The following is a 55649-nucleotide window of genomic DNA, read 5'->3' on the forward strand; positions in this document are numbered from 1 at the left end:
GAGCGCGGACAGCCGCGGCGCGAGCCCGGAGGCCAGACCCAGGCCGCCGCCGACCATGACGCCGGCGTTGAGCCGGGCCGCGAGCAGCGGGTCGTCCGGGGTGCCGAAGCGCTCGGCCGCGGCGTGGACCATGCCGGCGGCCAGCTTGGCCCGTGGCTCCGGGTTGCGCAGGGCGTCGACCCCGGAGTTGACGAACACGGCGGCGAGAAGAGGGCGTGCGATCCGTCGGAACATGCGCCCATCCTGCCCGTCGTGGCCGGGTGACGCGACGTGTCGCGCGGACGGGCGCGCCGCCGGCCCCGTGCCGGTGGGTCGTCGGTGGGTCGTGCCAGGCTGTCGAGCATGTGCGGGCGGTACGCGGCGAGCAGGAACCCCGACGACCTCGTCGAGGAGGTGATCGCCTCGGGCCTGCCCGTGGCACCCCCGTCCGAGGCCGACCGCCAGGCGCTCGCGCCGTCGTACAACGTCGCCCCGACCCAGCAGGTCGCCGCGGTGATGGCGCCCCGCGCGGACCGGGAACCGGGGGCCGGTGGCGACGCGGCGGCCCCGCCCGCCCGGCTGCGCGCGATGAGGTGGGGGCTGGTGCCGTCCTGGGCCAAGGACCCCACGGTCGGCAACCGGATGATCAACGCGCGCGTCGAGACCGTCACCGAGAAGCCGGCCTACCGACGGCTGGTCGGCTCCCGCCGCTGCCTGCTGCCGGCCGACGGCTGGTTCGAGTGGCAGGTGGTCCCGCCGGAGCGCAGCGGCACCGGCAAGGCCCGCAAGCAGCCGTTCTTCATGTCGCCGCTCGACGGCGGGCTGACCGGCCTGGCCGGGCTGTACTCGTGGTGGCGCGACCCCGACGTCGCGGACGACGAGGACCCCGCGGCGTGGCTGGGCACCGTCACGGTGCTGACCACGGACGCGGAGCCCGGGCTGCGGGCGGTCCACGACCGGATGCCGGTCGTGCTGCCCGCAGGGCACTGGGCCGCATGGGTGGACCGGGACGTGAGTGCCGTCGACGCCCTGGCGCTCGCGGCCGAGGTCCCCGAAGGCCGCTTCGCCGCGGTGCCCGTGCAGACCGCGGTGGGCAACGTGCGCAACGACAGCCCGGCCCTGATGGCCCGGCCCGAGGACTCCGACCTGGTGGGCGTCGTGGACCCGATGACGGGACAGCTGTTCGGCTAGGTCCGCCGCGCCCCCGGGCGGAGCCCTGGGGCCACCGGTGGGAACAGCCTCACCGGGGTCACTGTTGCCCCGGAGGTGATGATGGAGAAGTCGAGGAGCGGGGTGGACGACGGCCCCCGGCGCGCCGGTATCCCGGTTCGGCCGATAGCCTGGCCGACCATGGACTCCGACACCGACCGGGCTCCCGAGGAGACCGCCGACGAGCGCCGCGTCCGCTTCGAGACCGATGCGCTGCAGTACGTCGACCAGCTGTACAGCGCGGCGCTGCGGATGACCCGCAACCCGACCGACGCCGAGGACCTGGTCCAGGAGGCCTTCGCGAAGGCGTTCGCCGCCTTCCACCAGTACCGCCCGGGCACGAACCTCAAGGCCTGGCTGTACCGGATCCTGACCAACGCGTACATCAACTCCTACCGCAAGAAGCAGCGGCAGCCGCAGCAGCAGCAGGCGGACGAGATCGCCGACTGGCAGCTGGCCCGGGCGGAGTCGCACACCTCCTCCGGCCTGCGCTCGGCCGAGGTGGAGGCCCTGGACGCGCTCCCGGACTCCGACGTCAAGCAGGCCCTCCAGTCCATCCCCGAGGACTTCCGGATGGCGGTCTACTACGCCGACGTCGAGGGCTTCGCGTACAAGGAGATCGCCGAGATCATGGGTACGCCCATCGGGACGGTGATGTCGCGGCTGCACCGCGGGCGTCGGCAGCTGCGCGAGCTGCTCACCGACTACGCGCTGGAGCGGGGCTTCATCCGCCCGGCGACCGACGCTCCTGCGGACCCGGAGAACGTGGAGGTGACCCGATGAGCTGCGGCAACCCCCACGAGACCGACTGCGTCGACGCCATCGACAAGCTGTACGAGTTCATCGACGGCGAGCTGACCCCCGACGTCAAGCACAAGATCTCCGTCCACCTCGAGGAGTGCGCCCCCTGCCTGGACCAGGCGGACATCGAGCGGGCGGTCAAGGCGCTGGTGTCGCGCTCGTGCCACGACCGGGCGCCGGGCGGGCTGCGGGAGCGCATCCTGGGCCGCCTCGACGAGGCCCGTCAGCAGGCCAACGAGGCCTAGGGCCACCGCACGCCCCCAGGCACGCCCGGGGGGACCACGACGCAGCGAGGGGCCGGCACCGTGACGGTGCCGGCCCCTCGCTGTCTGCGCCCGGACTCAGGCGTTGGGCTTCTTGCCGTGGTTCGCGCCGTTCTTCTTGCGGGCGCGACGCTTACGAGCACGCTTGCTCATACGGGGCCTCCTCTCGTGTCCGCACGGTCCCTCGTCCTGTCGACGGGTCCCGGTCCGGCACGATGGTCCCATGGAAGAAGTGCGCGCCGAGATGGTGGCCAACGTCCTCGTCGTCAACGTGGCCGTGGGGGACGTCGTCAACCCGGCGACCGAGCTCGTGCTGCTGGAGTCGATGAAGATGGAGATCCCCGTCCTGCCGGAGCACGGGGGCCGGGTCTCCCGGGTGGCCGTGGAGGCAGGCGACGTCGTGCAGGAGGGGGACCTGCTGGTCGTCCTGGACTGACCCGCGGGCCCGGCCTACGATCTGGTCCTGGCTGGGGTGACCGGAGGTGGTCGGAGTGGCGCAGGGACCCGACCGTGCCACCGTCGAGGCGCTGGCCAGGGACCTGCTCGCCGACGTCTCCCCGGCCGAGCTGCCGCTGTTCCGGGCCACCGCGGACTCCTACTTCGCCGACCCGGACCGTGCGCTGTCCGCCCGGGGGCGCTCGGACGAGCCGCTGGGGTTCGGGATCGAGGCCGCGGTCACCCTGGTCGGGCCGTTCGCCCTCGACCTGGTGCGACGGGTCCTGACGTCGCTGACCGACCGGGTCGGCGACGCCCTGGCCGAGGCCGTCGCCCGGCGCCTGCACCGCCGACGCGAGGCGACCGGGACCGGCTCACCCACCGGGGCCCGGACGGTCGGGGAGGCCGCGGGTCAGACGCCGTCGGGGGAGCCCGAGCGCCTGGACCCCGCCCAGCTGGGCCTGCTGCGCCAGGTCGCCGAGGAGGAGGCCCGACGGATGCAGCTCCCGCCGGAGCGGGCCCAGCGGCTGGCCGACGCCCTCGTGGCCTCCATCGCCACCCGGGTGTAGGCACGCGTGGGTCCGCCGGGGCCGGCCGGGCCGGCCGCCGTCGCCGACCCCGCGGGGCCGTGGCGCACCTCGGCGGTGATCGACCCCCGGGCGCTGCCCTCCGACACCTCGGTCCGGTTCCTGCTCCTGCTCGCCGCGGTCGTCTCCGCGACGCTGTACCTGTACACCGCGCTGTGGTTCACGCTGCGCGGGGACACCTTCCTGGACGTCGTCGCCCGGTGCGGGCTGGAGGCCGGGGAGCTGGCGGCGGGCTCCGCCACGGACACGGCGCTGGTGCTGGCCGAGCAGACGGCGTGCCGCTCCGGGGTGTCGCGGGAGCAGGCGCTGTCCTCGCTGGTCGGTACGACGATGGTGCTGGCGGCGGCGTACGGGCTGTACCGGTTGCTGCCGCTGTGGCGGACCCGGCGGGCCCACCTGGTCCGCCTCGACGAGGTGGACGGCGCGTCCCTGCACGCCGCGGTGGAGCAGGAGGCCCGGCGCGTCGGGCTGCGGCGGCTGCCCACGGTGCTGGTGGACGTGTCGAACCCCGCCGTGCAGGGGTTCGTGTTCGGCACCTCGCGGCACCCGCGGCTGGGCGTGACCGGGGGGCTCGTCGTCCTGCAGGTGACCGACCCGGCCGCGTTCCGGGCGGTGCTGCGTCACGAGCTGGCCCACCTGGCCAACCGGGACGTGCCGTGGGCCTACTACACGGTGTCGGTGTGGTGGGCGTTCGTCGGGCTCGCGCTGGTGCCGGTGGTGGCCGTCCTGGCGGTCTCCGACCTGGCCTACGTGCTCCGGCTCGGCTGGCGGACGCTGGTGCTGAGCGTGCTGGTGCTGCTGCTGCGCAACGCCGTCCTGCGCGCCCGCGAGGCCTACGCGGACGCCCGGGCGGCCGGGTGGGGGTCGGCCGGGGACCTCGACCGGGTGCTCGCCCTGGCCCAGGCCGCCGACCCCCGGGAGGCCCCCCGGCACCGCCGGGCCCTGCGGCGCCACCCCGCGCCGCAGGAGCGTCGCCGGCTGCTGCGCGACCCCGACGGCCTGCTGAGGACCGAGGCACCCATCGCCCTCGCGGCCGGCATCGTCACCGGCAGCTCGTTCGAGTCGCTGGAGTCGGTGGTCGTCCTGCTGCTGCCGTCCGCCCTGGCGCTGTGGCTGCCGGCGCTGCTGGTCGCGCCGCTGCTCGCGGTGGTGCTGTGCGTCGCGGCGTGGCGCACCGGTCTGCGCGACACCGTCCGCGGGACCCGGGGCCGTGTTGCCGGCCCGCTGGCCGTGGGGGCCGGGCTGGGCCTGGCCCTGGGGCCCCTGCTGTCGTTCGAGGCCGCCGCCGGCGCCGTGGTCCAGGGTCCCGTCGGTGCCGTGGGCTACGTGGTGTGGGGGGCCGGGGTGGCGGTCGTGGTCGGACTGCTCTGCCGGTACGCGGTCGACGTGGGTCGGCTCGCCGTCCGCTCCGCCCTCGACGCCCCGACGCCCGTCCCGCTGCTGCTGACCCAGGTCGGCGCGGTGTCGGTGGCCGTCGCGGCGCTGCTGGCCTACGGCCACGTCTCGCTGCTCACGCTGGCCTCGGGCGAACCGCTGCTGGCGGTGACCGGCGTGGGGCTGCTCGCCGTGCTGCCCGCCTGGTTCGGCGACGACGGCCTCCTGGTCGGCCTCGTCGCGGCGGCGCTGCTGGTGCCCGCGCTGCTCGTGACGGCGGTTCGGCTCGCCCGGTCGCGACGTGACGGGCACGGGCCCCTGGCGGCCGCGGCGGCGGCGGGGCCGCGGGCGGTCGAGCAGGCGGCGGCAGGCTGGGCCTGGCGGGGGCCTCCCGCGCGGTTGTCGCCCGACCCGGTCCCCGTGCTGGTCCCGGCGCTGTCCGTGGCAGCGGTCGTCGGCCTCGCGGCGGCGGGCTGGCACGTCGTCCTGCGCCTCGCCGGGGCGGTCCTGCTGGAGGAGGACACCTGGCGCAGCGACGACTACGCGCTGGTGCTGGGCGTCGGCACGGTGGCGGTCCTGGCCGCGGCGGCGGTGGTCGGCTCCGGCGCGGTCGTGCTGCTCCTGCCGTCGCGCTGGTGGGCGCTGGGTCTGCTGGGTGCCCCGGCGGCCGTGCTCGCCGGCGGGGCCGGGGTGCTGCTCGCGCAGTGGGCGGCCGGCTGCGGCCTGCTCCCTCGTGCGGGTCCTCGTGACTGCAGCCCCCCGGCGCCGGAGACGCTGGGCCTGGTGCTGGTGCAGCCGCTGGCCTACTCCTGCCTGTGGGTGCTGCTGGGCGTCGCGGCCCTGGGGACGCTCCGCGGCCTCACGGCTGCCCCGTCGGACGCCCAGGGTCCCGCCCGACCCCGCCCCGGCTCTCGTCGTGTCGTCGTGGTGGGGCTGCTGGGGCTGCTGCTGGTGGCGGTGCCGGGGGTGGCGGCGACGGGCTTCGTGGCCGCCACCGAGGTCCAGGTGGTCGCCGGACCGGGCTACGTCGTCACGGTGCCCCCGCCGTGGCAGTCCCGGGCGGGCGCGCAGGAGGGGGCCTCGCCGACCTTCGTGACCATCAACCAGCGGCTCCGGGTCGAGCTCGGACCGCTGGGGCCGGGCGGGGCCGCGGGCGGGGAGGACGGCCAGGCGGGTCGTGGTCGGGACGGTCCCCTGGTCGGCGGGCTGCCGAGCCGGCTGGTGGGGGAGCGGCAGGAGGGTCCCCTGGTCGAGCGGTCCTACGAGGTGCTGACCCCGTCCGGGCCCTACCGGCTGAGGGTGGTGGGGGCCCCGGCGTCGATGACCGGCACCGGGCAGCAGGAGCTGGAGCTGCTGCTGTCCGGCGTCGAGTGGACGGGGTGAGCGGTGCGGTGGCGGGATGGGGCCGGTGAGCTGGGACGTCGGCGGTCAAGGCCGCCGGGTCGGCTGCCGATGACGATGGGGTGACTGATGAGCGTCAGAGCGTCGTGCCGTACCTGCGTGCCCTGGTCGAGCTGCGCGGCTCCGACCTGCACTGCAAGGTCGGGTCGCCGCCCCGGATCCGGATCGACGGCAGCCTGCGCAAGGTGCAGGCGCCCGAGCTGCGCCCCGAGGACACCGAGCACATGGTGGCCGAGGTGCTGCGGGAGGACCTGCTCGCCGAGTTCGCCACGAAGAACGAGGCCGACTTCGCCTACTCGGTGCCCGGCGTGGGGCGGTTCCGCGTCAACGCGTTCCGCCAGCGCGGCTCCGCGGGCCTGGTGTTCCGTCGGGTGTCCGTCGGCGCGATCCCGCTGACCGACCTGGGTCTGCCCGCGGTCATCGCCCAGCTGGCGCTGGAGCCGCGGGGCCTCGTGCTGGTGACCGGTCCGACCGGCTCCGGGAAGACGACCACGCTGGCCGGGATGATCGACCACATCAACTCCAACCGCGAGGTCCACATCATGACCATCGAGGACCCGATCGAGGTGATCCACTCCGACAACCTCGCCATGATCAACCAGCGCGAGGTCCGCCTCGACACGGTCGACTTCGCCAGCGCGCTGCGCGGGGCGATGCGTCAGGACCCCGACGTCATCCTGGTCGGCGAGATGCGGGACCACGAGACCGTCAAGGCCGCCCTGGCCGCCTCCGAGACCGGTCACTTCGTCATGTCCACCCTGCACACCACGGACGCGCAGGAGACCGTCAACCGGGTCATCGACTTCTTCCCGCCGCACGAGCAGAAGCAGGTCCGTCTCGCCCTGGCCGGCGCGCTGCGGGGCATCATCTGCCAGCGGCTGGTGCCGAGGGCCGACGGGCAGGGCCGCTGCGTGGTCATGGAGGTGGCCGTCAACACCGGCCGGATGGCCGACGCCATCGGCGACGCCGACAAGACCAACACCATCGGCGACCTGATCAAGGAGGGCGGCTACTACGGGATGCAGACCTTCGACCAGCACCTCGTCACGCTGATCCGGGACGGCGTCATCACCCTCGAGGACGCCCGGCACGCCTCCAGCAACCCGCACGACCTGCAGGTCGAGCTGCGCCGGCTGGGCCTGGTGGCCTAGCCGGCGGTCTGCTCCTGCAGGGGCAGGGCGTAGGTCACCAGGTCGACGGTGGGCACCGGCGACCAGTCGCGCTCCGGCGTCCGCACGAACCCCATGGCCTCGTACATCCGGTGCGCGTTCGTCATCCGGGGCCCGCTGGACAGCACGAAGCGGGTGCAGCCCTCCTGCCGGGCCAGGTCCAGGCAGGCGAGGGTCAGCAGGCGGCCCACGCCACGGCCGCGCGCGTCGGCGGACACCGCCAGCATCCGCATCTCGGCCTCGCCGGGGCGGGCCAGCTCGGCCCACGGGCTGCCGGCGCGGGCGTAGGTGGCGGTGCCGAGCAGGTCGGCGTCCAGGGCGGCGGCGAGCAGCACCGCCTCCCGGGCCCGGGGCCCGGCCTCGCGCAGCACGGGCAGGTACCCGTCCTCGTCCTCCAGCAGCTCCTCGCCGCCGTAGACGTCGGCCACCAGGGCGCCGCAGGCCTGGACCAGGTCGGTGTCGGTCGGGTCGACCACGCGCACCGTCACCCCGCTGCCGGTCACCGGGCGGTCCGCGACGGCCGGGCCGCTCACCGCTGCTGCTCGCGGCGCTGGTAGGAGCGCCACATGAGCAGACCGATGGCGATGTCGGCGACGCCGATGGCCAGGGCGAGCCCGCTGAGCGTGGAGCTCTGCCCCTGCGCGCGCAGGAGCAGGGCGAAGCCGATGATGATGAGGCCCAGCACCACGTAGCGCACGGCTCGCCGGCGCTCCGCGGTCGGGGACGGCGGGACCGAGGGCGCGGACCCGGCGTCCACCGGGGCCGCGGACGGACCCGACGGACCAGACGGACCAGCCGGACCAGACGGTGCCGACGACCCGGACGGACCCGGTGCGGCCGACCCGGTCGTCCGGTCCGGCAGCGGGTCCGGTGGGACGTCCGGCACGGTGCTGTCCAGGCCGGTCGGAACCGGTCCGGGGACGGTGCCGCCGGACTGCGTGAGCCGCACCGACGTCGACACCCCGGCCTCGTCGTGGATGGTGCCGTCGAACGGGGCGTCGGACTGGGCGTCCCAGGCGGACAGGCCGGTCTCGGACTCCACCAGGCCGACGACGTCCACGACCTGGTCGTGGAACGCGGCCACGTCCGGACGCTCCCAGTAGGGGAACGTGAGCGCGGCCTCGTCGGGGTACAGGCTCACCTGCAGCCCCGAAGCCACGTGCGTGGCCTCGAGCGTGTCGTCGGCCACGGACTCCTCGACCTCGCCGAGGCGCCGGCGCAGCGACGCGACGATCCGGTCCCACTGCTCGCGGCGCTCGGGGCCGATCGCGACGGTCAGCACGTCGGTGCCCTCGGCCGCGTCCAGGGCGTCCTGCCAGGCCTGGTCCGGCCTGCGGGGCACGAACAGGATGTCGTAGCTCATCGGCACCAGTCTCTCGGACGACGACGACGCCGCCCCCCGGACGGGGAGCGGCGTCGACCAGGGTAGGTCAGGGGAGCACGGGTCAGGCCGCGGCCTTCTTGGTCTCCCAGAAGATCTCGGCGATCTCGTCGATCTTGCCGAGCAGCTGGTCGGCCACCGCGACGTCGGTCGAGCCCTTGACGCCGCCGGCGCCGGCGAGCTTGGTGGTCTCGTTGAACAGCTGGTGCAGCTGGGGGTACTTCTCGAAGTGCGGGGGCTTGAAGTAGTCGGTCCACAGCACCCAGAGGTGGTGCTTGACCAGGTCGGCCCGCTCCTCCTTGATCTGGATCGCGCGCTGCTTGAACTCCGCGTCGTCCGAGCCGTGGAACTTGGTGATGCAGCCCTTGACCGACTCGGCCTCGATGCGCGCCTGCGCCGGGTCGTACACGCCGCAGGGCAGGTCGCAGTGGGCCGCGACCTCGGTGATCCGGAAACCGATCATGAGTTCGTATCCTTTCGAGAACGTGTTCTCCGGGGGGCGGGTCGCCCTCGTCGGAGGGTTGCGACACTACAACCGTGACACCGCCCTCGCCCTTCCACGACGACGGCCGCGACGCCCGCGACGGCCGCGACGGCGAGGGCCGGGGCGGTTCGGGGGGCTGGCGCCTGGTGCGGGTGGTGGGGGAGTCGATGCGGCCCACCCTGTCCCCGGGCGACGTCCTCCTGGTGCGGGCGGCGGCCCGACCGAGGCCGGGTGACCTGGTGGTGGCGGACCTGCCGGGCGGGCGCGGCGAGGGCGTCAAGCGCGCCGTGCGGCGCGAGCCCGACGGCTGGTGGCTGGAGCGGGACAGCGCCACGACCGGCACCGACTCCTGGCTGTTCGGCGCGGTGCCCGACGGTGACGTGCGCGGTGTGGTCCGGGCGAGGCTGTGGCCCCGTCCCGGTCGGCCGCGCCGACGCTGATCTCAGGGCACGAGCACGACCTTGCCCACCACCTCGCCGTCCACGAGCCGCTCGAAGCCGTCGTGGGCGTCGGTCATCGACAGCACGCTGTCCACCACCGGCCGGACCCCGGTGGTGGCGCACAGCCGCAGCAGCCGTTCGAGCTCGTCACGGGTGCCCATGGTCGAGCCGATCACCCGCAGCCCGAGGAAGAACACCCGCTGGAGCTCCGCCGAGGGGGCCGCGCCCGTGGTGGCGCCGGACACGACCACGGTCCCCCCGGGCCGCAGCGCGCGCAGCGAGTGGCCCCAGGTGGCCTCGCCGACGGTCTCCATGACGGCGTCCACCCGCTCCGGCAGCCGGGCCCCGGTCTCGAAGGCGGCGTGGGCGCCCTGCTGGAGCGCGCGGTCCCGGCGCTCGTCGTCGCGGCTGGTCACCCAGACCCGGAACCCGCCGGCGCGGCCCAGGGCGATCAGCGCCGTCGCCACCCCGCCCCCGGCCCCCTGCACCAGGACCGTGTCGCCCGGCTTCAGCCCCGACTGCGTGAACAGCATCCGGTAGGCGGTCAACCACGCGGTGGGCAGGCACGCGGCGTCGGTGAACGACAGCTCGGACGGCTTGGGCACCAGGTTGCGGCGCGGCACCAGGACGGTGTCGGTGAACGTGCCCGGGTAGCGCTCGCTCAGCAGGGAGCGGCGGGGGTCCAGGGTCTCGTCGCCGTTCCAGGCCGGGTCGGACAGCACGGCGTGGACGACGACCTCGTTGCCGTCCGGGTCGACCCCGGCGGCGTCGCACCCCAGCACCATCGGCATCCGCTCCGCCGGCAGGCCCACCCCGCGCAGGCTCCACACGTCGTGGTGGTTGATCGAGGCCGCCCGGACGGTGACGGGCACCCAGTCCGCGGGTGGCGCGGTCGTGGGCTCCGGGACGGAGTCGCGGACCTCCAGCGCGGACAGCGGGTCCTCGGGCGAGGGACGGGAGACGACGACGGCAACCATGGGCAGCGGTCTACCAGTTCGGTGTCGTGGACCACCACTGCGGCCAGCCGCCGTGCAGCACGAGGTAGGCCAGCAGGCCGTACCCGACCTGCCCCGGGACGCGACCGTCGCAGGCCCGCAGGTCCGCGAACCACTCCTCGTGCTGCGCCAGCGCAGAGGACGTGTCGACGTAGGTGACCCGCCGCCGCTCGCAGACCTCGGCGAAGGCCTCCGACAGCGACGCGACCGTGGCCACGTGCGCGGCGTCCGGACCGTCGGGCAGCACCGGCGGGGGGCCCACGACGAAGGTGGGGATCGACCGGCCCGCCGCCGCGTCCAGGACGTTGGCCAGGTTCAGCCGGCTGCGGGCGGTCGACGTGCCGTCCCGCAGGTCCCCGATGCCCAGGCCGACCACCAGGCGCCCGGCGACGCCGAGGCGGGGAGCGGTCTCCTGCTCCCAGCGCCCGACCAGGTCGCCGGTCGTCTGCCCGGGCACCGCCAGCGGGTAGGCGGTGACCCGGTGACGGTCCGAGGGGGTGCGGGCCACCACCCGTCCCACCCAGCCCAGGGCCCGGGGGTCCCCCCGACCGGCGACCAGGTCGTCCCCCAGGACGCAGACGGCCACGTCCGTGCGGACGTCGCTCCCGGCCGCGCCCTGGGTGGTGCCCTGCTCGCTCAGCGTGCGAACGCCTGGTCGACCAGGCGGGCCTGCTCGTCGGCGTGCCGCTTGCCGGACCCGGTGGCCGGGGACGCCGACGCCGGTCGGCACACCCGGTGCAGCGACCGACCGCCCAGCGCCTCGTGGGTGCCCATCGCGACGAAGGTCCACGCGCCGTGGTTCTCCGGCTCCTCCTGGACCCAGACCAGCGACGCGTCGGCCGGGTAGCGGCCGACCGTCTCCAGGAGCTCGTGCACGGGCAGCGGGGCCAGCTGCTCGACCCGCACGATGGCCGTGCGGCTGTCCTCGCGCTTGGCCCGGGCCGCGACCAGGTCGTAGTAGACCTTGCCGGTGCACAGCAGCACCCGGTCCACCTGGCTCTCGTCGATCTGACCTGCGTCGACCTGACCCGTGGTCACCGCGGGGTCGTCGATGACGGGCAGGAACGTGCCCGACGTGAAGTCCTCCACCGCCGAGGTGGCCGCCTTGAGGCGCAGCATGGACTTGGGCGTGAAGACCACGAGCGGGCGACGCGGCTTGGCGTAGGCCTGACGGCGCAGCAGGTGGAAGTACGAGGCGGGCGTGCTGGGCACGGCCACGGTCATGTTGTCCTCGGCGCACATCTGCAGGAACCGTTCGATCCGGCCCGAGGAGTGGTCCGGGCCCTGGCCCTCGTAGCCGTGGGGCAGCAGCAGGACGACGCTGGAGCGCTGGCCCCACTTCTGCTCACCGGCCGAGATGAACTCGTCGATGATGGTCTGCGCGCCGTTGACGAAGTCCGCGAACTGGGCCTCCCACAGCACCAGCGCGTCGGGCCGCTCGACGGAGTAGCCGTACTCGAAGCCCATGGCCGCGAACTCGCTGAGCAGCGAGTCGTAGGCCCAGAACCGCGCCCCGGAGCCGAGCTGGCCGATCGGGGCCCACTCCGCGCCGGTCTGCCGGTCGATGATGACGGCGTGCCGCTGGACGAACGTGCCGCGACGGGAGTCCTGGCCGGCCAGGCGCACCGGCGTGCCCTCGGCCACCAGCGAGCCGAAGGCGATGAGCTCGCCGAAGGCCCAGTCGATGCTGCCCTCGTGGGCCATCTGCTGGCGCTTGGCCAGCAGCGGGGCCAGCTTGGGGTGCGGCGTGAAGCCCTCGGGCGGGCTGGCGAAGGCGTCGCCGACCCGGTGCACGAGGTCCACGTCGATCGCCGTGGTGTAGCCGGACTCCGGCTGCGCGTCGTCGTCCTCCTGGGCGCTGGGCCGCTCGAGCCCGGACCGCTTCTGCTCGTCGGAGCCGGCCTTGGTGGCCTCGCGGACCTCGGTGAAGACCCGCTCGAGCTGGTCGCTGTAGTCGCGCAGCGCCGCCTCGGCCTCCTCGACCGTGATGTCGCCGCGCCCGATCAGGGACTCGGTGTACAGCTTGCGGACGCTGCGCTTGCCCTCGATGAGGTTGTACATCAGGGGGTTGGTCATCGACGGGTCGTCGCCCTCGTTGTGACCGCGGCGGCGGTAGCAGATCATGTCGATGACGACGTCCTTGGCGAACGTCTGCCGGAACTCGAAGGCCAGCTGGGCGACGCGGACGCAGGCCTCGGGGTCGTCGCCGTTCACGTGGAAGATCGGCGCCTGGATCATGCGCGCCACGTCGGTGGCGTAGTACGACGAGCGGCTGGCCATCGGGGCGGTGGTGAAGCCGACCTGGTTGTTGACGATGACGTGGACCGTGCCGCCGGTGCGGTAGCCGCGCAGCTGGGACAGGTTGAGCGTCTCGGCCACGACGCCCTGACCGGCGAACGCCGCGTCGCCGTGGATGAGGACGGGCAGGACGGGGAACTCGCGCCCGCCCATGTTGAGCCGGTCCTGCTTGGCCCGGGCGATGCCCTCCAGGACGGGGTTGACCGCCTCCAGGTGCGAGGGGTTGGCGGCCAGGTACACCTTCGTGCTCTGCCCGGACGGCGCGGTGAAGGTGCCCTCCGTGCCCAGGTGGTACTTGACGTCGCCGGAGCCCTGGACCGTTTTGGGGTCCTGCTGGCCCTCGAACTCCGCGAAGATCTGCCCGTAGGTCTTGCCGGCGATGTTGGCCAGCACGTTGAGCCGGCCGCGGTGGGCCATGCCGATGCAGACCTCGTCGAGACCGGCGTCGGCGGAGTCGGACAGGATCTGGTCCAGGACCGGGATCGTCGACTCGGAGCCCTCGAGCGAGAACCGCTTCTGACCGACGAACTTGGTCTGCAGGAACGTCTCGAACGCCTCGGCGGCGTTGAGCCGGCCGAGGATGCGCAGCTGCTCGTCACGGCCCGGCTTGGTGTAGCCGTGCTCGACCCGGTCCTGGATCCAGCGCCGCTCGTCCGGGTTCTGGATGTGCATGTACTCGATGCCGACGGTGCGGCAGTAGCTGTTGCGCAGGACGCCCAGGATGTCGCGGAGCTTCATCACGGGCTTGCCGCCGAAACCGCCGGTGGGGAACTCACGGTCCAGGTCCCACAGGCTCAGGCCGTGCGTCTGCACGTCCAGGTCAGGGTGGCGGCGCTGGCGGTACTCCAGCGGGTCGGTGTCGGCCATCAGGTGACCGCGCACCCGGTAGGCGTGGATCAGCTCGACGACCCGGGCGGTCTTGTTGATCTCGTCGTCGTCGGACACCGACACGTCGCGGACCCAGCGGATGGGCTCGTAGGGCACGCGCAGGCTGGCGAAGACCCGGTCGTAGTAGCCGTCCTCGCCGAGCAGCTTGCGGTGCATCAGGCGCAGGAAGTCCCCGGACTGGGCGCCCTGGATGATCCGGTGGTCGTAGGTCGAGGTCAGCGTGATGGTCTTGCTGATCGCGAGCCGGGCGAGGGTGTCCTCGCTGGCCCCGGCGTACTCCGCCGGGTACTCCAGCGCCCCGACGCCGATGATGGCGCCCTGGCCGGGCATCAGGCGCGGCACGGAGTGAACCGTGCCGATCGTGCCGGGGTTGGTCAGGCTGACCGACACCCCGGCGAAGTCCTGGACCGTCAGGGAGCCTGCGCGGGCGCGGCGGACGACGTCCTCGTAGCCGGCCCAGAACTCCGCGAAGCCCTTGGCCTCGGCGTTCTTGATGGCCGGGACCATGAGCTGCCGGCTGCCGTCGGGCTTGGGCAGGTCGATGGCGATGCCGACGTTGATGGCGCTGTGCTGCATCACGCCGGGCTTGCCGTCGACCTCGGCGTAGGCCCAGTTCATCTCGGGCATCTCGCGCAGCGCCTCGACCAGGGCGAAGCCGACCAGGTGGGTGAAGGACACCTTGCCGCCGCGGGCGCGCGCCAGGTGGTTGTTCAGCACGATCCGGTTGTCGATCAGCAGCTTGGCGGGGATGGCCCGGACGCTGGTGGCCGTGGGGACCGTGAGGCTGGCCTCCATGTTGGTGACCACGCGCGCCGAAGGGCCGCGCAGGCGGACGCCCTCGGTGTCGGTCGTGCCGGGGCCGGGCGTGGGGGCCGAGGCCTCGGCGACCTCGTCCGCCGAGGCGGGGTCGGCTTTGGGCGTGGGCTTCGCGGCGGCCTTCTTGGCCGCCTCCTTGCGCTGCGCGGGCTCGGCCTTCGTGGCGGCCGGGCGGGCCGGCTCGGGGGTGGCCTCGGGCTCGGCGGAGGGCTTGGCGGCGGGCTCGGCGGCGGGCTCGGCGGCGGGCTCGGCCGTGTCGGACTCGGCCGCGGCGGGCTTGCCGTCGGGCTTGCGGTCGGTCGAGGGCTTGCTGCCGGCCGCGGGCTCGGCGTCCGGACGGGCACGGGTCGGCTCGCCCGGCTCACCGTCACCGTCGTCGTCCGAGGGGTGGTCGGCGGGTCCGTCGGAGAAGAACTCCCGCCACTCGGGGGAGACGCTGCCGGGGTCCTTGGTGTAGGCCTCCTGCAGCTCCTGCACGAGCCACTCGTTGGGTCCGAAACCCGTCATCGGGTCGTCTGCCGGGGTCTGCTGTGGCACGGCGTGCTTCGCCTACTTCCTCGTGATGCTGGGCGTGGTCGGACGCTCCGGTCAGCCTAGCCCCGTCCGGGCGCCCCGGGCCCTGGACGAGCACCGGTGGGACGCCCGCGTGGTGCGGGTCACCCCGTCAGGTCACGTCCCGACGCGACGTGGTGCGCCAGCCGAGCACCCCCAGCGCGCCCGCCCACGCCAGCAGCACCAGCAGCCCGCCCCACCAGGGCAGCAGCTCCGAGCCGGTGAACCCCTCGACGACGGCGGTCGACGCGTTGGTGAGCAGGTACGACCCGACGACCTCGAGGTCGACGCCGCCCACCTCGCCCACGCCCGTCAGGACGAACCCGGCGAGCGGGTCGAGCAGGAACACGACGAGGACCAGCGCCACCAGGGCCACCACCTGCTGGCGGACCAGCAGCCCGAACGCCAGGCCGATCAGCGCCCACACGGCCGTGCCGAGGACACCGAGCAGCAGCGGCCGGGCCAGCTCGTCGGCGCCGACCAGGTCGACGCCACGCACGGCGAGCACCACGGCCGTGACGAGCAGGGAGGCGAGCTGGACCGCGACGCCGTACAGGAGCCCGAGCCCGGCGGCCACGACGGCCTTGGCCACGGCGACCCGGCCCCGGCGGGGCACGGCCAGGTAGGTGGGGGCGATGGTGCCGCTGCGGTGGTCGGAGGTGGCGATCAGGGTGCCGAGCACCGCGGCCAGCAGGTACCCGCCCTGGAACCCGCCGCCGACGACGGCCAGCTGCCCCTCGACCTCGGTCACCAGGGGCAGGGGGAACAGCTCGGCCGCACCCGCGTCCGCCGGGGCGAGCGCCGCGAACAGCCCCACGTTCATCGCCACGAGCGCCAGCGCGATCGCGAGCAGTCCCCACCACACCCAGGTGGTGGTCGCCTTCACCGTCTCGGCCCGCACCGCCGCGGCCAGGGTGCCTCCCGTCGCGCTCACGGCTGCCCCCCCTCGGCCCGGGCGACCGTTCTCAGGAACGCGTCCTCCAGCCGCTGGGCGTTGGGGGCCAGGTGCGACAGCGCCACCCCGGCCGACGCGGCGGCCGCACCGACCTCGGCCGCCGTCACCTCCTGCCCGGTGGGTCCGCGGTGCACCAGCAGCGCCCCTCCCGCGTCCGGTTGCGCAGCCAGCCCGGCCGCGCCGAGCGCCGTGGTGAGGGCGGCCCGGTCGGGGGCGTCGATGAGGACCCCGGGGGGACCGGCCAGCCCCGGCAGGTCGCCGGCGTAGGCCACCCGGCCGGCGGCGAGGACGACGACGTGGTCGACCGTCTGCTCGACCTCGCTGAGGACGTGGCTGGACACCAGCACCGTGCGTCCCTCGTCGGCCAGGGTGCGCAGGAACCCGCGCAGCCACGCGATCCCCGCGGGGTCGAGGCCGTTCGCGGGCTCGTCGAGCACCAGCACGCCCGGGTCGCCCAGCAGGGCCGTGGCCAGGGCGAGCCGCTGCTTCATCCCCATCGAGTAGCCGCCCACCTTGCGCCGTCCGGCGTCGGAGAGACCGGTGAGGTCGAGCACCTCGTCGCAGCGTCCGACCGGCAGCCCACCCGCGGCGGCCACCCAGCGCAGGTGGTCCCGGCCGGTGCGGCCACCGTTGGCCCCCGTGCCGTCCAGGGCGGCCCCGATGGTGCTCAGCGGCGCGCGCAGGTCCCGGTAGGGGACGCCGTCGACGGTCGAGGTGCCGGAGTCCGGGCGCACCAGGCCCAGCACCATCCGCAGCGTCGTGGTCTTGCCGGCGCCGTTGGGCCCGAGGAACCCCGTCACCTGACCGGGCTCGACCGCGAACGACACGTCGGTGACGGCGCGCACCGACCCGAAGCGCTTGGTCAGGCCGTCGGCGAGGATCCTGCTCCCCGCGTGAGGACCGCCGGCCGTCAGTGCTGCGTGCCGCCCCCCGGGGGCTGTCGACTGCATGATCACGACCCTACCGAGCGCCCGACGTCGGGCCGGGGACCTCGCGGAGGACCTGTCACCGGGCTCGGCGTGGTCCACACTTCCCGGGTGCGATTCCTGCCCGGGCACCAGCCCCCCCACGACCTGACCTACGACGACGCGTTCCTCGTCCCCTCCCGCTCCGCAGTCGGGTCCCGCTTCGACGTCGACCTGCGGCCCGTGGACGGCACCGGGGCGGTGCTGCCGGTCGTGGTGGCCAACATGACCGCGGTCACGGGCCGTCGGATGGCCGAGACCATGGCCCGGCGCGGCGGGCTGGCGGTGCTGCCGCAGGACACCCCCATGGACGTCCTGGCCGACGTGGTGGCCTCGATCAAGACGCGCCACCCGGTGTTCGAGACCCCCGTCGAGGTCGGCCCCGACGACGTCGTCCTCACCGTGCTCCACCTGCTGCCCAAGCGGGCCCACGGGGCGGCCGTGGTGGTGGACCCGGACGACGGGTGCCTGCTGGGGGTCGTGACGGCCGCGGACTGTCGCGGCGTGGACCGTTACACGCCGGTGCGGGACGTGATGAGTACCGACCCCGTGACCCTGGACGCCGAGACCGTCCGGGCCCAGGGGCCTCGGGCGGCCTTCGACCTGCTGGACGCGGCGAGGCGCCAGTTCGCGCCGGTCGTCGACGCGTCGGCGGGCGGTCGGCCCGTCGGGGTGATGACCCGGCTGGGGGCGCTGCGCTCGACCATCTACGCCCCGGCGCTGGACCCGGCGGGACGGCTCAGGGTGGCCGCGGCCGTGGGCATCAACGGCGACGTCGCCGGACGCGCCCGGGCGATGATCGCGGCGGGGGTCGACGTGCTGGTGGTCGACACCGCCCACGGGCACCAGGACCGGGCCCTGGCCGCGGTGCAGGCGGCGCGGGAGGCCGCCGGGCCCGAGGTCGTCCTCGTCGCGGGCAACGTGGTCACCGGCGACGGGGCGCGCGACCTGGTCAGCGCCGGCGCCGACGTGGTCAAGGTCGGGGTGGGGCCGGGGGCGATGTGCACGACCCGGATGATGACCGGGGTCGGCCGGCCGCAGCTGTCGGCCGTGCTCGACTGCGTCGCGGCCGCCCGCGACGTCGGCGCCCACGTCTGGGCGGACGGCGGGGTGCGCCACCCCCGGGACATCGCGCTCGCGCTCGCCGCCGGGGCCAGCCAGGTGATGGTCGGGTCCTGGTTCGCCGGGACCTACGAGAGCCCGGGGGACCTGCAGGTCGACGCCGACGGCCGGGAGTACAAGGAGAGCTTCGGGATGGCGTCCAAGCGGGCCGTCTCGGCACGCACCCTGGACGACTCCCCCTTCGAGCGGGCCCGGAAGGGCCTGTTCGAGGAGGGCATCTCCTCCTCGCGGATGCGGCTGGACCCCCTGCGGTCGGGGGTGGAGGACCTGCTGGACCAGATCACGGCGGGGCTGCGCTCGGCCTGCGCCTACGTCGGGGCGGGCGACCTGGCCCAGCTCGCCGATCGCGCCGTGCTGGGCGTGCAGTCCCGCTCGGGCTACGACGAGGGCCGGCCGCTGCCCGCAGGGTGGTGAGGGCAGGACCGGACGCAACGGGACAGGCCTGGCGATACGGACGAACCCGGACTTGATGAGGGACGCCACCGTCGTTACCTTGTCGTGACCCCGGGCCTGATGTCGTACCCCTCGACGTCCGGAACCAAACCCCCTGTCTCGACCACCGTGCCTCCCCGGGCACGACACGACTGGAGAACACGTGCCGTTGCCGCGCCCCGACGACCGCTCGCTGCCGTCGCGGCGGTCGCTGCGCCAGGCCGAGCGTGCCCTCGCCGCGGGTGCCGACGGGTCCACGGGGCCCTACGAGCCCGAGACGCAGCCGGTGTCTCGGCGGCAGCTGCGCGAGCGCCGTCGGCAGGCCGAGGCGGAGCAGGGAGGCGTGCCCCCGGTCGTGCCCCCCGTCGTGCGCCCCGTCGTGCCCCCGGTGGCGCCCCCGGTCGCGGACCTGCTGCCGGACCACGTCCTGGAGGGCGGTGACGACAGCTGGGTCGACGACGTCGCGCCGCGTCCCACGCCCCTGGCCTCCCGGGTCACCGACGTCGTCCCCCTCGCGCCCACCCGGGAGCGGGGCAGCGCGTGGCGCCGCGTCCCCCAGCTGCTGGTCGTCGGTGCCCTGGTCGCCGCCATCGCCGGGTACGCCTCGGCCGAGGACGTCCCGGCGTCGGCGGGCGCGGTGGAGCAGTTCGTCCGTGAGGAGGTCCCGGTCGCCGCGGAGGCCGCGACGGTGCTCACCGACCTCCGGAGCGGGTCCGCGCTCGTGGCCGACGAGGACGGCCTGCTGCGGGTGAGCGCCGAGGACGAGGCCTCACGGGCGGGGGAGCGGACCCTGCTGCCCGGTTGTGACGGGGTCCCTCCCGAGGTCGCGCAGGCCAACGGCGACATCGACGAGCGTTTCCTGTGCACGCTGTGGGACGGCACGAGCGAGATCCGGGCTGACGCGGCGGTGTCGCTGGCCCTGCTCAACGAGGAGTACCGGGCCGAGTTCGGCCGCGACATCTGCATCACCGACGGCTACCGCTCCTACGCCGCCCAGCAGTCGCTGCGGGCCCGCAAGCCCGGGCTGGCCGCGCGGGCCGGGACCAGCGAGCACGGCTACGGCCTGGCGGTGGACCTGTGCGGCGGCGTGGAGTCGGCCGGACCCGCCTACACCTGGCTGCGGGAGAACGCCGCCGAGCACGGCTTCGAGAACCCCCGCTGGGCCCAGCGCGGTGGCGGTGGCCCCTACGAGCCGTGGCACTGGGAGTACACCGAAGGCCAGTGGTGAACCGGCGCTGAGGGGCCTCAGCCCGGCGCCGTGACGAACACGTCGAGCCACTGCGGGTTGTGGGCGTGGACCAGCACCCCGAAGATGATCACGTCGAAGCTCAGGTGGACGACCAGCACGTACAGGAACGACTTGGTGCGGTTGAAGATGTACCCCTGCAGCAGCGCGAACGGGATGGTCAGCAGCGGCCCCCACGACTGGTAGCCCAGCTCGTAGAGGAACGACACGAACACCAGGGCCTGCAGCACGTTGGCCTGGTGGAACGAGAAGTGCTGCCGCAGCAGCGCGAACACCGTGCAGATGAAGAACAGCTCGTCCCACAGCCCGACGGCGTTGACGCCGACGAAGAGCCGGGTGATCTCGTCCGGTGTGCTGATGGCCGGCCAGTTGAGGTAGGCCCCGGAGGAGATGAAGTACACGGGCAGCACCAGATAGCCCAGCACGACCACCAGGAGCAGGTATCCCCACTCGAACCGGCTCCAGGGCCGTCCGGTGCGCACCGGGAACTGGATGATGTCCTCGTGCCAGAGCCGGCGCGACACGACCAGCGGGATCAGCACCGCCAGGCCGAGGACCACCGCGAAGCGCAGGATGGCCTCGTTGCTCAGGTCCGCCTTGAGCGGGATGAGGCTGATGACGAACAGCGAGGTCGCGATCAGGGCCAGGTGACGCAGCAGCCGGCCGTCTCCGCCCCGCCCGACCGCCCACGCGAGCACGAGCCCTGCCAGCAGCATCGGGTAGCCGACGACCCGCTCCTCGAAGCCGAACAGGGCGACCGCCGAGCCGCAGACCAGGGCGGCGGAGGCCAGCTGGCCGGGGGTCCCGGACACCTCGGCGGTCGGTGTGCCGGTCGTCGCTGTCCCCGTCGTCATGTCCCGCAGTCTGGCCGAGACGGGGAGAGGTGTCGTGCGGCGGTACCGATCTGGGTGCCCCCGGCAGGATTCGAACCTGCGCCCCTGCCTCCGGAGGGCAGTGCTCTATCCCCTGAGCTACGGGGGCCCAGGACGTGCCGATGCTAGCAGCCGTGCAGAGGGCGGACGGCCCGCACCGACCGCGCCCGTACCCTTGTCGACCGTGACCCCGGAGACCCTCGCCGACGCTGTTCGCACCTGCCTGCTCGAGGCCGTCGAGGCCGGTGACCTCGCCGTCGACGTGCCCGCGGCGGTGACGGTGGAACGCCCCCGCAACCGTGACCACGGCGACTGGGCCACGAACGTCGCCCTGCAGCTGGCCAAGCCCGCGGGCCGCCCGCCGCGGGAGGTGGCCGAGCTGCTCGCCGGGCGGCTGCGGGCCGTCGAGGGCATCGAGAACGTGGACGTCGCAGGGCCCGGGTTCCTCAACGTGCGCCTGGACACCGCGAGCGCGGGGGCGCTGGCCCGGGACGTGGTGCAGGCCGGTGGTGACTACGGCCGGAACTCGTCCCTGGCCGGACAGGTCGTCAACCTCGAGTTCGTCTCCGCCAACCCCACGGGCCCCATCCACCTGGGCGGGACCCGGTGGGCCGCGGTCGGCGACTCCCTGGCGCGGGTGCTGCAGGCCTGCGGGGCCGAGGTCGTCCGCGAGTACTACTTCAACGACCACGGCGCCCAGATCGACCGGTTCGCCCGTTCCCTGCTGGCCCGTGCCCGGGGCCAGGAGGCGCCGGAGGACGGCTACAGCGGCGCCTACATCGAGGAGATCGCGTCGGACGTCATGGCCCGTCGGGGGCGCGAGGTCCTCGACCTGCCCGAGGACGAGGCCCAGGAGGTGTTCCGTTCCGAGGGCGTCGAGCTGATGTTCACGGCGATCAAGAAGAGCCTGCACGACTTCGGGGTCGACTTCGACGTCTACTTCCACGAGGACTCCCTGCACGCCTCGGGCGCGGTCGAGGCGGCGCTGGAGGAGCTCAAGGGCTCCGACCGGCTCTACTTCGCCGAGGGTGCGTGGTGGCTGCGGTCCACCGAGTTCGGCGACGACAAGGACCGGGTCGTCATCAAGTCCGACGGGCAGCCTGCCTACATCGCCGGCGACCTGGCGTACTTCCGCGACAAGCGGCGGCGCGGCGCCGACCTCGCCATCTACATGCTGGGCGCGGACCACCACGGGTACATCGCCCGGCTCAAGGCGGCCGCCGCGGCGTTCGGTGACGACCCGGACCGGGTCGAGGTGCTCATCGGGCAGATGGTCAACCTGGTCAAGGACGGCGCACCCGTCCGGATGAGCAAGCGGGCGGGGACCGTCGTGTCGATGGAGGACCTCGTCGAAGGGGTCGGCGTGGACGCGGCCCGGTACGCGCTGGCTCGCTCCAGCGCGGACTCCGCGATCGACATCGACCTCGACCTGCTCGTCAGGCAGACCAACGACAACCCGGTCTTCTACGTGCAGTACGCCCACGCCCGGACCGCCAACGTCGCCCGCAACGCCGCGACGGCCGGGGTGCGGCGCGAGGACGGCTTCGACGCCGCCCTGCTGGACCACGACAGCGAGGAGGTCGTGCTGGCCTCGCTGGCGCAGTTCCCCGGCGTGGTGGCCCAGGCGGCCGCGCTGCGCGAGCCGCACCGCGTGGCGCGCTACCTCGAGGAGCTCGCCGGGACCTACCACAAGTGGTACGACCAGCGTCGCGTCGTGCCGTCGGTCGCCCGGGACGGGTCCGTCGAGGAGGTGTCCGACGTGCAGCGCACCCGGCTGTGGCTCAACGACGCCGTGCGGACTGCGCTGGCCAACGGGCTGGCCCTGCTCGGCGTCGGCGCGCCGGAGCGGATGTGAGGGCCCACGAGGCCGGGGTCATGCACGCCGGGGCGCTGGCCCCGGCGCCGCACTGGCTGCGGACGCCCGAGGACGTCAACGCCCTGCTCCCGGGGTTGTGGGCGCGCACGGTCGAGCGCGGAGCGGACGGCGCGCTCCGGGTGGGTGGCGTGTCGGTCCTGGACCTGGCCGCCGAGCACGGCACCGCCGCCTACGTGCTGGACGAGCTGGACCTGCGCACCCGGGCCCGCTCCTACGCGGAGGCCTTCGACGACGCCTTCGACGGGCTGTGCGGCGGGGCCGACGTGTACTACGCCGGCAAGGCGTTCCTGTCCGTCGCGGTGGCCCGCTGGGTCGCGGAGGAGGGCCTGCGCCTGGACACGACCACCGGCGGCGAGATGGCGGTCGGGCTGCGGGCCGGTCTGGACCCGGCGCACATGACGCTGCACGGCAACAACAAGTCCGACGCCGAGATCGACCGGGCCCTGCAGCACGGTCTGGGCCGGATCGTGGTGGACTCCGCCGACGAGCCCGCCCGGATCGCGGAGCTGGCCCGTGCCCGGGGCGTCCGGGCACCGGTGATGGTGCGGGTGAACGTCGGCGTCGAGGCCCACACCCACGAGTTCATCGCGACGGCCCACGAGGACCAGAAGTTCGGCCTGGCCCTGTCGGACGGGGTCGCGGCGGGCGTGGTCGCGGACGTGCTGTCGCGCCCGGAGCTGGAGCTGCGGGGCCTGCACAGCCACATCGGGTCGCAGATCTTCGACCCCGCCGGCTTCGAGATCGCCATCCGGCGGCTGGTCGGGCTGCAGGCCGCCGTCCGGCGGGAGCACGGGACCACGCTGCCCGAGATGGACCTGGGCGGTGGCTTCGGCATCGCCTACGCCTCCACGGACCGGCCGATGGCCGTGACCGACATCGCCGCCCGGCTGGCCGAGGTCGTCGCCGCGGAGTGCGCCTCCGCCGGGGTCGACGTGCCGCGGATCAGCGTCGAGCCCGGTCGGGCCGTCGTCGGGCCCACGACGTTCACGCTGTACGAGGTGGGCACGGTCAAGCCGATCCGGCTCGACGGCGGCGGCGAGCGGACCTACGTGAGCGTCGACGGGGGGATGAGCGACAACGTCCGCACGGCGCTGTACGACGCGGACTACTCCTGCACGCTGGCCTCCCGGACCTCCGACGCGCCGCCCGTGCTGGCCCGCGTGGTCGGCAAGCACTGCGAGAGCGGCGACATCGTGGTGCGCGACGAGTTCCTCCCCGGCGACGTCCGCCGCGGGGACCTGATCGCGGTGCCCGGCACGGGGGCCTACTGCCGGAGCCTGGCCAGCCAGTACAACCACGTGCCGCGGCCGCCGGTGGTGTCCGTGCGGGACGGGGAGTCCCGGGTGCTGGTGCGGCGCGAGACGGAGGACGACCTGCTCGCGCTCGACCTGGGGTAGTGCCCTTCCTGGGGTGGCGCCCGGCGTCCCCGGGCTCACACGCCCCGTCGGCAGGGTGGGTCATCGGGACGGCATGAGATGGTCGTCACCGGGGCCCGGCCGCGGTCGGTGCCAGGTCGTGGGCTCGGTGACGTGGACCCGGCCCGTGGGGCTCACCAGGTCGAGACGGCCCAGGGGACCCTGCCGCACCAGCCAGCCGGCCCGATGCTTGGCCCGGTGGTGCAGCCGGCACAGGCAGGCCAGGTTGCAGCCGGCCGTGGGGCCGTCCGGGAACGGCACCGTGTGGTCCAGGTCGCAGCGGGCGGCGCGGGCCAGGCAGCCCGGCCAGCGGCACGTCACGTCCCTGGCCCTGACGGCACGGTCCAGCGCGGCGCCGGGGCGGTACACGTCGGCCGCGGGGTGGTCACCAGCGCAGTCGGTGTGCTCGGGCGGGTCGTCCGCGGGTGGGAGGACCAGGTCCGGCGGTCCCGTGGCGACGGGTACCGATCCGGCCGTCGGTGGCGGTGGCGGTGGCGTCGTCGGTGGCGGTGGCGGTGGCGATCCGTCCGTCGCTCTGGGTGCAGGTGCAGGTGCAGGTGCAGGTGCTGGTGCTGGTGCTGGTGCCGTAGGTGCGGGTGCCGCAGGGGCGGGGAGCTCGTCCGGACGGCGAGCGGGGGCGTGGTCGCTGCACGGGGTGGCCACGTGGCCCTCCCGGTCCAGCCCGGCCACCCGGACCCGTCGGGCGGCCGCCACCACGGCGTGGGCCACGAGGTCCGGCAGCGGGCCGAGGCCTGGCAGCTCCGCGGGCGGCCCCCCGGACGGCCTTGCGGGCCCGCGCGCCGCAGCGGCCCCAGCCCCGGCAGCAGCCCCGGCAGCGGCCTCAGCAGCGGCCCCGGACCCGGCAGCGGCCTTGGACCCGGCGGCGGCAGCAAGCCCGGCCTCGGACCCGGCGGCGGACCCGGACCCGGCAGTGGACCCGGGCCCTGCCGCGGTCGACGCGCACGACCCCGCGACGTCGGTCAGCACCTCCAGCGGCACCAGCACCATGACGTCCAGACCCACGTGACCGGGGAGCCGCTCGAGGTCCGGTGACCCCGTGAGCGCCTCCAGGACGGCATCGGCCCGGGCCTGGTCCAAGGTCGGCACCTCGTCCCCGCCGGCTGCTGCGTCCCCGCCGGCGTCGGCGCGCCCTGCGTCCCCGCTGTCCGCTGCGACCGGCGCCGCTCGTGCCGCCCGGGCGGCGTCGACCGCGTCCCGCGCTCGGCGGTCCACCGCGGCCACGGCAGCGGCGACGGTCACAGCGGGTCCCACGACCTGGAGGGCGGCCATCCCGTCCGGCAGGACCCAAGAGCCCAGGCGTCGCCGGGCTCGGGCCGCCCGGCACCGGGCCGCGGCGTCGACCCCCGCCCGGGCGGCGTCACGCCTGACGTGCCCCGCGAGCTCGGCCGGGGTGCCCAGCGCGCCCAGGCGCATCGGCAGGTCGTGGCGCCGAGCGGTCTGCGTGCGGGTGGCCAGCACCCCCGACACGAGCGCACCGGCGACGGTGTCGTCGGTGACCGGGTCCAGGGCGTCCCGCACGGCTCGGGCGTGCGCGACGCCGACGACACCGGCCCGCATCGCCTGCAGCAGGTCGGGCTGGCGGGTGACGACGTCGAGCGCCAGCCCGACCCGGTCCCGCGCCGTCCAGGTCGACACCCCCAGTGCGGCGGCGACCTCGACCGCGGTGAACCGGTCCACCTCGTCCCCGTCGCAGGGGCCGCCGCGGTCCGCCACCGCGTCCCAGCCGCCGAGCTCCGCGGCGAGGTCGGCCTGGTCCCGGAGGCGCAGGTCGCGCAGGCAGGCCGTCGCGTGCAGGGACACGGCCTCGGCCCAGCAGGCGAGCGCGCTCGCGGCCGCCATCGTCTCGACGGCTGCGCGGTCCGGCCCCTCGGACCCGGCCGCCGCACGCAACCGCTCCAGCAGCGGTGGCAGGTCCCCCAGGTCGAACATGCGGACGACGTTACGGAGGAGGCCGGACACAACTGCGAGGCCGAGGGGGGCCGCCGGTTGACCGTGATGCGACCGCCCGCCACGGGTGCCCACGACGGCTGACAGACTGCCCCCGTGGATCCGGTCCGTGTCGCCCTGCTGGGCTGTGGAGTGGTGGGTTCCGAGGTGGCGCGGCTGCTCAACGAGCAGGCCGACGACCTCGCGGCCCGCATCGGTGCACCCCTGGAGCTGGTGGGGATCGCCGTGCGCCGCCCCGACCGGCCCCGGCCCGGCATCGACCCCGCCCTGCTCACCGACGACGCCGAGGGCCTCCTGGCCCGGGCCGACGTCGTGGTCGAGGTCATCGGCGGCATCGAGCCCGCCCGCGCGCTGATGCACGAGGCGTTCCGCCGCGGCGTCGGTGTCGTGACCGCCAACAAGATGCTGCTGGCCGAGCACGGTCCGGAGCTGTTCGAGGCCGCGGCCGCTGCCGACGTCGACCTGTACTACGAGGCCGCCGTGGCCGGGGCGATCCCGCTCATCCGGCCGCTGCGCGAGTCGCTGGCGGGTGACCGCGTCACCCGCTTCCTGGGCATCGTCAACGGCACGACCAACTACGTCCTCGACCAGATGGACACCACGGGCGCCGGTTTCGGCGACGCGGTGGAGCGGGCGCAGGCCCTGGGTTACGCCGAGGCGGACCCGACCGCCGACGTCGAGGGCTACGACGCCGCCAGCAAGGCCGCGATCCTGGCCAGCCTGGCGTTCCACACCCGGGTCCCCAACGAGGCCGTCCACCGCGAGGGCATCACCGCGGTGAGCGCAGCCGACGTCGCGGCGGCCCGGCGGATGGACTGCGTCGTCAAGCTGCTGGCGATCGGGGCCAGGGTGCCGGCCGGTCCGGACGGGCCCGAGGGCGTCACGGTGCGGGTGCACCCGGCCTTCGTGCCGCGCAGCCACCCGCTGGCGGGCGTGCGGGGGCCCTTCAACGCCGTCTTCGTCGAGGCCGAGGCCGCGGGCGAGCTGATGTTCTACGGCCCGGGCGCGGGCGGCACCCCCACCGCCGGCGCGGTCCTCGGGGACGTCGTGGCCGTGGCCCGGCACCGGGTCCACGGCGGCCGCGGGCCGGGGGAGTCCGCCTACGCCGACCTGCCCGCGCTGCCCATGTCCCGGGTAACCACGAGGTACCACGTGCGCCTGGAGGTGGCGGACCGCCCGGGCGTGCTGGCCCGGGTCGCCGACGCGTTCGCCGCCCACGGGGTGTCGATCGAGCAGGTCCGCCAGCAGGCGCAGGGTGAGGGCGACGACCGCACCGCCGAGCTGGTGGTGGTCACCCACGTCGCCGCCGACACGGCGCTGTCGGACACCGTCGCCGACCTGGCGGGCCTGGAAGCGGTCCTGGACGTCACGTCCGTCATGCGCGTCGAAGGAGAGTGAGCAGCTGATGGCCGCACCGTGGCGTGGTGTCATCCCGGAGTACCGGGACCGACTGCCGATCGTGGGGGCGCTCGCTCCCGGTGCCAGGGACATCACCCTGGCCGAGGGCGGGACGCCGCTGGTCCGGGCCCACCGGCTGTCGGAGACCACGGGCTGCGAGGTGTGGCTCAAGGTCGAGGGCTGCAACCCGACGGGCTCGTTCAAGGACCGGGGCATGACGACGGCCATGACCGTCGCGGTCGCCAACGGCGCCAAGGCGGTGGTCTGCGCGAGCACCGGCAACACCTCGGCCTCCGCCGCGGCCTACGCCACCGCGGCCGGCCTCACCTGCGCCGTGCTGGTCCCGGACGGCAAGATCGCGATGGGCAAGCTGGCCCAGGCCATCGCCCACGGGGCGACGCTGCTGCAGGTCGACGGCAACTTCGACGACTGCCTGATGGTGGCGCGCAAGCTGTCCGAGGCGTTCCCGGTCGAGCTGGTCAACAGCGTCAACCCCGCCCGCATCGAGGGCCAGAAGACCGCGGCCTTCGAGGTCGTCGACATCCTGGGCGACGCCCCGGACATCCACTGCCTCCCGGTCGGCAACGCCGGCAACATCACGGCCTACTGGCGCGGGTACTCCGAGTACGCCTCCGACGGCCCGGCCACGCACCGGCCCCGGATGTGGGGGTTCCAGGCCGCCGGCGCCGCCCCGATCGTGCTGGGTCACCCGGTCGACGAGCCCGAGACGATCGCCACGGCGATCCGGATCGGCAACCCGGCCTCCTGGGAGCAGGCCGTCGCCGCCCGCGACGAGTCCGGCGGTCACATCCGCTCCGTCACCGACGAGCAGATCCTGGCCGCGCACCGGTGGCTGTCGGCCGGTGAGGGCGTGTTCGTCGAGCCCGCGTCCGCCGCCGGGGTCGCCGGGCTGCTGGCCGCGCACGAGGCCGGCGAGGTCGACCCCGGACAGCGCATCGTCTGCACCGTGACCGGGCACGGCCTCAAGGACCCGCAGTGGGCGCTCAAGGGTGCCGACGGCGACGACGTCCGACCCACGCGCGTGCAGGCCGACGTCGTCGACGTGGCCAACGCCCTGGGCCTGGGATGAGCCAGGGGCACCAGCCGCTCGGTCCTCGTACGGTCTCGGTCTCGGTCGCGGCGTCCTCGGCCAACCTCGGGCCGGGCTTCGACGCGGTCGGCCTCGCCCTCGACCTGCGCGACGAGGCCACGGTGTCCTGCCGTCCGGCCGCGGACCCCGGGGCTCCCCGCACCGTGGTCCGGGCCACGGGGCAGGGCGCGGACGAGGTCCCCCTCGACGAGCGTCACCTGGTGGCCCGCTGGGTGCGGGGTGGCCTGGCCGGTCTGGGGGCCGGTGCGGACCTGGTCGACCTGGAGCTGGACTGCACCAACGTCGTCCCTCACGGACGAGGCCTGGGTTCGTCGGCGGCGGCGATCGTCGCCGGCCTGACCGCCGCCTGGGCCCTGGTCCACGGGGACGCCGAGCAGGTCGACGACCTGGACCGGACGCAGTGGCTGGTCGCGACCGCGTCGGCGGCGGAGGGGCACGGCGACAACGCGGCCGCGAGCGTCCTGGGCGGTGCGGTGCTGGCCTGGTCGGACGGCTCGACCTACCGCGCGGCGGCGCTCGACGTGGCCCCGGACCTCGAGGTCGTCACCTGCGTGCCTGCCGAGGTGCTCATGACCGAGGTCGCCAGGTCCCTGCTCCCCGCGACCGTCCCGCACTCCGACGCGGCGTTCACCGGCGCCCGCACGGGTCTGCTCGTGCAGGCCCTGCGCGGGGTGCCGGACCTGCTGCTGCCCGCCACCGAGGACCGCATCCACCAGCTGCAGCGCGCCGGGGCCATGCCGCGCAGCCACGAGCTGCTCACACGGTTGCGCGCCGCGGGGGTGGCGGCGGCCGTCTCGGGGGCGGGGCCGTCGCTGATCTGCCTGGGCAGCGACCTCGGCACCGTCGCCGCAGCGGCGGGCGAGGGGTGGTCGGTGAGGGCCCACGGGGTGGGCACGCCGGTGCGCGCAACAGTCCTCGCCTGAGCGGGCGCGGTGCTACCGTTGCCAGCACGGCGGGGGTCTGTCGGACCTCGTTGACGCCGTCCCGCAGCCGTCGTGCCTGTGCTCCCGGAGCTGTCTCCGACACCTCCAGGACTCGAGCTCCGCCAGGCTGCCCCACACCGCTCGGCCCTTCATGCGGCCGGCGGCCAATCCGAAGGAATGATCTTCGTGACCGAAACCCACGACGCCGTGGCTGCATCCGCGCCCGGCGCCCAGACCCCTGCTGACCTCAGCGGCCTCAAGGTCGCCGAGCTGCAGGCGGTCGCCGCCCGGCTCGGTATCCCCGGCGCCGGCCGGATGCGCAAGGCCGACCTGCTCAGCGCGGTGCGCGAGCGGTCCGGCGGGGTCTCCGCGGCCCCGGCCCAGGCGCGCAACGGTGCTGCCCCCCGGACGCGCAGCGCCGCCCCTGCGGCCGTTGAGCCCGCCGCCACCGACGTCGCTGACGCCGCTGACGCTGCGGTCGCGGAGCCGGCGTCCACGACGCCCGCTCCCAGCAGCCCCACCGCTGGCACCGACGGTCCGTCCGAGGAGGCACCGCGGGCCAGGACCCGCCGCCGCCGGGCGACCGCGCCGGCCGGTGCGCCCACGCTGGACGTCGTCGTCGAGGCCCCCGGCGCCGAGAACGCCCCGGAGACCCCCGTGTCGCGGGAGCAGGGCGACGCCCCGTCGCGCGACCAGCAGCCGGACCCCGTCGAGCAGGACCGGGCTGAGCAGGACCGCAGCCAGCAGGACCGCAGCCAGCAGGACCGCAGCCAGCAGGACCGGGCTCAGCAGGACCGGGCTCAGCAGGACCGGACGTCGAGCGACCGCGGCGAGCGTGCGCCGAGCCGGGCCCGCCGTCGGGCGCAGCGCGACGCGGAGGCGGCGGTCGAGGAAGCGGTCCTCAAGGCCGAGCCGATCCTGCCCGACCTCCCCCCGCGGGGCGGCGACCGTCCCCGAGCCGACCGCAACGCCGACCGCAACGCCGACCGGGACCGCAACGCCGACCGCAACGCCGACCGCAACGCCGACCGGGACCGCAACGCCGACCGGGACCGCAACGCCGACCGGGACCGCAACGCCGACCGGGACCGCAACGCCGACCGCAACGCCGACCGGGACCGCAACGCCGACCGCAACGCCGACCGGGACCGCAACGCCGACCGTGACCGCAACCAGGACCGCGACATGGAGCGGGCGGCGCGCGACCAGCAGGGCCGCGAGCAGACCCAGGACCTGGGCGCGGACGACGACCGCAGCCAGTCCGGCCCGCGGGACGAGTTCGACGACGAGCGCGGCGGACGCCGTCGCCGCGGCCGCAACCGTCAGCGCGACAAGCAGGGCAACCGTCCCGTCGGCGGCCGCGAGCGCGGTCCCGGGGGCATGGACTCCGAGCCCGAGGTGCGCGAGGACGACGTCCTGGTCCCTGTGGCCGGCATCGTCGACATCCTCGACAGCTACGCCTTCGTCCGGACCTCCGGCTACCTGCCCGGCCCCCACGACGTGTACGTGTCCCTCGCCCAGGTCAAGAAGTACGGCCTGCGCAAGGGTGACGCCGTCGTCGGCCAGGTCAAGCAGGAGCGTCCCAACGAGGAGCGTCGCCAGAAGTTCAACGCGATCGTCCGGGTCGACGCGGTCAACGGCCAGCCGGTCGACGAGGCGCGCAACCGCGAGGAGTTCGGCAAGCTGACCCCGCTGTACCCGCAGGAGCGGCTCCGCCTGGAGACCGAGCCGGGTGTCCTGAGCACGCGGATCATCGACCTGGTCGCGCCGATCGGCAAGGGCCAGCGTGGGCTGATCGTGTCGCCGCCCAAGGCCGGCAAGACCCTCGTCCTGCAGGCGATCGCCAACGCGATCACCACCAACAACCCGGAATGCCACCTCATGGTCGTCCTCGTGGACGAGCGTCCCGAGGAGGTCACCGACATGCAGCGCACGGTCAAGGGCGAGGTCATCGCCTCGACCTTCGACCGTCCCGCCGAGGACCACACCACCGTGGCCGAGCTGGCGATCGAGCGGGCCAAGCGACTGGTCGAGCTGGGCCACGACGTGGTCGTGCTGCTGGACTCCATCACGCGGCTGGGCCGGGCCTACAACCTGGCCGCCCCGGCCAGCGGGCGCATCCTGTCCGGCGGCGTCGACTCCTCGGCGCTGTACCCGCCGAAGCGGTTCTTCGGTGCGGCCCGCAACATCGAGAACGGCGGCTCGCTGACGATCCTGGCCACGGCCCTGGTCGAGACCGGGTCCAAGATGGACGAGGTCATCTTCGAGGAGTTCAAGGGCACCGGGAACATGGAGCTGCGGCTGTCGCGCCACCTGGCCGACAAGCGCATCTACCCCGCGGTCGACGTCAACCCCTCCGGCACCCGCCGCGAGGAGGTCCTGCTCGGTTCCGACGAGCTGCGCATCATGTGGCAGCTGCGCCGGGTCCTCAGCGCGCTCGACGCCAACCAGGCGATCGAGCTGCTGCTGGACCGGCTCAAGAAGTCCCGCAGCAACGCGGAGTTCCTCATGCAGGTGAGCAAGAACTCGCCCGGCGGGAACAGGGACGACGCCTGAGCCATTGACGTGTCCGGACCTGCACGGTCCATGCGTCACACTTGCTGACGACCAGGTTCCGGTTCACGTGCACCGCCATCGCGGCTGACGACCCGGCGACCGCCCCAGGAGGAGAGACATGAAGCCCGAGATCCACCCCGAGTACGTCCTCACGACCGTGTCCTGCACCTGCGGGAACACCTTCCAGACCCGCAGCACCGAGACCAGCGGCAAGATCGCCGCGGACGTCTGCAGCAACTGCCACCCGTTCTACACGGGCAAGCAGAAGCTGCTGGACACCGGCGGTCGCGTGGCCCGGTTCCAGAAGCGCTACGGCAAGGCCCCGGCCGAGTCCGACGCCAAGTAGGACCGCCGTACGGCGCCCGCCCGCACCCTCACCGGTCGCGGGCGGGCGCCGTCGTCGTCCGGCCGGTGGTCCTCCGCCGGTGGTCTCCCGCCCAGCAGAGTCATGAGGTCCTGAGGTGTCGTGTACGACGCGGTGAAGCCCCTGCTCGACGAGCACTCCGAGGTCGAGGCCGCCCTGTCGGACCCGGCCGTGCACGGCGACGCCGTCGCGGCCCGCCGCCTGGCCCGCCGCTACGCGCAGCTGGGCGCGGTCGTCGCCGCCCACTCCGCCTGGTCGCAGGCGCACGAGGACCTCGAGACGGCCCGCGAGCTCGCGCCGCACGACGTCGGGCTGCGCGAGGAGCTGCCGGGCCTGGAGCACGCCGAGCGCGAGGCCGCGGACCGGCTGCAGCTGCTGCTGGTGCCGCGTGACCCGGACGACGCCCGCGACGCCATCGTCGAGGTCCGGGCGGGGGAGGGCGGGACGGAGTCCGCGCTGTTCGCCGGCGAGCTGGTCCGGATGTACACCCGCTGGGCCGAGCGGCGGGGCTGGCGGGCCGAGGTCATCGACGCGGCCCTCGGCGACCTGGGCGGGGTGAAGAGCGCGACGCTGGCGGTGTCGGCCCCCGAGGGCGCCTACGGGCTGCTGCGCCTGGAGGGTGGCGTGCACCGGGTGCAGCGGGTCCCGGTCACCGAGTCCGCGGGCCGCGTCCACACCTCGGCCGTCGGGGTGCTGGTCCACCCGGAGGCCGACGAGGTCGACGTCGAGGTCGACGCCGGTGACCTGCGCGTCGACGTCTTCCGCTCCTCGGGGCCGGGGGGGCAGAGCGTCAACACCACCGACTCGGCCGTCCGCATCACCCACCTGCCGACGGGCACGGTCGCCACCTGCCAGAACGAGAAGTCGCAGCTGCAGAACCGCGAGCAGGCGATGCGGATCCTGCGGGCCCGGCTGCTGGCCGCGGCCCGGGCCGCCGCCGACGCCGACGCCGCGCGCGTGCGGGCCTCGCAGGTGCGCACCGTCGACCGCTCGGAGCGGGTGCGGACGTACAACTTCGGCGAGAACCGCATCGTCGACCACCGCAGCGGCTACAAGGCGTACAACCTGGACGCCGTGCTCGACGGCGACCTGGACCCGGTGCTGGAGAGCCTGGTGCGGCTGCGGACCGAGGAGCAGCTGAGCGGGCAGCAGGACCAGGCGTGAGCCCGGCGGACGACGCCGCGCGGGACGCCGTGGGGCCGGGTCCGACCGCCTCGGGCAGGCCCCGGACGAGCGACGCGCAGCAGACGGTCGCGCAGCAGCTGAGCGGGGCCACCACCCGACTGGCCGCCGCCGGGGTGCCGTCGCCCCGCGCCGACGCCGAGCTGCTGGCCGCTCACGCGGCCGGTACCGACCGGGGCGGCGTCCAGCGTCTGGTGCTGATGCGTGGCGCCTGGCCCGACGGGGCGCAGCAGCGGTTCCAGGCGCTGGTGGCCGAACGGGCGACGCGGGTGCCGCTGCAGCACCTGACCGGCGTCGCGGCGTTCCGCGGCATCGAGCTGGCCGTCGGGCCGGGCGTGTTCCTGCCGCGGCCGGAGACCGAGCTCCTGGCCGGCTGGGCGGTCGACGAGCTCCGCGCGGTGGCGACCCGCGAACGGCGTGCGCCGGTGGCGGTCGACCTGTGCACCGGGTCGGGGGCCGTGCCGCTGGCCCTGGTGGACGAGGTCCCGGAGCTCCGGGTCGGGGCGGTCGAGCTGGACCCGCACGCGCACGCGTGGGCGGCGCGCAACGTCGCGGCGCTGGGGCAGGGCCGGGTCGAGCTGGCGCTGGGCGACGTCGCCCGGGCCGCCGAGCTGCTGCCCGAGCTCGTCGGCCGCTGCGACGTCGTCACCGCCAACCCGCCGTACATCCCGGACGACGCGGTCCCGGTCGACCCCGAGGTGGCCGAGCACGACCCGGCCCTGGCCCTGTACGGCGGGCCCGACGGGCTGCGGGTGCTGCGGGTCTGCGTCGACGTCGCCGCCCGGTTGCTGGTGCCCGGCGGCCTGCTCCTGCTGGAGCACGCCGAGCCCCAGTGCGACGGCGCCGCAGCGGTGCTCGCGCGCTCCGGGCGGTGGCACGACGTCGCCCACCACGACGACCTGACCGGTCGGCCCCGCTCCACCAGCGCACGCCGGGCGCCCGCGCCGACGATGGGAGACTGACGTCCGTGAGCCGTACCTACGACTGCGCCGTGCCCCGCGACCGGGAGCGAGGCATCTCCGCCGCCGCCGCCGCCATCTCCCGAGGGGCGCTGGTCGTGGTCCCCACCGACACCGTCTACGGCGTCAGCTGCGACGCCTTCACCCCGGGGGCGGTCACCTCGTTGCTGGAGGCCAAGGGTCGCGGCCGGGACTCCCCGCCGCCGGTGCTGGTGGGCGACATCGCCACCCTCGACGGGCTGGGGGCCGGTGTGCCGACGTACGCCCGCGACCTGGTCGAGGCGTTCTGGCCCGGTGGGCTGACCGTCGTGGTCGACGCCCAGCCGACGCTGTCGTGGGACCTCGGCGACACCGGGGGGACGGTCGCGCTGCGGATGCCCCTGCACCCGGTGGCCCTGGAGCTGCTGGCGCTGACCGGACCGCTGGCCACGTCCAGCGCCAACACCACGGGCGAGCCGGCGGCCCTGTCGATGGGCGAGGCCAAGGGGATGCTCGGCGACTCCGTGGCGATCTACCTGGACGGCGGCGCGTGCCTGGACGACCTGGCCTCGTCGATCGTCGACTGCACGGGGGAGCGGCCGCGGTTGCTGCGCGCCGGAGCGATCGGTGAGGACCTGCTCCGCGAGGTCGTCCCGGGCGCCTGGGAGGGCGACGAGCTCGAGCCCGAACCCGAGCTCGAACCGGGCACCGACGGCGGGCCCACTCCCGACACCGACCCCGACACAGCACCCGACCCCGACACGGAGCCCGACCTCGACAGAGCGTCCGAGCCCGACACGGCGCCCGAGCCCGACACCCAGACCAGGTCGCCCGAACCCGTGGCGGCCGACACGGAGGACCGATGACCGACCAGCCCGGTGGCGACCCCGCCATCCCCTACGGCACACCGGCCGGACCGGCCACGCCGTCCGACCAGCCCCTGATCGGCGGCGGCGGCGAGGGCGGTGCCGCCCTGCGCGCCGCGCTGCGCACGGCCTCGCGGACCGCGTTCGTGGTCTGCCTGGCCGCCGGGGTGGTCACCGCGGTGGTCGCGGGCCTGCTGGTCGGCTGGCCCGGGGTGTGGGGCGCGGTGATCGGGGTGGGCATCGCGCTGGCGTTCCTGGCCACGACCGTCCTCGTCGGCGCCCGGGTGGCCGGGGGAGACCCCCTGGTCGTGGCCGGGGCGATCCTGGGGTCCTGGCTGGTCAAGGTGGTGCTGCTCATCGTCGTGCTGGCCGTGCTGCGGGGGCAGGACTTCTACGACCCGACCGCGCTGTTCGCCGGCATCGTCGTCGGGATGGTGCTGACGCTGTGGGCGGAGTACCGGGCGCTGACCTCGGCGCGGGTGCCCTACGTGGAGCCCCGGGGGAACGTGTGACCGGGGCACCGCCAGAGGTTGGTAGGGTTCCGACGTCCTGTTCGGGCACCCCCTCGGTCCACAGCTGTGAACCGAACCTGTCCGCGAGCCGAACCCGGTCATCCGACCGGTCCGACCCCGGGAGCCGACGCTGATCTCGCCCGCGATCCCCCGCACCGTCGCGGACTCCGAGGGCTGGTCCCCTCCGACCCTCGCGGACTTCTTCCCGCCGACGGTCGCCTTCGGCGGCACCATCTTCGAGCTCGACCGGGTCATGCTGATCCGTCTGTTCGTGCTCGTCGTGCTGGTGGTGCTGTTCACCCTCTACGCCCGACGGGCCAGGCTCGTCTCCGGTCGCTTCACCGGGACCATCGAGCTGCTGCTCGACTTCGTCCGGGTCCAGGTGGCCGAGAACATCCTGGGCAAGAAGGACGGCCGCAAGTTCTTCCCGCTGCTGGCCACGATCTTCTTCCTGGTTCTCGGGCTCAACATCACCGGCGTCATCCCCGCCATCAACCTGGCGGGGACGTCTCGGATCGGCATGCCGCTGGTCCTGGCCCTCGTGGCCTACGGGACGTTCATCGTCGTCGGCATCATGACGTCGGGCTTCCTGGGCTACTTCAAGGCCAGCCTGTTCCCGCCGAACGTGCCGTGGCCGCTCTACATCATCGTCACGCCGATCGAGCTCATCTCGACCTTCGTCGCCCGGCCGTTCTCGCTGACGATCCGTCTGCTGGCCAACATGATCGCCGGCCACCTGCTCCTGGTCCTCTGCTTCTCCGCGACGAACTACCTGTTCCTGCAGCTGATCGAGGGCAACGCGGTCGGCGCCATCGGCGTCGTCACCCTGTTCGGCGGGTTCGCCTTCACGCTGTTCGAGATCCTGGTGGCCGCCCTCCAGGCGTACATCTTCGCCCTGCTCACCGCGGTCTACATCAGCGGTTCGCTCCACCCGGAGCACTGAGACCAGTACCCGCACCGCCCACGTCACACCATCGAAAGGGAATCCCGTGGACACCACCGTGCTCGCCGCTCTCGAGGGCAACATCGCGACGATCGGCTACGGCCTCGCCGCGATCGGCCCCGGCATCGGCCTCGGCATCCTCGTCGGCAAGACCGTCGAGGCCCAGGCCCGCCAGCCCGAGATGGCCGGTCGCCTCCAGACCACCATGATCCTCGGTGTCGCCTTCACCGAGGCCCTCGCGCTGATCGGCTTCGCTGCAGGCTTCGTCTTCTGATGTCGACCGCCATGACAGGCGTCGTGCTCGCGTCGGAGACGGAGTACGACCCGCTCCTTCCCGCGACCTACGACATCGTCTGGTCGGCGGTCGTCTTCGTGGTCCTGTTCATCCTGTTCTGGCGCTACGTCCTGCCCCGCTACCTCAAGGTCCTCGACGACCGGACCGCCACCATCGAGGGCGGAATCGAGCGCGCGGAGCGCGCGCAGGCCGAGGCGGACGCCAGGCTCAAGGAGTACGGCGACCAGCTCGCCGAAGCCCGTGAGGAGGCCGGCCGCATCCGCGAGCAGGCCCGCAGCGAGGGGGCTGCGATCATCGCCGAGATGCGTGATCGCGCCCAGACCGAGGCCGCCCGCGTCACCGAGCAGGCCCAGCGCCAGCTCGAGGCCGAGCGGGTCCAGGCCGTGGCGCAGCTGCGGGCCGAGGTCGGACGGCTTGCCGTCGACCTGGCCGGTCGTGTGGTCGGGGAGTCCCTGACCGACGAGCAGCGTCAGCAGCGCGTGGTCGACCGGTTCCTGGCCGACCTCGAGGCGGGCGACGCCCAGCCCGTGGGTCGAACCGGTTCCAGCGTCCCGGGTGGTGGCACCGCCTGATGCGCGGAGTCAGCCGAACCTCGCACGCCGAGGCCGCCGAGCGGCTCGAGGCGCTGCTGGACCGCACGCCCGACGCGGACCAGCGGGCGACCCTGGGTCGTCAGCTGTTCTCGGTCGTCGACCTGCTCGACTCGTCGGTACCGCTGCGTCGTGCGCTCACCGACCCCTCGCGGGACGGCGAGTCCAAGGCGCGGCTGCTCGACCGGCTGCTCGCCGGCAAGGTCACCGCCGACGCGGCCGACCTGCTCGGGGGCGCGGCCCGGTCCCGGTGGAGCGCGGCGCACGACCTGGCCGACTCGATCGAGGTCCTCGGGGTGGACGCCGTGCTGGCCGCGTCCGAGGCGGCCAACCGCCTCGACCGCGTCGAGCAGGAGGTCCACCGCGCCGGTCAGGTCCTCACGGGGGACCGTGACCTGCGGGCCGCCCTGCTGGAACGTCGGGGCAGCGACGGGGCCAAGGCCGCCATGGTCGGCCGTCTCGTCGACGCCCAGGCCGCGCCGGAGACGGCCGTGCTGGTGCGCCGGATGGCCAGCAACCCGCGAGGCCGTCGCCCGGAGCAGGCGTTCGAGTTCGTCACCCAGGCCGCGGCCCGGCGTCGTGAGCGCCTCGTCGCCCACGTGGTCGTCGCCAGCTGGCCCACCGACGAGCAGCAGCAGCGCCTCGCGGCCTCGCTGACCCGCCGCTACGGCCGCCAGGTGCGGCTCGCCGTCGACATCGACCCCGGTGTCCTCGGCGGCATGCGGGTGCAGATCGGCGACGACGTCATCGACGGGACCGTGGCGCGACGCCTCGGTGCCGCCAGCGAACAGCTCGGCCGCTGACGCGGCACGCACGACCGGCACGACCGGGAACGACCCGCACGACCTGATCTGTTGCACAGCCCAGCACCACGACGACACGAGGAGCACCGAGATGTCCGAGCTGACCATCCGTCCGGAGGAGATCCGCGACGCGCTGGACGAGTTCGTCCGGTCCTACGAGCCGACCGGCGCCTCCACCGAAGAGGTCGGCCGCGTGACCGAGGCCGGCGACGGCATCGCCCGCGTCGAGGGCCTGCCCGGCGTCATGGCCAACGAGCTGGTCCGCTTCGGCGACGAGGCCGGCACGCTGGGCCTGGCCCTGAACCTGGACGTCCGCGAGATCGGTGTCGTCGTGCTGGGTGAGTTCACCGGCATCGAGGAGGGCCTCGAGGTCCGCCGCACCGGCGAGGTCCTGTCGGTCCCCGTGGGCGACAACTACCTGGGCCGCGTCGTGGACCCGCTGGGCAACCCGATCGACGGCCTCGGCGAGATCGTCCCCGAGGGGCGCCGTGCGCTGGAGCTCCAGGCGGCCGGCGTGATGGACCGCCAGGAGGTCCGCGAGCCGATGCAGACCGGCGTCAAGGCCATCGACGCCATGACCCCGATCGGCCGCGGCCAGCGTCAGCTGATCATCGGCGACCGCCAGACCGGCAAGACCGCGGTGGCGATCGACACGATCATCAACCAGAAGGCCAACTGGGCCTCGGGCGACCCCAAGAAGCAGGTCCGCTGCATCTACGTCGCCATCGGCCAGAAGGGCTCGACGATCTCGGGCGTGCGCGGTGCCCTGCAGGACGCGGGCGCGCTGGAGTACACCACCATCGTGGCGGCCCCCGCCTCCGACCCGGCGGGCTTCAAGTACCTGGCCCCCTACACCGGCTCGGCCATCGGCCAGCACTGGATGTACGCCGGCAAGCACGTCCTCATCGTGTTCGACGACCTGTCCAAGCAGGCCGAGGCCTACCGCTCGGTGTCGCTGCTGCTGCGCCGCCCGCCGGGCCGCGAGGCCTACCCCGGTGACGTGTTCTACCTGCACTCCCGTCTGCTGGAGCGCTGCGCGAAGCTGTCCGACGCGATGGGCGGCGGCTCGATGACCGGTCTGCCGATGATCGAGACGAAGGCCAACGACGTGTCGGCCTTCATCCCGACCAACGTCATCTCGATCACCGACGGCCAGTGCTTCTTCGAGTCCGACCTGTTCAACGCCAACGTGCGCCCCGCCATCAACGTCGGCATCTCGGTGTCCCGCGTCGGCGGCGCGGCTCAGGTCAAGGCCATGAAGTCGGTCTCGGGCTCGCTGCGTACGTACCTGGCGCAGTACCGCGCGCTGGAGGCGTTCGCCATGTTCGCCTCCGACCTGGACGCGGCCAGCCGCGCCCAGCTGTCGCGCGGTGAGCGTCTGGTCGAGCTGCTCAAGCAGCCGCAGTACACGCCGTACCCCGTCGAGGAGCAGGTCGTGTCGATCTGGGCCGGCACGACGGGCCAGCTGGACGACGTCGCGGTCGAGGACATCGCCCGCTTCGAGCAGGAGTTCATCGACCACCTGCGCCGCAACGACCAGGTCCTGGGCGGCATCCGCGAGACCGGCAAGCTGGACGACGACGCGATCGGCACGCTCGAGCGCGCCATCGCCGAGGTCAAGCAGGGTTTCCGCTCCGGCGACGGGAGCGCCATCGGCGCCCCCGGCCACGAGGAGTCGGACGCCATCGACGAGGACGACGTCAACCAGGAACGGATCGTCCGCCAGAAGCGCTGAGGCGCCCCCGGCACGATCTGACCTGACAACCTCGACCTCGACGGAAGGGACGGCGAACACCTGATGGCAGCTTCGCTGCGGGTCTACCGAGAGCGCATCCGCGCGGTGACCTCCACCAAGAAGATCACCCGCGCCATGGAGCTCATCGCGGCCTCCCGCATCGTCAAGGCCCAGCAGCGCAGCCGCGAGGCGGCGCCGTACGCCCGGGCGATCACCCGGGCCGTGTCGGCCCTGGCCAGCTTCTCCGACGTCGACCACCCGTTGACGACGGAGCGGGCCGAGGTCAAGCGGGCCGCGATGCTGCTCATCACCTCCGACCGGGGTCTGGCCGGGTCCTACTCCTCCTCGGTCATCAAGGAGGGCGACCGGCTGGCGGAGCGGCTGCGCGAGGCCGACAAGGAGGTCGTCCCCTACCTGCTCGGTCGCAAGGGCGTGGCGTTCTACGGCTTCCGCAGCCGGCACGTCGAGCGGTCCTGGACCGGCGACTCCGACGCCCCCAAGTTCGAGACGGCGGCCGAGGTCGGGCAGACCCTGGTCGACGCGTTCCTCGCGGGCAGCGAGAACGGCGGGGTCGACGAGATCAACATCGTCTTCACGCGGTTCGTCAACATGGTCAAGCAGGAGCCGACCGTCATCCGGCTGCTCCCCGTCGAGGTCGTGGACGAGGTCGCCGAGGCGCAGGAGGGCAGCGGTGGCGGAGAGCTGCTGCCGCTGTACGACTTCGAGCCGGACGCCGACGCCGTGCTCGACGCGCTCATGCCGCAGTACATCCAGAGCCGCATCTACTCGGCGATGCTGTCGGCCTCGGCGAGCGAGCTCGCCGCACGCCAGCAGGCGATGAAGTCCGCGACCGACAACGCCACGGACCTGATCCGACGGCTGCAGCAGCAGGCCAACGCCGCCCGCCAGGCCGCCATCACCCAGGAGATCAGCGAGATCGTCGGCGGCGCCGACGCCCTCGCCTCCTCCGGATCCGAATCATGACCACGCTCACGACGCCCCAGCACGCAGACGCAGCACGACGGAAGGAACTCCCATGACCGCCACCGCCTCTGAGCAGACCACCTCCGGTTCTGCCGGCACCGGCCGCGTCTCCCGGGTGATCGGCCCGGTCGTCGACATCGAGTTCCCCGTCGACGCCATGCCCGACATCTACGCGGCGCTGAAGTCCGACGTCGTCATCGGCGACGTCACCCGCACCCTGACGCTGGAGGTCGCGCAGCACATCGGCGACAACCTCGTCCGTGCCATCTCGATGCAGCCCACCGACGGCATGGTCCGCGGGGCCACGGTCGTCGACACCGGCTCGCCCATCACGGTGCCGGTCGGCGACCAGACCAAGGGCAAGGTCTTCAACACCATCGGCGACGTCCTGAACCTCAAGGAGGGGGAGACCTTCGAGGTCAAGGAGCGCTGGCCGATCCACCGCACCGCCCCCGCGTTCGACCAGCTGGAGTCCAAGACCCAGATGTTCGAGACGGGCATCAAGGTCATCGACCTGCTCACCCCCTACGTCCAGGGCGGCAAGATCGGCCTGTTCGGCGGCGCCGGCGTCGGCAAGACCGTCCTCATCCAGGAGATGATCTACCGCGTCGCCGAGAACTTCGGTGGTGTGTCGGTGTTCGCCGGGGTCGGCGAGCGCACCCGTGAGGGCAACGACCTCATCGGCGAGATGACCGAGTCCGGCGTCATCGACAAGACCGCCCTGGTCTTCGGTCAGATGGACGAGCCGCCGGGCACGCGCCTGCGGGTCGCCCTGTCCGCGCTGACGATGGCGGAGTACTTCCGCGACGTCCAGGGCCAGGACGTGCTGCTGTTCATCGACAACATCTTCCGGTTCACGCAGGCGGGCTCCGAGGTGTCGACCCTGCTGGGCCGCATGCCCAGCGCCGTCGGCTACCAGCCCAACCTGGCCGACGAGATGGGCCAGCTGCAGGAGCGGATCACGTCCACGCGTGGCCACTCGATCACGTCGCTGCAGGCCGTCTACGTCCCCGCCGACGACTACACCGACCCGGCCCCGGCCACGACGTTCGCCCACCTGGACGCCACCACGGCGCTGAGCCGCGACATCGCCTCGCGCGGTCTGTACCCGGCCGTGGACCCGCTGACCTCGACGTCGCGGATCCTCGACCCCCGGTTCATCTCCGAGGACCACTACCGCACGGCGACCCGGGTCAAGCAGATCCTCCAGCGCAACAAGGAGCTGCAGGACATCATCGCCATCCTCGGCGTGGACGAGCTGTCCGAGGAGGACAAGCTGGTCGTCAACCGGGCCCGTCGCATCGAGCAGTTCCTCAGCCAGAACACGTACATGGCCGAGAAGTTCACGTCGGTGCCCGGGTCGACCGTGCCGCTGGCCGAGACGATCGAGGGCTTCTCCAAGATCGCGGACGGTGAGCTCGACCACGTCGCCGAGCAGGCGTTCTACAACGTCGGTGGCATCGACGACGTCATGAAGCAGTGGGACAAGATCCAGAAGGAGACCGGTTCCTGATGGCCCTGAAGGTGCAGCTCGTGGCGGCCGACCGGGAGGTGTGGTCCGGCGAGGCCCGCATGGTCACCGCGGCCACACCCGAGGGGTCCCTCGGGGTGCTGCCCGGCCACGAGCCGTTCCTGTCCCTGCTGGCCGACGGACCCGTGTCGGTGCAGGGCACGGACGGCGCGCAGGTGGTCGCCGAGGTGTCCAGCGGCTTCCTGTCCGTCGACCACGACCTGGTGACCATCGTCGCCCAGCAGGTCACGGTCTCCTCCTCCTCAGCCAAGGCCTGAGAGGGCACGCCGACGGACACGCTGCTGGGGACCGACCTGGGGTGGTTCGTCGGTGCGGTGGCCGCGGGGGGCGGCGGGCGGGACATACCGGGCCCGGTCGTGCCCGGCACGGACGTGTCGTCGGTGCTGGTCGCCGTGGTGCTGGTGGCGCTGGCCGTGGTCGTGGCCCTGGCCGTCGTGCTGGCCTGGCGACGGTTCTCCAACGGGCTCGGCGCGTTCCGTTGCTACGTCCGTCTGCCGGGCAGCGTGGGCGCGTTCTCGCGCTGGCGGCGCGGCGCCGCCCGCTTCGACACCGACGCGCTGCGGTGGTTCCCGTCCTACACGCTGCTCGCGTCCCGCTCGCTCGTCCTGGACCGGGGTGAGCTGGAGCTGTTCGGCCGTTGGGCCGCAGGTGAGGACGACGGGGTCCCGCAGGGGCTGACCGTGCTGCGGGGGTCGGTGCGAGGCCGGACGGTCGAGCTGGCGGTCCCGGTCACGTCGGCGGCCGCCCTCGTGCTCTGGGTCGAGTCGGGACCGCCGGGTCGCGGCGTCAACGTCGCCTGAGGCGACCAGCTCAGTCGTCGTCCTCGTCGTCCTCGTCGTCGTCGTCCGGGGAGTCGGGGCTGTCGTCCGTCTCCGGGGAGTCCAGGGAGTCCGGGGATTCGGGGGAGTCCGGCGCGGGCGCCGGTGCGGGAGCGGGTGCCGGACGGGGCGCGGCGGCCGGGGAGTCGGGGCTGTCCGGTGCGGGGGCCGGTGCGCGAGCAGGTGCCGGCGCCGGGCTGTCCGGCGACGGCGGGCTGTCCACCTCGGGCGGTGGCGGCGGGAGCGGCGGCGGGCTGGGGGTCGGGGACGGGGAGGGCGTCGCGGTGACGCTCGGCACGGCGCCCGCGGACGGCGAGGGGTCGGAGGCCGCCCCGGGGGCGCCGGCGAGGTCTGGGTCGCCGCCGGTCGAGGAGTCGGAGCCCACCACGACCACGGACCTCTGGTCGAGCCGTGGGTCGGCGTCCTCCAGCGCGAAGGCCGTGACCCCGACCGCGGCGCTGGTCCCGAAGCCGACGGCCGCCGCGACGGCCCATGTCCTGCTCATCGACATCGGTCGCCTCCGGCTGCGTCGTGGTGCGGCACGCCGGTGCCGGCCTGCTCGTGCACCCGATGCTGCCGGTCGGCGGGGAGAGGACGAGGAGACGACGATGAGTGGTCTCTCATCCGGCGTGCCGGGCGGCGGCCAGCAGCCGGGGCAGCAGGTCGACGTCCTGGGTCCAGGGCCGGTCCCCGGTCAGGCCCAGGGCGACCCTGGGCAGCGCCAGCCACTGGTCGGTGCGGCGCTGCCAGCCCGGTCGGCGGTTGCGGGCCGGTCCGGTGGCCAGCGTCAGCAGCACCAGGGCCATCCGGCGCCAGAGCACCTCGGGGTCGCTGCGCGCGGCGCGCAGGTGCTGGTGGAAGGCGGTCGAGCACGCGGCGGTCGCGTCCGGGTGGGCGAGCGGGAGCAGGGCGAGGTGGGCCAGCACGCAGGCCTCGTCGTCCACGCGGTGCCCGGGCCCGGCGGTGTCCAGGTCGAGGAGCCCGGACAGCCGGCCGTCCACGACCATCACCTGCGCCTCGTAGAGGTCGCCGTGGACCGGGACCAGGGGCAGGGACGCCACCGCCTGGGCCACGTCCGCCGCCTCCGCGAGGGCGCGGACCTCGGTGGCGGCGTCGGGGCGCGCGGCGCACAGCAGCTCGACGTGGTGCCAGGACTGCTCCGCCCAGGAGGGTCGGCGGGGGGTCTCCAGCAGGCGGTCGGGCAGCCGGTCCACCGCGCGCCACAGGTCCTCGGCCGACGGTGAGGCCAGGCCCTCGCGCAGGGCCCGGCGCCAGGTGCGTCCGCCGAGCCGCTCCAGCACCACGACGCCCCTGGGGTCGTACCCGAGGCTGCGCGCTGCGGGCACCCCCGCGGTGGCGAGCTCCCGGTGCCGCTCGTGCAGGGCGCGGGCGTCCTCCGGCGGCACCACCTTGAGGAACAGGCCCGTCCGGTCGGTGCCGGCCTCGACCACGGCACGGCGTCGGGGGCGGTAGGACCGCAGCTGCAGGGTGACGTCGTCGGGGCGGGACGGCACCCCGCAGGTGCTCAGCAGCCCCGCCACCGCAGCGGGGTCCAGGGCGGGGAGCAGGCCCGGCAGGGACGGGTCGTGGGGCAGCCGCCAGACCCCGAGCCGGCTCCCGCCGCGGGTCAGCACCAGCGTGCCGGGCGCCCCGTCCACCGCCGACACGTCCGTGGTCAGGGCCAGGACGTGGTCGACCGGGCCGGACGGCAGGCGGACCCGCACGTCGTGCACCGCGGTCGCCCCGCGACCGGGCCGGTGGTCGACCGAGCGGAGGGCGGTGCGCTCCAGGTGCCCGCCCAGCTGCTCGGCGGCGGTGCGGAGCGCGGCCTCGGCCACCGGGCCGTGGACGAGGCCTACCTCGTCCACGGTCGGCTCAGGTCCTTTGTCGTCGTCCACGACGCGAGCAGACCAGCCCCGGCCGGGACCGCGGATGAGACGCCGGTGAGACGGGTCTCATCCCGGCTGCTGCTGCCGTCCCCCGCCCGGGGCCCACATCACGTCGCCGGCGGCCCGGTTGGCGTAGCGCGACAGCACGAACAGCAGGTCCGACAGGCGGTTGAGGTACTGGGCGGTGAGGGTGGACACGCCGCCGTCACCGTCCTCGGAGGCCACCGGCTCGGTGCCGTAGCGCTCGATGGCCTCCCAGGTGGACCGCTCCGCGCGACGGACGACCGTGCGCGCGGTGTGCAGGCGCGCCGCGGCCAGGGTCCCGCCCGGCAGCACGAAGGAGCGCAGCTTGGGCAGGTCGGCGTTGTAGGTGTCGATGGCGGTCTCGAGGTCGGCCACGTAGTCCTGGGTGACGCGCAGGGGCGGGTACTCGTAGCTGGGGCGCAGCGGCGTGCACAGGTCGGCCCCGACGTCGAACAGGTCGTTCTGGACCCGGAGCAGCAGCGCGGCGACGTCGTCGTCCAGCTCTGCGCGGGGCGCCCCGGCCATGGCCTCGCCGATGGCGCAGTTGGCCTCGTCGGTGTCGGCGTAGGCGACCAGCCTCGGATCCGTCTTGTGGGTGCGCGACATGTCGCCCAGGTCGGTCGTTCCGGCGTCGCCGGTCTTCGTGTAGATGCGCGAGAGGATGACCACGCGCCTCAGCCTAGGTCGCCGCGGCCCCGGCGCCACCGCGGCACCGTGCCGGCCTCCGCTCCGAGGCGCACACTGGACCCGTGCCCGCCTGGGAGAACTACAGCTACGCCTTCGGTCCCCTCGTCGCCCTGGTCGCCGTGCTGGTGCTGGTGCTGCTGCTGCGCTGGACGTTCAGCCGTGGCCGCTCGGTGGTCGCACGAAGGGTCGAGCCCGGTGACGAGCAGGACTACGGCCTGCTGAGGGCCGTCGCCGCGCCGCCCACGTTCGTGGAGGCGGAGCTGCTGCGCCGACGCCTGCTCGAGCACGGCATCCGGGCCACGCTGGCGCCCACCACGGCCGGTCCGCGGGTCATGGTCTTCCCGGACGACGTCCCGATCGCGCAGGAGGTGCTGCGCGCCGCGCTCTAGTGGTACGGTCGTACCAAGTGGTACGAACGTACTAGATGAGACGGAGGCCCGAGATGGCCTGGGCACTGGTGGTACTGGCGGGGTTCTTCGAGACGGCGTTCGCCATCTCGCTCAAGCTGTCGGACGGGTTCCGCAACATCGGCTGGACGATCAGCTTCGTGGTCTTCGCCGGGCTCAGCTTCACGCTGCTGAGCACCGCGCTGCGCAGCCTCCCGGTCGGCAGCGCGTACGCGGTGTGGGTCGGCATCGGTGCGGTGGGCACGGCGGTGGTGGGCATGGTGTGGCTCGGTGAAGGGGTGGGCGTCGCCCGGCTGGTCAGCATCGTGCTCGTCGTCGCGGGTGTCGTCGGCCTGCAGCTCACCAGCCGATGAGCGCCCGCGGGCAGCAGCGCCGCGAGGCCCTGGTGTCGGCGGCCGCCGCCCTGCTGGGTCGTGACGGGCCGCACGCGCTGAGCGCCCGCGCCGTCGCCACCGAGGCCGGGGTGCCGCTCGCGGCGGTCAGCTACTACTTCGACACCGTCGACGACCTGGTCCGCGCCGCCGCGGAGCGCCTGTACGACGGCTACCTGGCGGTGGCGACCGCGCTGCTGGACCGGGCGGCCGGTGGTGGGCGGGTCCTGGCCGACGACCGTGACGTGGCCGCGCTCGTGGTCCGGGTGTGGCTCGACCCGACCGACGCCGGTCCGGACCCGCAGCGGGTACGCAGCCTGCTCGTCTCGCTCGCCTCGGCCGCCGACTCGCCCGCCCTGGCCCCCCGGCTGCGCCGCTACGACGAGTCCCTCCAAGGGCTCGTCGTCAGGCTGCTCGAGGGGGCCGGACGCGACCCCGGGCGGGTCAGGGTGCTGCTGGCCGCCCTGGACGGCTTCGCGCTGGCGCGGCTCAGCGGGGTGCCGCTCCTCGCGGTGCCGACGGCGGACCTGAGCGCGACGGCGGCACTGAGCGCGACGGAGCTGCTCGCCGGGCTGACCGAGGACCTGCTCCTGGTCTGGGACGACCTGGCCCCGCCCCTGACCGGGTGAGGTCCCCGGCCGGCCCGCTCAGAACAGCCGGGCGGTCGGGTCGTCGCGACCCGACAGGGTGACGTAGTCCACGAGCAGGCAGTCGATGCCGCGGTCGGTGGCCAGCACCCTGGCCTGGGGCTTGATCTCCTGGGCGGCGAACACACCGCGGACCGGCGCCAGCATCGGGTCGCGGTTCATCAGGTCCAGGTAGCGGGTCAGCTGCTCCACGCCGTCGATCTCGCCGCGTCGCTTGACCTCGACCGCCACGTGGGCGCCCGAGGCGTCGCGCAGCAGCAGGTCGACCGGGCCGATCGGGGTCATGTGCTCGCGGCGGACCAGCCGGTACCCCTCGCCGAAGGTGTCGGGGTGGGCGGCCAGCAGGATCTGCAGGTGCGCCTCCACGCCGTCCTTGACCAGGCCCGGGTCGACGCCGAGCTCGACCTGGTGGTCGTGGAGGACCTCATGGATGACCACGCGCAGCTCGTCGTCGCCCTTCTTGGCGCGTACCCGCCAGACCTCGACCGCGCCGGCCGGGTCGGTGTCCTCGGGCGCCTGCACCGTGGTGGTGCACGGCGGTGACATCCAGTTGAGCGGCTTGTAGGACCCGCCGTCGGAGTGCACCAGCACCGACCCGTCGGCCTTGCGCACCAGCAGGCGCGCGGCCGGGGGCAGGTAGGCGTCGAGCCGACCCGAGTAGGTCACCTCGCACCGAGCGATCACCATCCGCACGTCCGGCAGCCTAGGGCGTCCCGCGGGGGCCCACGGAGCGGGGACACTGGGGCCATGGCCCGATCCTCACGTCCCGGCGGGCGACCCTCGTCGCGCGGGCTGTCGAAGTGGCAGCGGGCCGCCGGGCAGGAGCGGCCGCTGTTCACGGGCGGCCCGACCGGCGACACGACCGAGCACCACGGCGACGGGTCCTGGGTGGTGCGTCGGATCAGCGGGGCCACCAGCAGCAAGGACTACACCTGCCCCGGCTGCTTCGGCCGGATCCGGCCCGCGACCCCGCACGTGGTCGCCTGGCCCGAGGCCCGCCCCCTGCTCGGCGGGCAGGCCTCCGACGGTCGACGGCACTGGCACACCGCCTGCTGGGAGCGCCGCAGCCGCACGGGTCGCTGACGGGCCAGGAGGCCGAGGGGTGGGCACGGACGGCGGTAACGTGCGGGCCGTGCCGTCCACCACCCCCAGCGCCCCCCGCACCGAGACCGTCGTGACCGCCGACGTGGGACCGGTCGAGATCGGCCCCACGACCCGGTTGCCCGCACGTCGCGAGGACGTCGAGCTGCACACCCCGGACGGGCTGCGCCTGGTGGGTGAGCTGGCCCTGCCGCCCGAGGGGGACCCGGTCGCGACGCTCGTCTGCCTGCACCCGCTGCCCACCCACGGCGGCTACATGGACTCCCACGTGCTCCTCAAGGCGTCCTACCGGTTGCCGGCGCTGGCGCAGGTGGCGGTGCTGCGGTTCAACCTGCGCGGGGTCAGCAGCCCGCGCGGGACCTCCGAGGGGACCTTCGACGCCGGTCGCGACGAGCGGCACGACGTGACGGCCGCGCTGGCGTTCGCCGAGGACGCCGGGCTGCCCGACGTCACGGTGCTGGGCTGGTCGTTCGGCACCGACCTCGCCCTGCTGCACGCCCGGGACCCGCTGGTGCGCCGGCTGGTGCTGCTGTCCCCTCCGCTGCGCTACTCCACCGACGCCGACCTGGCCTGGTGGGCGGCGGACGGCCGCGACGTGCTGGCGCTCGTGCCCGAGCACGACGACTACCTGCAGCCGCCCGAGGCGCGCGAGCGGTTCGCGGTGGTGCCGCAGGCCCGGGTCGTGGGTGTGGACGGCGCGAAGCACCTCTGGGTCGGCGAGCAGCACGTGCGGCGTGCGCTGGACGAGGTCGTCGCCACCGTCGCCCCCGGTGCCTCACCGCTGCCCCGGACTTGGGACGGGCCCTACGAGCGCGTCACCACCAAGGTGCGGGCGGCCTGAGCCGTGCTGCCGTGGGTCAGGCCGCCTCCTGTCGCGGGTACACCACCCGCTGCACGACGAGCAGGATCGTCGCGGCCAGCGGGATGGCCACCAGCGCACCGATGAGACCGAGCAGCGACCCGCCCACCAGGGCCGCGACGACGGCGAGCGTGCTGGGGACCGCGACGGTGCGGGCCATGATGCGCGGCAGGATCAGGTAGTTCTCGACCTGCTGGTAGACCAGGAACCAGATGGCGAGCACCACACCGTCGGTCAGGTCGCCGAGCCCGGCCACCGTGCAGGCCAGGATGGCGCCCAGGGTGGCGCCGACGAGCGGGATCAGCCCGAACACCCCGACGGCGAAGGCCAGGGCCACCGAGTAGCGCACGTCGAGGATCGACATCACGACGAACGACAGCAGCCCGTTCAGGGTCGCGACGGCCAGCTGGCCGAGCACGTACCCGCCGACGCGGCGCTGGGCCTCCTCGCCGATCTCGCGGACCCGTTCGCGGCGGGTGCGGGGCACCAGCTTGTAGGCCCCCGCGGTGATGCTCTTGAGCGAGGCCAGGAAGTACAGCGTGAGGATGAGCACCAGCAGCAGGCTGAAGACACCGGTGACGACGGCCCGGCCGGCGCCCAGGACCCCGCCGAACAGCGCGTCCACGGTGGAGCTGCTGCTGAGCCTGCTCTCGATCTCGGCGTTGATGCGCTGGAACAGGCCGAACCGGTCGTCGAGGCCCTGGGCCAGGTCGCTCTGCTCGATCCTGGTCGCGTAGATCGGCGAGACGCGCAGCAGCTGGGTCCCCTCGGAGACCACCAGCGGGGCGACGGCGGCGAAGAAGCCGCCGACGGCCACGACCAGGAGCCCGAAGGTCACGGCGACCGCTGCCGGTCGGGGGAGGCCGCGCCGCTCGAGCCAGGCGACGAACGGGTCCAGGCTGAGCGCCAGGAACAGGGCGGCGAAGACGAGGGTGACGATCTGCCCGGCCTGGACGAACGCCTGCACCAGCCCGATCGCCAGCAGGACGCCGAGGGCCCCGACGAACCCGACCCCGAAGGGGGAGAAGGACCGCGAGCCCGCGACGGCGACGGCCACCGCCGGGTGGACCGGGTCCGGGCTCGCCGGGTCGGGCTCGGAGGCACCGATCAAGCCGGGGTCTGTGCCGGGAGGGCCGGCGTCGGGATCGGTGCCGGGAGGGCCGGCGGGGTCCTCGGACGCCCCGACCTCACGCTCCTCGGGCGACGGCGGCACCGGGTGGGGGTCCTGGCCCTCCTCGCGCCCCTGGCCGGCGGGCTCGGACCCGCCGACGGGCTCTCGGCCCGCGACCGGACGGGACGTGGGGGCGCTCACGCGGTCCACGGTAGGCCCGTCGGGCCCGACCGGGGGGCCGACGCAGCGATGTCGCTCGTGCGGTGCCGGTCAGCCCCGCCCGTCGGACGCGGTGCCGGCGCCCTCGGGCCGGTCCTCCTCGACCTCGACCTCGCCCTCGACGCCCTCGACCTCGTCCTCGACCACACCGTCCACCACGGCGTCGTCGTCGTGGTCGACGGCGGCCTCGGACGCGTGCTCCTGCGACGACGTCTCGACGGTGTGGTCCTCGGCCGCGTCCTGCCCTTGGGAGGCCTGCCCGTCCCGCGCGGCGTCGCCGTGCCCGGCCTCGTCCGGGGTGCCGGACGCGGGGGTGGACGAGGCGGGCAGCTGGCCCCGGTCGACGGCCCCGGCCAGGGCGGGGGAGGCGGCGCCGCCCAGCAGGCTGCGGAGCTGGTTGAGGTGCTCGGTGATGGACTCGCGCTGCTTGGTCAGGTCGTCGACGTCGCGCTGGGCCGTGCCGCGGGACCTCTCGGCCTCGGCCTTGGCCTCGCCGAGCACCCGCTCGGCGTGCAGCCGGGCCTGCGCCAGGGCCTCGTCGGCGTTGCGCCGGGCGTTCGAGATGAGGGCCTTGGCCTGCTCGTCCGCGTTGCGACGGGTCGCCTCGGCGGCCTCCAGGGCCTTCGCGGCCCGGGCCTCGGCCGTGTTGGCGCGCCCCTCCGCGTCGCCGACGATGGTCTGGGCCTGGTGGACCGCCGCCTCGTGGCGCCCCGCGATCTCCCGTTCGGCGTCCTCGAGGTCCGAGGCGATCTGCATCTCGACGTCCGCGCGCGCCTGGTTGGTCTGCTCGCGGGTGGCCTCCAGCAGCGCCGCCGCCTCGGCCCGCATCCGGTCCGCGTCCTGCTTGGCGGCGGTGCGGGCGTCCTCGGCCTCCTTCTTGGCCGTCAACCGGACCTCGGTGGCCTCACGGTCACCGGTCGCCCGCAGCCTTGCCACGTCGCGGTCCGCGGTCGAGCGCTTCTCGGCGGCCTCCTGCTCGGCGGCGGACACCAGCTTGGCCGCGTGCCGCTCGGCGGCCTGCACGGCGTCGTCGGCCTTGCGGTGGGCGTCGTCGAGGACCTCCTCGGCGTCGTTCCTGGCCTGGTCAAGCATCTCCTGCGACTCGCGCGACGCGGTCGCCCGGGTCTCGGCCACGGCGTTCTCGGCCGAGGCCCGCAGCTCGGTGACCTCCAGGCGCGCCTGGGCGCGCATCTCGTCGGCGTCGTTGGTGGCCTGGTAGACCATGTCCGAGGACTGCTCCTCGGCCAGGCGCAGCAGCTGCTCGATGCGGGAGCCGAGACCGGAGTAGGAGGGTCGCTCCGCCTCGCGCAGCTGCCGGTGGGCCTCGGACAGCTCTCCGGCCAGCTGCATGGAGCGGGCGTCGAGGTCCTCGACCCGGGACCGCGCCTCCTTGAGCGACCGCTCGAGCTGAGCCAGGCGGGCCTCGACCTGCGAGCGGTCGTAGCCACGCATGACGACGGCGAACTGGGTCGGGCTGATGTCGCTCACGGTGATGCTCCTCATGACCGGCGGTTCTTGCTGGCTGTACGTGGTTCCGGGCGCGCCTGCCCGACCCTAGTGGGAGGTCGGGGGGCCGGGCGGGTCCGGCGACGGCTGCACGAGCTCGACGAGGACGCCGCCGCAGTCCTTCGGGTGGGCGAAGTTGACCAGGCTCCCGGCCGTGCCCCGCCGGGGCCGCTCGTAGACCACGCGGACCCCGGCCGCACGCAGGTGGGCGGCGGCCGCCTCGACGTCGCGCACCCGGTAGGCGAGCTGCTGCAGACCGGGGCCGGAGGTGTCCAGGAACCGCGCCAGGGTCGAGGTCGGGTCCGTCGCGGCGAGCAGCTGCACCTGGACCGACCCCGCGGGCTGGCCCGGGCCGGCGAGCATGACCTCCTCGACCTGCTGCTCCGCGTTGGTCTCGCGGTGGGTGACCCGCAGCCCCAGGACCCGGGTGTGGAAGTCGACCGCCAGGTCCAGGTCCGCGACGGCGATCCCGACGTGGTCGACCCCGAGCAGACCCGGCATTCCGCGCAGGTCGGGCAGGTCGGGCTGGTCGGGCTGGTCGGGTTGGTCTGGCTGCTCGGAGGGGTCGGGCCGACCGGACGGGTCAGGGCGGGCTGCGGGGGGCAGGGCGGTGGCCACGTCCCCACGGTAGGGCGGACGCGGGTCGCGCGCCGCCGGGGGAGCGGTGACGGCCCGGCCGGGCGTTAGCGTGTCCACATGGTCTCCGTCATCGTCGCCGGTGCCCGCACGCCCATGGGGCGGCTGCAGGGTGCGTTGTCATCGTTGTCCGCCCCGGTGCTCGCGGGCGCCGCCATCCGGGCGGCCCTGGAGCGGTCGGGCTTCTCGCCCGCCGAGGTTGACCAGGCCGTCATCGGGCAGGTGCTGCAGGCCGGTGTGGGGCAGAGCCCCGCCCGGCAGGCCGCCGTGGCCGGCGGTCTGCCCATGTCGGTGCCCGCCGTCGCCATCAACAAGGTCTGCCTGTCCGGCCTGAACGCGATCACGATGGCCGACGCCATGATCACCGCCGGTCTGGCGGACGTCGTGGTCGCGGGTGGCACCGAGTCGATGTCCCAGGCCCCCCACCTGCTGCCGGGCAGCCGCGCCGGGCACACCTTCGGCGACGTCACGCTGCTGGACCACATGGCCTACGACGGTCTGCGCGACACCTTCACCGCGCAGGCGATGGGGGCGCTCACCGAGGACGCCAACGACCCCGCCGACCCCACGGGGAGCCACGGCGGGCCCGGTGACGCCGCGACCGCCGCCCGGTACCGCTTCACGCGGCAGGAGCAGGACGCCTTCTCGGCCCGCTCCCACCAGCTGGCGGCCCGGGCGTGGAAGGACGGCCGCTTCGCCGACGAGGTGGTGCCCGTGCAGGTGCCGCAGCGGCGCGGTGAGCCGGTGACCGTGGACTCCGACGAGGGGATCCGGGCCGACACCACGGTGGAGTCGCTCGGCCGGCTCCGTCCCGCGTTCCGCTCCGACGGCACGGTGACCGCCGGGTCCGCGTCCCAGATCTCCGACGGGGCGGCCGCCGTGGTGGTCGCCCGCAAGGACCTGGTGGAGTCCCGCGGCCTGCCCTGGCTGGCCGAGGTGGGCGAGGCCGGCATGGTGGCCGGGCCGGACTCGACGCTGCAGACGCAGCCGTCGGCGGCGATCCGCGCCGCGTGCCGGCGGGCGGGCCTCGACCCCGCCGGCCTGGACCGGTACGAGATCAACGAGGCCTTCGCCGTGGTCGCCCTGGCGTCGGTCGCCGACCTCGGGCTGAGCCCGGAGCAGGTGGCCGAGCGGGTCAACGTCAACGGTGGCGCCATCGCGCTGGGTCACCCGGTCGGGATGTCCGGCACCCGGCTGGCCCTGACGCTGGCCCTGGAGCTGCGCCGCAGCGGTGGGGGCACCGGTGCCGCGGCGCTGTGCGGCGGCGGCGGCCAGGGTGACGCGCTGCTGCTGCGCGTGCCTCGCGCCTGATGGTCGGCGGCGCCCGGCAACGACGGCAGCTGGACGTCGGGGCCGAGCTCGCCGCGGCGAGGGAGGGTTCGCACCGGGCGGTCGCCCGGCTGGTGTCGGTCGTCAGCGACGGCGGGCCGCAGCTGCGCGAGGTCGCCCGCGCGCTCGCCGTCGGCTCCCCGGCCACGGCCTGGGTGCTCGGGCTGACCGGGCCCCCGGGGGTCGGCAAGTCCACCACGGTGTCGGCCCTGGTGACCGCGCTGCGGGCCCGGGGCTCCCGGGTGGGGGTGCTGGCGGTGGACCCGTCCTCACCGTTCTCCGGCGGGGCGCTGCTGGGTGACCGGGTGCGGATGGGCAGCCACGCCCTGGACGACGGCGTCTACGTGCGCTCCATGGCCTCCCGGGGGCACCTCGGCGGGTTGGCCGCCACCACCCCCCAGGCCGTCCGGGTCCTGGAGGCCGCGGGCGTGGACGTGGTCCTGGTCGAGACCGTGGGCGTCGGGCAGAGCGAGGTCGAGGTCGCGGGCCTGGCCGACACCACCGTGGTCCTCCTGGCGCCCGGCATGGGTGACGGGGTGCAGGCCGCCAAGGCGGGCATCCTCGAGGTCGCCGACGTGCTGGCCGTCAACAAGGCCGACCGGGACGGGGCCGACGCCACGGTGCGCGAGCTGCGCCAGTCCATCGCGCTCGGCGCCGACGGCCGGGCCCCCGGCGACTGGCGTCCCTCCGTGGTCCGCACCGTGGCCTCGCGGGGCGAGGTCGACGAGCTGCTGGAGGCGCTCGAGCAGCACCAGGCGTGGTCGCTGGAGCACGGGCGGGCCGAGCACGTCCGACGACGCCGGGCCGCCGTGGAGGTCCGGGCCCTGGCGCTGACGACGCTGCAGCGGCGCTTCGGCGAGCTCGGCTCCGGCGGGCTGCTGGACGAGGTGGCCGGACAGGTCGCGTCCGGGACGCTGGACCCGTTCTCGGCCGCGGACCGGCTGGTGGAGGCCGTCGAGGGGTGAGCCGCGCCCGGGCTGGCTAGCCTGGCGCGATGCTGGTCGCCTTCTCGGTCGCACCGTCCGTCTGCGGTCCCGACGGGTCGGTGTCCGACGCCGTCGCCCGGGTCGTGGTGCTCGTCCGGGAGTCGGGCCTGCCGCACCGGACCGACTCCATGTTCACCACGGTCGAGGGGGAGTGGGACGAGTGCATGGGCCTGGTCAAGGCCTGCGTCGACGTCCTGGCCGAGACCTCGCCCCGGGTGTCGCTCGTCCTCAAGGCCGACGTCCGGCCCGGCCGGACTGGTGAGCTGACCGGCAAGCTGGACCGGCTCGAGGCCGCCATCGCGCAGGCGGACGCCTCGGGCCAGGATGGCCGGTCATGAGCCACGCCGACCTGCCCTCGACCGGGGCCGCCGCCGGCCCGCGCCGCCCCGCGACCGACGAGCCGCC

58 protein-coding genes and 1 tRNA gene (2 of these 59 cut by a window edge) are annotated in these 55649 nt (G+C 74.3%); 39 read left to right on the plus strand and 20 right to left on the minus strand.

The window, feature by feature from the left end:
• A protein-coding gene (locus ACR80Q_RS13130) for a DoxX family membrane protein (RefSeq protein WP_435378076.1) crosses the window boundary here: on the minus strand, positions 1-234 show its 5' end (the start). The gene continues 354 nt to the left of window position 1, outside the view; the window shows 234 of its 588 coding nt (coding positions 1-234); the start codon lies at positions 232-234; the stop codon falls past the left edge of the window.
• A gap of 108 nt (positions 235-342) precedes the next feature.
• On the opposite strand from ACR80Q_RS13130, the gene ACR80Q_RS13135 reads away from it, so the two are divergent.
• From ACR80Q_RS13135 to rsrA, 3 genes are all read left to right on the plus strand, one after another.
• Positions 343-1170, plus strand: coding sequence for an SOS response-associated peptidase (locus ACR80Q_RS13135; RefSeq protein WP_435378077.1), 828 nt, complete (start codon positions 343-345; stop codon positions 1168-1170).
• A 78-nt stretch (positions 1171-1248) separates the two neighbouring features.
• Positions 1249-1971 (plus strand): sigma-70 family RNA polymerase sigma factor, encoded by a 723-nt coding sequence (locus tag ACR80Q_RS13140; protein WP_435378078.1) that lies wholly within the window; start codon positions 1249-1251, stop codon positions 1969-1971.
• The gene (gene rsrA / locus ACR80Q_RS13145; RefSeq protein ID WP_435378079.1) at positions 1968-2234 is read left to right on the plus strand and encodes a mycothiol system anti-sigma-R factor; all 267 of its coding nucleotides are present in this window, start codon (positions 1968-1970) and stop codon (positions 2232-2234) included. Before ACR80Q_RS13140 ends, rsrA begins: the two co-directional genes overlap by 4 nt.
• Before the next feature lie 96 nt (positions 2235-2330).
• Here rsrA and ACR80Q_RS13150 read toward each other — a convergent pair whose 3' ends face one another.
• Positions 2331-2405 (minus strand): 50S ribosomal protein bL37, encoded by a 75-nt coding sequence (locus ACR80Q_RS13150; RefSeq protein WP_377002503.1) that lies wholly within the window; start codon positions 2403-2405, stop codon positions 2331-2333.
• A 70-nt stretch (positions 2406-2475) separates the two neighbouring features.
• Between ACR80Q_RS13150 and ACR80Q_RS13155 the strand changes: the two genes are divergently transcribed.
• The 4 genes from ACR80Q_RS13155 to ACR80Q_RS13170 all read left to right on the plus strand — a co-directional run bounded on the left by ACR80Q_RS13155 (position 2476) and on the right by ACR80Q_RS13170 (position 7200).
• Positions 2476-2688 carry a biotin/lipoyl-binding carrier protein gene (locus tag ACR80Q_RS13155; RefSeq protein WP_435378080.1) on the plus strand — a complete coding sequence of 71 codons (213 nt, stop codon included), beginning with the start codon at positions 2476-2478 and terminating at the stop codon, positions 2686-2688.
• Between the two features lie 55 nt (positions 2689-2743).
• A complete protein-coding gene (locus tag ACR80Q_RS13160) occupies positions 2744-3256 on the plus strand; it encodes a hypothetical protein (protein WP_435378081.1) in 513 nt (170 codons plus the stop codon).
• Between the two features lie 6 nt (positions 3257-3262).
• On the plus strand, positions 3263-6031 hold the full coding sequence (locus ACR80Q_RS13165) for a M48 family metalloprotease (protein WP_435378082.1): 2769 nt from the start codon (positions 3263-3265) through the stop codon (positions 6029-6031).
• Positions 6032-6111: 80 nt separating this feature from the next.
• Positions 6112-7200: a type IV pilus twitching motility protein PilT gene (locus tag ACR80Q_RS13170; RefSeq protein WP_435378083.1), complete on the plus strand. Its 1089-nt coding sequence runs from the start codon at positions 6112-6114 to the stop codon at positions 7198-7200.
• Here the strand turns inward: ACR80Q_RS13170 and ACR80Q_RS13175 are convergent.
• From ACR80Q_RS13175 to sodN, 3 genes are all read right to left on the minus strand, one after another.
• A complete protein-coding gene (locus ACR80Q_RS13175; RefSeq protein ID WP_435378084.1) occupies positions 7197-7751 on the minus strand; it encodes a GNAT family N-acetyltransferase in 555 nt (184 codons plus the stop codon). The two genes, ACR80Q_RS13170 and ACR80Q_RS13175, sit on opposite strands and share 4 nt — an antisense overlap.
• Positions 7748-8581 carry a hypothetical protein gene (locus ACR80Q_RS13180; RefSeq protein WP_435378085.1) on the minus strand — a complete coding sequence of 278 codons (834 nt, stop codon included), beginning with the start codon at positions 8579-8581 and terminating at the stop codon, positions 7748-7750. The genes ACR80Q_RS13175 and ACR80Q_RS13180 overlap by 4 nt, the downstream gene beginning before the upstream one ends.
• 82 nt (positions 8582-8663) lie before the next feature.
• Complete coding sequence (gene sodN, locus ACR80Q_RS13185; protein ID WP_435378086.1) at positions 8664-9062, minus strand: superoxide dismutase, Ni; 399 nt, start codon at positions 9060-9062, stop codon at positions 8664-8666.
• Between the two features lie 74 nt (positions 9063-9136).
• On the opposite strand from sodN, the gene ACR80Q_RS13190 reads away from it, so the two are divergent.
• A complete protein-coding gene (locus ACR80Q_RS13190) occupies positions 9137-9523 on the plus strand; it encodes a S24 family peptidase (RefSeq protein ID WP_435378087.1) in 387 nt (128 codons plus the stop codon).
• Between the two features lie 2 nt (positions 9524-9525).
• Here ACR80Q_RS13190 and ACR80Q_RS13195 read toward each other — a convergent pair whose 3' ends face one another.
• The 5 genes from ACR80Q_RS13195 to ACR80Q_RS13215 all read right to left on the minus strand — a co-directional run bounded on the left by ACR80Q_RS13195 (position 9526) and on the right by ACR80Q_RS13215 (position 16977).
• Positions 9526-10500, minus strand: coding sequence for a zinc-binding dehydrogenase (locus tag ACR80Q_RS13195; protein ID WP_435378088.1), 975 nt, complete (start codon positions 10498-10500; stop codon positions 9526-9528).
• A gap of 10 nt (positions 10501-10510) precedes the next feature.
• Positions 10511-11104, minus strand: a complete 594-nt coding sequence (locus tag ACR80Q_RS13200) for a GDSL-type esterase/lipase family protein (protein WP_435378089.1) — start codon at positions 11102-11104, stop codon at positions 10511-10513.
• 50 nt (positions 11105-11154) lie between these two features.
• Entirely contained in the window at positions 11155-15057 is a 3903-nt protein-coding gene (locus ACR80Q_RS13205) for a multifunctional oxoglutarate decarboxylase/oxoglutarate dehydrogenase thiamine pyrophosphate-binding subunit/dihydrolipoyllysine-residue succinyltransferase subunit (RefSeq protein WP_435378090.1), read from the minus strand.
• Between the two features lie 127 nt (positions 15058-15184).
• Positions 15185-16006 (minus strand): hypothetical protein, encoded by an 822-nt coding sequence (locus ACR80Q_RS13210; protein ID WP_435378091.1) that lies wholly within the window; start codon positions 16004-16006, stop codon positions 15185-15187.
• Positions 16003-16977 (minus strand): ATP-binding cassette domain-containing protein, encoded by a 975-nt coding sequence (locus ACR80Q_RS13215; RefSeq protein WP_435378092.1) that lies wholly within the window; start codon positions 16975-16977, stop codon positions 16003-16005. The genes ACR80Q_RS13210 and ACR80Q_RS13215 overlap by 4 nt, the downstream gene beginning before the upstream one ends.
• Before the next feature lie 87 nt (positions 16978-17064).
• Between ACR80Q_RS13215 and ACR80Q_RS13220 the strand changes: the two genes are divergently transcribed.
• The gene (locus ACR80Q_RS13220; RefSeq protein ID WP_435378093.1) at positions 17065-18528 is read left to right on the plus strand and encodes a GuaB1 family IMP dehydrogenase-related protein; all 1464 of its coding nucleotides are present in this window, start codon (positions 17065-17067) and stop codon (positions 18526-18528) included.
• Positions 18529-18709: 181 nt separating this feature from the next.
• Positions 18710-19774, plus strand: coding sequence for a M15 family metallopeptidase (locus tag ACR80Q_RS13225; protein WP_435378094.1), 1065 nt, complete (start codon positions 18710-18712; stop codon positions 19772-19774).
• A gap of 17 nt (positions 19775-19791) precedes the next feature.
• Here the strand turns inward: ACR80Q_RS13225 and ACR80Q_RS13230 are convergent, their stop codons facing one another.
• Entirely contained in the window at positions 19792-20646 is an 855-nt protein-coding gene (locus tag ACR80Q_RS13230; RefSeq protein WP_435378095.1) for a CPBP family intramembrane glutamic endopeptidase, read from the minus strand.
• Positions 20647-20701: 55 nt separating this feature from the next.
• Positions 20702-20773, minus strand: a tRNA-Arg gene (locus ACR80Q_RS13235).
• A 75-nt stretch (positions 20774-20848) separates the two neighbouring features.
• Between ACR80Q_RS13235 and argS the strand changes: the two genes are divergently transcribed.
• Both argS and lysA read left to right on the plus strand, forming a co-directional pair.
• The gene (gene argS, locus ACR80Q_RS13240) at positions 20849-22519 is read left to right on the plus strand and encodes an arginine--tRNA ligase (protein WP_435378096.1); all 1671 of its coding nucleotides are present in this window, start codon (positions 20849-20851) and stop codon (positions 22517-22519) included.
• Positions 22516-23937 (plus strand): diaminopimelate decarboxylase, encoded by a 1422-nt coding sequence (gene lysA, locus ACR80Q_RS13245; RefSeq protein WP_435378097.1) that lies wholly within the window; start codon positions 22516-22518, stop codon positions 23935-23937. Before argS ends, lysA begins: the two co-directional genes overlap by 4 nt.
• A gap of 60 nt (positions 23938-23997) precedes the next feature.
• On the opposite strand, the gene ACR80Q_RS13250 is transcribed toward lysA, so the two are convergent.
• On the minus strand, positions 23998-25905 hold the full coding sequence (locus ACR80Q_RS13250) for an HNH endonuclease signature motif containing protein (protein ID WP_435378098.1): 1908 nt from the start codon (positions 25903-25905) through the stop codon (positions 23998-24000).
• 114 nt (positions 25906-26019) lie between these two features.
• On the opposite strand from ACR80Q_RS13250, the gene ACR80Q_RS13255 reads away from it, so the two are divergent.
• The 18 genes from ACR80Q_RS13255 to ACR80Q_RS13340 all read left to right on the plus strand — a co-directional run bounded on the left by ACR80Q_RS13255 (position 26020) and on the right by ACR80Q_RS13340 (position 43454).
• Positions 26020-27321: a homoserine dehydrogenase gene (locus ACR80Q_RS13255; protein ID WP_435378099.1), complete on the plus strand. Its 1302-nt coding sequence runs from the start codon at positions 26020-26022 to the stop codon at positions 27319-27321.
• A 7-nt stretch (positions 27322-27328) separates the two neighbouring features.
• A complete protein-coding gene (gene thrC, locus ACR80Q_RS13260; protein ID WP_435378100.1) occupies positions 27329-28411 on the plus strand; it encodes a threonine synthase in 1083 nt (360 codons plus the stop codon).
• Positions 28408-29355: a homoserine kinase gene (locus tag ACR80Q_RS13265; protein ID WP_435378101.1), complete on the plus strand. Its 948-nt coding sequence runs from the start codon at positions 28408-28410 to the stop codon at positions 29353-29355. Before thrC ends, ACR80Q_RS13265 begins: the two co-directional genes overlap by 4 nt.
• Positions 29356-29541: 186 nt before the next feature.
• Positions 29542-31911 (plus strand): transcription termination factor Rho, encoded by a 2370-nt coding sequence (gene rho / locus ACR80Q_RS13270; RefSeq protein ID WP_435378102.1) that lies wholly within the window; start codon positions 29542-29544, stop codon positions 31909-31911.
• Positions 31912-32029: 118 nt separating this feature from the next.
• On the plus strand, positions 32030-32257 hold the full coding sequence (gene rpmE / locus ACR80Q_RS13275) for a 50S ribosomal protein L31 (protein WP_435378103.1): 228 nt from the start codon (positions 32030-32032) through the stop codon (positions 32255-32257).
• A gap of 120 nt (positions 32258-32377) precedes the next feature.
• Entirely contained in the window at positions 32378-33439 is a 1062-nt protein-coding gene (gene prfA, locus ACR80Q_RS13280) for a peptide chain release factor 1 (RefSeq protein ID WP_435378104.1), read from the plus strand.
• Positions 33436-34419 (plus strand): peptide chain release factor N(5)-glutamine methyltransferase, encoded by a 984-nt coding sequence (gene prmC, locus ACR80Q_RS13285; RefSeq protein WP_435378105.1) that lies wholly within the window; start codon positions 33436-33438, stop codon positions 34417-34419. The genes prfA and prmC overlap by 4 nt, the downstream gene beginning before the upstream one ends.
• Positions 34420-34424: 5 nt before the next feature.
• Positions 34425-35261: an L-threonylcarbamoyladenylate synthase gene (locus ACR80Q_RS13290; protein WP_435378106.1), complete on the plus strand. Its 837-nt coding sequence runs from the start codon at positions 34425-34427 to the stop codon at positions 35259-35261.
• Positions 35258-35773, plus strand: a complete 516-nt coding sequence (locus ACR80Q_RS13295) for a Cg1360 family ATP-synthase-associated protein (RefSeq protein ID WP_435378107.1) — start codon at positions 35258-35260, stop codon at positions 35771-35773. Before ACR80Q_RS13290 ends, ACR80Q_RS13295 begins: the two co-directional genes overlap by 4 nt.
• A gap of 253 nt (positions 35774-36026) precedes the next feature.
• Positions 36027-36716, plus strand: a complete 690-nt coding sequence (gene atpB, locus ACR80Q_RS13300) for a F0F1 ATP synthase subunit A (protein ID WP_435378108.1) — start codon at positions 36027-36029, stop codon at positions 36714-36716.
• Positions 36717-36762: 46 nt separating this feature from the next.
• Positions 36763-36990: an ATP synthase F0 subunit C gene (gene atpE, locus ACR80Q_RS13305; protein ID WP_435378109.1), complete on the plus strand. Its 228-nt coding sequence runs from the start codon at positions 36763-36765 to the stop codon at positions 36988-36990.
• Positions 36990-37583 carry a F0F1 ATP synthase subunit B gene (locus ACR80Q_RS13310; protein WP_435378110.1) on the plus strand — a complete coding sequence of 198 codons (594 nt, stop codon included), beginning with the start codon at positions 36990-36992 and terminating at the stop codon, positions 37581-37583. Before atpE ends, ACR80Q_RS13310 begins: the two co-directional genes overlap by 1 nt.
• The gene (locus tag ACR80Q_RS13315) at positions 37583-38404 is read left to right on the plus strand and encodes a F0F1 ATP synthase subunit delta (RefSeq protein WP_435378111.1); all 822 of its coding nucleotides are present in this window, start codon (positions 37583-37585) and stop codon (positions 38402-38404) included. The genes ACR80Q_RS13310 and ACR80Q_RS13315 overlap by 1 nt, the downstream gene beginning before the upstream one ends.
• A gap of 91 nt (positions 38405-38495) precedes the next feature.
• Positions 38496-40139 (plus strand): F0F1 ATP synthase subunit alpha, encoded by a 1644-nt coding sequence (gene atpA, locus ACR80Q_RS13320; protein WP_435378112.1) that lies wholly within the window; start codon positions 38496-38498, stop codon positions 40137-40139.
• Positions 40140-40202: 63 nt separating this feature from the next.
• On the plus strand, positions 40203-41123 hold the full coding sequence (locus ACR80Q_RS13325) for a F0F1 ATP synthase subunit gamma (protein ID WP_435378113.1): 921 nt from the start codon (positions 40203-40205) through the stop codon (positions 41121-41123).
• Between the two features lie 52 nt (positions 41124-41175).
• Positions 41176-42636, plus strand: coding sequence for a F0F1 ATP synthase subunit beta (atpD, locus tag ACR80Q_RS13330; RefSeq protein ID WP_435378114.1), 1461 nt, complete (start codon positions 41176-41178; stop codon positions 42634-42636).
• A complete protein-coding gene (locus ACR80Q_RS13335) occupies positions 42636-42911 on the plus strand; it encodes a F0F1 ATP synthase subunit epsilon (protein WP_435378115.1) in 276 nt (91 codons plus the stop codon). Before atpD ends, ACR80Q_RS13335 begins: the two co-directional genes overlap by 1 nt.
• Before the next feature lie 99 nt (positions 42912-43010).
• Positions 43011-43454, plus strand: coding sequence for a DUF2550 family protein (locus ACR80Q_RS13340; RefSeq protein WP_435378116.1), 444 nt, complete (start codon positions 43011-43013; stop codon positions 43452-43454).
• A gap of 10 nt (positions 43455-43464) precedes the next feature.
• On the opposite strand, the gene ACR80Q_RS13345 is transcribed toward ACR80Q_RS13340, so the two are convergent.
• The 3 genes from ACR80Q_RS13345 to ACR80Q_RS13355 form a co-directional block, all read right to left on the minus strand.
• On the minus strand, positions 43465-43977 hold the full coding sequence (locus tag ACR80Q_RS13345; protein ID WP_435378117.1) for a hypothetical protein: 513 nt from the start codon (positions 43975-43977) through the stop codon (positions 43465-43467).
• Positions 43978-44092: 115 nt separating this feature from the next.
• On the minus strand, positions 44093-45340 hold the full coding sequence (locus ACR80Q_RS13350; protein ID WP_435378118.1) for an aminoglycoside phosphotransferase family protein: 1248 nt from the start codon (positions 45338-45340) through the stop codon (positions 44093-44095).
• 87 nt (positions 45341-45427) lie between these two features.
• Entirely contained in the window at positions 45428-46054 is a 627-nt protein-coding gene (locus ACR80Q_RS13355; RefSeq protein ID WP_435378119.1) for a cob(I)yrinic acid a,c-diamide adenosyltransferase, read from the minus strand.
• 80 nt (positions 46055-46134) lie between these two features.
• Here ACR80Q_RS13355 and ACR80Q_RS13360 point away from each other — a divergent pair, with 80 nt between their 5' ends.
• Genes ACR80Q_RS13360 through ACR80Q_RS13370 form a run of 3 tightly spaced genes read left to right on the plus strand, consistent with a single transcriptional unit; the run spans position 46135 to position 47479 of the window.
• Positions 46135-46461: a hypothetical protein gene (locus tag ACR80Q_RS13360; RefSeq protein WP_435378120.1), complete on the plus strand. Its 327-nt coding sequence runs from the start codon at positions 46135-46137 to the stop codon at positions 46459-46461.
• A gap of 35 nt (positions 46462-46496) precedes the next feature.
• Complete coding sequence (locus tag ACR80Q_RS13365) at positions 46497-46832, plus strand: DMT family transporter (protein ID WP_435378121.1); 336 nt, start codon at positions 46497-46499, stop codon at positions 46830-46832.
• A complete protein-coding gene (locus ACR80Q_RS13370) occupies positions 46829-47479 on the plus strand; it encodes a TetR/AcrR family transcriptional regulator (protein ID WP_435378122.1) in 651 nt (216 codons plus the stop codon). Before ACR80Q_RS13365 ends, ACR80Q_RS13370 begins: the two co-directional genes overlap by 4 nt.
• Positions 47480-47497: 18 nt before the next feature.
• Here the strand turns inward: ACR80Q_RS13370 and nucS are convergent, their stop codons facing one another.
• Positions 47498-48190 (minus strand): endonuclease NucS, encoded by a 693-nt coding sequence (nucS, locus tag ACR80Q_RS13375; RefSeq protein ID WP_435378123.1) that lies wholly within the window; start codon positions 48188-48190, stop codon positions 47498-47500.
• Positions 48191-48244: 54 nt separating this feature from the next.
• Between nucS and ACR80Q_RS13380 the strand changes: the two genes are divergently transcribed.
• Positions 48245-48580: an Rv1322 family protein gene (locus tag ACR80Q_RS13380; RefSeq protein ID WP_435378124.1), complete on the plus strand. Its 336-nt coding sequence runs from the start codon at positions 48245-48247 to the stop codon at positions 48578-48580.
• 49 nt (positions 48581-48629) lie between these two features.
• The gene (locus tag ACR80Q_RS13385) at positions 48630-49439 is read left to right on the plus strand and encodes an alpha/beta hydrolase (RefSeq protein WP_435378125.1); all 810 of its coding nucleotides are present in this window, start codon (positions 48630-48632) and stop codon (positions 49437-49439) included.
• A 16-nt stretch (positions 49440-49455) separates the two neighbouring features.
• Here ACR80Q_RS13385 and ACR80Q_RS13390 read toward each other — a convergent pair whose 3' ends face one another.
• The 3 genes from ACR80Q_RS13390 to mce all read right to left on the minus strand — a co-directional run bounded on the left by ACR80Q_RS13390 (position 49456) and on the right by mce (position 52911).
• Positions 49456-50769 carry an AI-2E family transporter gene (locus tag ACR80Q_RS13390; RefSeq protein WP_435378126.1) on the minus strand — a complete coding sequence of 438 codons (1314 nt, stop codon included), beginning with the start codon at positions 50767-50769 and terminating at the stop codon, positions 49456-49458.
• A 69-nt stretch (positions 50770-50838) separates the two neighbouring features.
• Complete coding sequence (locus ACR80Q_RS13395; protein ID WP_435378127.1) at positions 50839-52275, minus strand: coiled-coil domain-containing protein; 1437 nt, start codon at positions 52273-52275, stop codon at positions 50839-50841.
• Between the two features lie 66 nt (positions 52276-52341).
• Positions 52342-52911, minus strand: a complete 570-nt coding sequence (gene mce, locus ACR80Q_RS13400; protein ID WP_435378128.1) for a methylmalonyl-CoA epimerase — start codon at positions 52909-52911, stop codon at positions 52342-52344.
• Positions 52912-52989: 78 nt separating this feature from the next.
• On the opposite strand from mce, the gene ACR80Q_RS13405 reads away from it, so the two are divergent.
• The 4 genes in view from ACR80Q_RS13405 to ACR80Q_RS13420 are tightly spaced (at most 29 nt apart) and all read left to right on the plus strand, a layout consistent with a single transcriptional unit that may run on beyond the window.
• Positions 52990-54240, plus strand: a complete 1251-nt coding sequence (locus ACR80Q_RS13405) for an acetyl-CoA C-acyltransferase (protein WP_435378129.1) — start codon at positions 52990-52992, stop codon at positions 54238-54240.
• On the plus strand, positions 54240-55223 hold the full coding sequence (meaB, locus tag ACR80Q_RS13410; RefSeq protein ID WP_435378130.1) for a methylmalonyl Co-A mutase-associated GTPase MeaB: 984 nt from the start codon (positions 54240-54242) through the stop codon (positions 55221-55223). Before ACR80Q_RS13405 ends, meaB begins: the two co-directional genes overlap by 1 nt.
• 29 nt (positions 55224-55252) lie before the next feature.
• Positions 55253-55582 (plus strand): thiamine-binding protein, encoded by a 330-nt coding sequence (locus tag ACR80Q_RS13415; RefSeq protein WP_435378131.1) that lies wholly within the window; start codon positions 55253-55255, stop codon positions 55580-55582.
• Positions 55579-55649, plus strand: the beginning of a protein-coding gene (locus tag ACR80Q_RS13420) for a TspO-related membrane protein (protein WP_435378133.1). 862 nt of this gene lie beyond the right edge of the window; only the first 71 of its 933 coding nucleotides appear in the window; the start codon lies at positions 55579-55581; its stop codon lies beyond the right edge, outside the window. The genes ACR80Q_RS13415 and ACR80Q_RS13420 overlap by 4 nt, the downstream gene beginning before the upstream one ends.

This window comes from Aquipuribacter aurantiacus, from assembly GCF_051216895.1.
GTDB lineage: Bacteria > Actinomycetota > Actinomycetes > Actinomycetales > JBBAYJ01 > Aquipuribacter.

What these genes read in the sequence shown, in the direction of transcription:
- atpD (WP_435378114.1), top strand. Translation starts at nt 41,176, where the DNA reads ATGACCGCCACCGCCTCTGAGCAGACCACCTCCGGTTCTGCCGGCACC.
- ACR80Q_RS13155 (WP_435378080.1), top strand. Translation starts at nt 2,476, where the DNA reads ATGGAAGAAGTGCGCGCCGAGATGGTGGCCAACGTCCTCGTCGTCAAC.
- meaB (WP_435378130.1), top strand. Translation starts at nt 54,240, where the DNA reads ATGGTCGGCGGCGCCCGGCAACGACGGCAGCTGGACGTCGGGGCCGAG.
- ACR80Q_RS13265 (WP_435378101.1), top strand. Translation starts at nt 28,408, where the DNA reads ATGAGCCAGGGGCACCAGCCGCTCGGTCCTCGTACGGTCTCGGTCTCG.
- ACR80Q_RS13195 (WP_435378088.1), bottom strand. Translation starts at nt 10,500, where the DNA reads ATGGTTGCCGTCGTCGTCTCCCGTCCCTCGCCCGAGGACCCGCTGTCC.
- ACR80Q_RS13230 (WP_435378095.1), bottom strand. Translation starts at nt 20,646, where the DNA reads ATGACGACGGGGACAGCGACGACCGGCACACCGACCGCCGAGGTGTCC.
- ACR80Q_RS13335 (WP_435378115.1), top strand. Translation starts at nt 42,636, where the DNA reads ATGGCCCTGAAGGTGCAGCTCGTGGCGGCCGACCGGGAGGTGTGGTCC.
- ACR80Q_RS13295 (WP_435378107.1), top strand. Translation starts at nt 35,258, where the DNA reads ATGACCGACCAGCCCGGTGGCGACCCCGCCATCCCCTACGGCACACCG.
- ACR80Q_RS13325 (WP_435378113.1), top strand. Translation starts at nt 40,203, where the DNA reads ATGGCAGCTTCGCTGCGGGTCTACCGAGAGCGCATCCGCGCGGTGACC.
- ACR80Q_RS13135 (WP_435378077.1), top strand. Translation starts at nt 343, where the DNA reads ATGTGCGGGCGGTACGCGGCGAGCAGGAACCCCGACGACCTCGTCGAG.
- thrC (WP_435378100.1), top strand. Translation starts at nt 27,329, where the DNA reads ATGGCCGCACCGTGGCGTGGTGTCATCCCGGAGTACCGGGACCGACTG.
- ACR80Q_RS13345 (WP_435378117.1), bottom strand. Translation starts at nt 43,977, where the DNA reads ATGAGCAGGACATGGGCCGTCGCGGCGGCCGTCGGCTTCGGGACCAGC.
- ACR80Q_RS13180 (WP_435378085.1), bottom strand. Translation starts at nt 8,581, where the DNA reads ATGAGCTACGACATCCTGTTCGTGCCCCGCAGGCCGGACCAGGCCTGG.
- ACR80Q_RS13310 (WP_435378110.1), top strand. Translation starts at nt 36,990, where the DNA reads ATGTCGACCGCCATGACAGGCGTCGTGCTCGCGTCGGAGACGGAGTAC.
- ACR80Q_RS13380 (WP_435378124.1), top strand. Translation starts at nt 48,245, where the DNA reads ATGGCCCGATCCTCACGTCCCGGCGGGCGACCCTCGTCGCGCGGGCTG.
- ACR80Q_RS13140 (WP_435378078.1), top strand. Translation starts at nt 1,249, where the DNA reads ATGATGGAGAAGTCGAGGAGCGGGGTGGACGACGGCCCCCGGCGCGCC.
- atpA (WP_435378112.1), top strand. Translation starts at nt 38,496, where the DNA reads ATGTCCGAGCTGACCATCCGTCCGGAGGAGATCCGCGACGCGCTGGAC.
- ACR80Q_RS13405 (WP_435378129.1), top strand. Translation starts at nt 52,990, where the DNA reads ATGGTCTCCGTCATCGTCGCCGGTGCCCGCACGCCCATGGGGCGGCTG.
- sodN (WP_435378086.1), bottom strand. Translation starts at nt 9,062, where the DNA reads ATGATCGGTTTCCGGATCACCGAGGTCGCGGCCCACTGCGACCTGCCC.
- rsrA (WP_435378079.1), top strand. Translation starts at nt 1,968, where the DNA reads ATGAGCTGCGGCAACCCCCACGAGACCGACTGCGTCGACGCCATCGAC.
- ACR80Q_RS13250 (WP_435378098.1), bottom strand. Translation starts at nt 25,905, where the DNA reads ATGTTCGACCTGGGGGACCTGCCACCGCTGCTGGAGCGGTTGCGTGCG.
- ACR80Q_RS13315 (WP_435378111.1), top strand. Translation starts at nt 37,583, where the DNA reads ATGCGCGGAGTCAGCCGAACCTCGCACGCCGAGGCCGCCGAGCGGCTC.
- rpmE (WP_435378103.1), top strand. Translation starts at nt 32,030, where the DNA reads ATGAAGCCCGAGATCCACCCCGAGTACGTCCTCACGACCGTGTCCTGC.
- ACR80Q_RS13370 (WP_435378122.1), top strand. Translation starts at nt 46,829, where the DNA reads ATGAGCGCCCGCGGGCAGCAGCGCCGCGAGGCCCTGGTGTCGGCGGCC.
- ACR80Q_RS13215 (WP_435378092.1), bottom strand. Translation starts at nt 16,977, where the DNA reads ATGCAGTCGACAGCCCCCGGGGGGCGGCACGCAGCACTGACGGCCGGC.
- ACR80Q_RS13365 (WP_435378121.1), top strand. Translation starts at nt 46,497, where the DNA reads ATGAGACGGAGGCCCGAGATGGCCTGGGCACTGGTGGTACTGGCGGGG.
- atpB (WP_435378108.1), top strand. Translation starts at nt 36,027, where the DNA reads ATGCTGATCCGTCTGTTCGTGCTCGTCGTGCTGGTGGTGCTGTTCACC.
- ACR80Q_RS13415 (WP_435378131.1), top strand. Translation starts at nt 55,253, where the DNA reads ATGCTGGTCGCCTTCTCGGTCGCACCGTCCGTCTGCGGTCCCGACGGG.